Genomic DNA, 57,671 nt, shown 5'->3' with positions numbered 1-57,671 from the left:
CCTCATCGACGTGCTGCGGGTCTGGCTGCCCGGCATCATCACCATCTTCGGTCAGGCGGCGTCCACCCCGGCCGAGCTGATGGGGGCGTTCGCCCTCGGCTGGTTCGTGCTCGCGATGGGCGCACCCGCAGTGGTCCGCCGAGTCGGAGCCCGCCCGGTCACTGTCGTCGCCGCCGTCGCGCTCGCCGTCGCACGGCTAGCGCTCACCGCCGGTCCCGGCGGGCGTACGCAGCTCTGGTTGGCCACCGCCGGGTTGCTCGCCGGGCTGGTCTGGCTGGTCGGCGTCGCCGCCGACACCGACCGCCCGGTCCCGGGGCTGGCGTTGGGGTTCGCTGTCAACGCGGCGGTGCACGCGGTTCTGGACACCGTCGACCTGGTCTGGCGGGGTGACTGGGTGGCCTGGCTGCTCAGCGCCGTCGCGGTGGTGGTGTTCCTGGCCGGCACGGCGCAACCCGGCCAGCGCGGCGGTGCGGGGGACGCCGTCACTGACGCCGCTGCCGGCCCTGTCGGCCCCGCTGACGCCGCTGCCGGCCCTGGTGGTGGCCGAGCCTGGCTGCTGGCCGGGCCGGCGCTGCTGCTGGCCGGAATGGTGGCGCTCTCCCCGGCGCTGGCCCGAACCGGGATGTCGTACCTGGTCGCCGGGGACGGGGTGGCTCGTTCGCCGCTGTTCGGCCTGGCGCCGGTGCCGGTGGCGGTCGCCGGGTTCCTGTGCGCCGCGTTGACCCGGCCGCCCAGTGGGTGGGGCCGGGCGTACGGCCCGCTGGCGCTGCTCGGCGGCGCGGTGCTGTTCGCCCTCGACCGGGGCGACCTGCTCCTGCCGGCGATCCTCCTCGCCGCTGTCGGCCTCGGCGCCTGCCTCGCCCTGACCGACGACACGAATCAGCCTGCGAACGACACCGCGAGCGCCGACACCGCTGGTGGCGCCAGCGCCTCCCGGCGGGGGTACGCGGTCGCCGCCGGGATGTTCGTCTTCGCGCTCGGTGCTGTCGGCTACTACTCGGCCTACGACCTCGGCTACCCCAACGCGGCGGTGCCGGTGGTGGTGGCAGTGCTGATCGCCGCGGTGGCGTTCACCGCCCGGCCCGTCGTCCACCGGCTTCCCGGGCCGTTTCCGCCGCTCCGGGCCGCCGCCGCTGTCACCGCGCTGGCGGTGCTGGCACCGGTGCTCGCCGACGAGGTGCCGGTGGCCAGCAACCGCGACGGCCCACCGCAACGGTTGACGGTGGTGGCGTACAACATCCGGATGGGGTTCGGGCTGGACGGCCGGTTCGACCTGACCGGCCTCGCCCAGGTCGTCGAGAGGCAACGGCCCGACGTGGTGCTGCTCAGCGAGGTGGACCGGGCGTGGCTGCTCAACGGCGGGCACGACACCCTGGACCTGCTGGCCGACCGGCTCGCCATGCCGTACGTCTTCGGGCCGGCCGCCGACCCGGTCTGGGGTGACGCGGTCCTCAGCCGTTGGCCGGTACGCGATCCGCGGACCCTTCCGCTGGCCGCCGTCGGCGCGCCCACCGGAGCGCAGGCCCTCGCCGTCACGCTGGATCTCGGCGACGGTGTCAGTACCGCAGTGGTCAGCACCCACCTGCAACCGCCGCCCGGCAAGGGCCCGGTGGTCCAGGCCCGCGCGGTCGCCGACTTCGCCACCCGGTACGCCGCCGGTCGGCCGTTGGTGGTGGCGGGTGACCTGAACACCGAGCCGGGGGACGAGGCGTTCGCCCAGTTCACCAAGGCCGGCCTGGTCGACGCGTTGGCTGCCGCCCGACCACTGGCGACCAGCCCGGCGGACGACCCGCGCCAGCAGATCGACCACATCTTCGTCTCGCCCGGCCTGACTCCCGGCGATCCGGTCGCGCCGCGCAGCACCGCCAGCGATCATCTGCCGGTCGCTGTGACAGTGACCCTGCCGCCCCGCTGACCAGGCCGGGCCCGTACGAACGCGGTGCCCTACAGCCGGTCGGCGGCGAGCAGCCGGTCGGCGGCGAAGGCGAGCAGCCAGCCGCCGCCCTTCGGGGTGGTGAAGTCCTCATCGGTGCGGCCGGTCAGCCGCTCCAGGGCGCCCGGCAGGACCTTGCCCTGGCTGCACACCGCCGACTGCCCACCGGCGCTGGCCAGCTCCAGCACTCGGGCGGCGGTGGCCAGGATCTGCTCGTCGCTCTGCTGGCCGGGTTGTGGCTCGTCCAGGTCGCCGCAGACCTCGATCGGCAGGTCGAGCAACGCGGCGGCCGGGTCGAGTGTCTGCACGCACCGTCGCGGTGACGCCGACACCAGTCGGGCCGGTCGGATCAGGGCGATCAGCTCGGCCAGCCTGCTCGCCTGGGCCCACCCCTCGGCGTCCAGGGGCCGCCCGACGTCCGGGCCGGACCAGGTGGCCCGCTTACCGGCGTGCGCGTGCCGGACCAGCGCGACAGTCGCCGTGACCGACTCCAGCGCGGCGAACGCCGCCAACACCTCGGCGTCGTGCGGGTAGCTGACCAACCGGATCGCGTCGTCCACCGCGAGCCAGCGGATGTCGTCCACCTCGGTGTCCGGTTGGAAACCGCCGCTGGCCACCGCGAGCATCGACCAGTAGTCGACCAGCTTGGGTTGCCCCTCGCTGCGGTACCGCACCGACGGCAGCCGCACCTGCGGCACACCCCGCACGTCGGCCTCCTCGGCCACCTCACGGACCGCCGCGGCCAGCGCGTGCTCGCCCGGCTCCAGCTTGCCCTTCGGCAGCGTCCAGTCGCCGTAGCGGGGGCGGTGCACCACGCAGACGTGTACGCCGTCGTCGGTCGGCCGCCAGGGCACCCCGCCGGCCGCCCGGATGCCCGTCACGGCAGCCAACTGGTACGCCGTCGCCGGGTGGCCCGGTGCCAGGCGGCCGGGAGGAGACCCCGCATCCGGCGTACCGACAGACGTTCCCGCTCGGCCAGCCGCCCGGCGGTGACGGCCAGCTCGTGGTCGTCCGGTCGCTCGGCGGCGATTTCCAACCAGGTGTCCGCCGCCACCGCCGCGTCCTGGTGCTCGCCGAGCACGTCCTGCACGCCGGCGAGTGCGCGGGACAGCCGTCGTGCGCCAGTGCCGACCGTCGGGGCCACCGCGTTGACCGCGTACCGGGTCTGCTTGGCCTCCTTGCGGACGGCGTGCCAGCGGTCGTCCGGCGACTGCGCGTCGAGCCCACCGACGCCGTCCGGCCCGGCCAACAGTCGCCAGGGGCGGGCCACCAGCGCGGGTAGCGCCTGCCCGGCGGGCGCTGCGGCCCGGCGGGTGAACCGGGGCGCGCGGGCGGCCAGCACCAGGGAGTCCACCAGGGCCAGGTAGCGCGCGGAACGCAGCATCTCGTCGATGGCGGTGAGCGCCCGCCGCTGCCGTTCGGCGAGCACCTCGTCGAGGCGGTCCACCGCGCCCCGGTCGAGCGGGCTCAGCGGATCGGCGTCGGCGGTACGGCGCAGCCGCGCGCGCAGCACCTCGGCGTCGCGGGCCGCGCCGAGCACGTCGGCCAACCAGCGCAGCTCGGTGCGTAGCGGGCGGGACCAGGTCTTTCGCAGCAACGGTTTGAAGGTGCGCAGATCACTGCGCAGACGTCGGCAGGCCACCCGCATCTGATGCACCGCGGTGTCGCCACCGGCGGCGGGGGCGCGCAGCCGGACCAGCGGGTCGTGCGCCAACAGCCGGCGGATCTCCTTGCGGAGCGCCTCGGTCACCACGTCACCGGCGCTCGGCTCGGCGGTCAGCCCGGCCGGCGCGACCAGGTCCGGATCGGCCTGCGCCGTCTCGCCCAGCGCCCGTACGTGCTTGGGCGTGAACGACCCGCCCCGGGCGCCAGCCTCGCGCAGCACCCCGCCGACCCGGTCGAGCAGCTTCCGGTCGCCGGCCTTCAGCTCCACCTCCACCTCGCGGAACGTGTCGGTGGTGCTGCCGGTGTCGTCGAGCACCGTCACCCGGTCGTCCACCACCTCGGCGAGGACGGCGCCGGCCCGGTCACACACCTCGTACGCGTGCCGCACCGTCCGCACCACCGTCACCGGGGCCAGCGGCGCACCCCGGTGCAGGACGGTGACCAGCTCCACCAGTTCCGGAGGCGGCTGCCCCTTCGGCCCGGCACGGGAGATCTCGTGCCGGACGCCAGGCGTCCCGGTCGGTAGTTTCACAGTCCAGGGCAACTCGTCGCCCCGGCGGTGGCGCAGCGAGGCACCGGCCCGGGCCAGCCGCAGGTCGACAGTGTCGAGGTAGCGGGCGACAAGCGTCACCGGTGGCAGTGCCCGGACCCGACCGCCGGCCGGGGCCGTGCCGGTCAGGTCCGGCAGCACGTAGGCGTCGTCCACCTCGTACTTCTGCTCCTCCTCGACCATCAGCTCAGCCTATGCGCTGCGCGGTCAGCTGGCCGTGCCACCGACGCGGCGCAGCAGCAGTTCCTGGAGATGGGCTCGGGCGGCGTTGTCACCGCCGGTACGCCGGGTCCAGGTCCCGTCGCCGGCCAGCTCGAACGCGTCCACTTCGGGGCTCATCGCGGCGGTGAGCACATGGTCCAACTCGGCGCGGGCGATCGGGTCGCTCACCTGCACCAGCGCCTCCACCCGCCGGTCCAGGTTGCGGTGCATGAGGTCGGCCGAGCCCATCCAGAACTCGGCCTCACCGTTGTTGCCGAACCGGAAGACCCGGGAGTGTTCCAGGAACCGGCCGAGGATCGAACGGACCCTGATGTTCTCCGACAGCCCCGGGACCCCCGGGCGCAGCGTGCACATGCCCCGGATGAGCAGGTCGACGTGGACGCCGGCCTGGGAGGCGCGGTACAGCGCGTCGGTCACCCCCTCGTCGACCAGAGAGTTGACCTTGAACTGGACCAGGCCGGGCATGCCCAGGCGGACGTGCGAGATCTCCCGCTCGATCCGCTCGATGAGGCCGCTGCGGATGCCCTGCGGGGCGACCAGCAACCGCCGGTACGCGGTCTGCCGGCTGTACCCGGTGAGCACGTTGAACAGGTCGGTGAGGTCGGCGCCGATCTCCGGGTCGGCGGTGAGCATGCCGAAGTCCTCGTACAGTCGGGCCGTCTTCGGGTGGTAGTTGCCGGTGCCGATGTGGCAGTAGCGACGGATCTGGTTGCCTTCCTGCCGGACCACCAGCGCGGTCTTGCAGTGCGTCTTCAAGCCGACCAGGCCGTACACCACGTGGCAGCCGGCGCGTTCCAGCGTGCGGGCCCAGCCGATGTTGGCCACCTCGTCGAAGCGGGCCTTCACCTCGACCAGCACCACCACCTGCTTGCCGGCGGCGGCCGCGTCGACGAGCGCGTCGACGATCGGGGAGTCGCCGCTGGTCCGGTAGAGGGTCTGCTTGATGGCCAGCACGTTCGGGTCGGCGGCGGCCTGCTCGATGAAGCGCTGCACGCTGGTCGCGAACGAGTGGTACGGGTGGTGCACCAGGATATCCCCGTCGCGCAGTGTGGAGAAGACGCTGCGCGGCACCTCGCCCTCGGCGAGGCGGGGATGGGTGGCCGGCACGAACGGCGGGTCCTTCAGGTCCGGCCGGTCCGCCTCGCCGTAGACCTGCCACAGCGCGGACAGGTCGAGCAGGCCGGGCACCCGCAGTACGTCCTGGTCGTCCATGTCCAGCTCGCGGACGAGCAGCTCCAACATGTGGTCGGAGATGGACGCGGCGACCTCCAGGCGGACCGGGGGACCGAACCGCCGTCGGGCCAGCTCCCGTTCCAGGGCCTGGAGCAGATCCTCGTCGCGGTCCTCGTCGACCTCCACCTCGGCGTTGCGGGTGACCCGGAACAGGTGGCACTCGACCACCTGCATGCCACTGAACAGCTGCCCCAGGTGCACCGAGATCAGGTCCTCCACCGGCAACATCCGGACGCCCGGCTGGTCACGGTCCACCCGGACGAAGCGGGGGACGTTGTTGGGCACCTTCACCCGGGCGAACAGCTCCGAACCGCCGTCCGGGTCACGAACCGCCACCGCCAGGTTCAGCGACCGCCCCGAGATGTACGGGAACGGGTGCGCCGGGTCCACCGCGAGCGGGGTCAGCACCGGAAAGATGTGCTCCCGGAAGTAGGTGCGCAGCCGCTCCCGCTCGCCGTCGCCCAGCTCGCCCCAGCGCAGGATGCGGATGCCCTCGTCGCCCAGCTTGGGCAGCACGTCGTCGACGAAGCAGGCGGCGTGCCGGGCACCCAGCGCGGCGGTCCGCTCCGCGATCAGCTCCAACTGCGTACGCAGGGGCAGCCGGTCCCCGCCGCGCACCGGCAGGCCGGCGGAGAGCCGCCGCTTCAGCCCGGCGATGCGCACCATGTAGAACTCGTCGAGGTTGCTGGCGAAGATGGCCAGGAACTTGGCCCGCTCCAGCAGCGGGGTGCGCTGGTCCTCGGCCAGGGTGAGCACCCGGGCGTTGAAGTCGAGCCAGGAGAGCTCCCGGTTGAGGAACCGGTCCTCGGGCAGCGGCGGGGCCGCCGGAGGCTCGTCGTCGTCCTCCGGCGCGGCACCTGTCGGCAGGTCGTCGGGCAGGACCTGGTGGACGTCACCGGCGGCCGGGCCGTCCGCTGCGATCTTCGGAGCGGGGTCGATGACCTCGTCCAGCCCGGAGGAGGCGGCACCGGGATCGTCGGCGAGCGTGTCGGCGCGGGCGGCACCGGCACGTTCAGCGCGAGACGGGCGGAACCGCCCATCGGTGCCGCGCGTACGGGAGCCGTTGCGGAGGTCGGTGGCGGGCGGGTGGGCCGGTTGCTCGCGAGGGGTGCTCACCCGCTCATAATCACCCGATTACGGTAAACGCAAAATGAACTTGGGCTCGCCAGGTCAGATCATCGTCGGCAATGTCACCCGGACAACCTCGCCGTCGGGATCGATGTCGATGCGAACCCGCTGCCCGAGGCGGAGGAGCCGCAGCCCGGAGGCGTCGAAGGCCCGCGCGGGGAAACGCATCTCGGTGCCGTCGTCGAGCAGCAGGACACCGCTGCGCGTCGCCGCGTCGTAGCTGGCCACAGTGCCCTGCATGCTGGCACCGTACACCCGGTGGTTCACCCGGTGGCGCGGGCTCAGCCCACCGGGCGGCTCAGCCTGCGGCGCGGGCGGGGCGACCGGCGGCCACCAGCGCGGCAGTGCGCGGCCCCAGCCCGAGTCGGGCGGCGGCGACCAGGTCCGCTGCGGTGTCCACGTCCCGGCGCAGGCTGGGCCAGTCGCCCTCCAGCGGCTGTGCACCGCTCGCCGCGTGCGCTACCGCCGAGCCCACCCCGAAACGCGGATCCAGCGGCACACCGGGCCCGGCGGTGAGCAGCACCGTGCCCCCGCCGGGCGCGTCCGGCAGGAACCGGCGTACCCCGGGTCGACTGTTCTGCGCCGCGAGCAGCGCACCGGCCAACTCGGCCGGGCGCAGCGCCGGCAGGTCCGCGGTGATCCCGGCCACCCACCCGCCGACGGCGCTGGCCGCCCCGTGCCGGAACGCGGCGTTCAGGCCGGCGTCCGGCTCGTCCGGCAGCACCCGCGCGCCGTCGGCCCGCGCCGCCGCCGCCACCCGGGCGTCGTCGGTCACCACCAGGGCCTCGGCGACCGCCGGGCAGGCCAGCACCGCGCGGAGCGTGTCGGACGCCAGGGCCAGCGCCAACTCCTCATGCGGTACGCCGGGCAGCGCGCCCCGCAGCCGGCTCTTCGCCACGGCCAGCCGCTTCACCGGCACCACCACGGCCCACCTCGGCTGAGTCACGTCCGCAATCCTGCCAGCCGGACGGCGGGCCCCTCGCTGGCCGTACCGGGGGCGAGCAGGCATGATTTCCGCTGCGGGCGTCGCGGGCGGGATTTCGCGGCGGGGTCGGGGCGCGAAGAGGAGGCACAGTGGCACGGCGGAGGCTGGGGTTCTGGCAACGGTTCGCCGTGGGGCTGGTGAAGCCGGTGATGACCGTCTGGACCCGGCGTACCTGGCGTGGTCAGGAGCATCTCCATGGCGACGGCGGCATGATCATCGTGGCGAACCACATCTCCCACGCCGACCCGCTGGTGTCCGCGCACTTCATCTACGACTCCGGGCGCTGGCCGCAGTACCTGGGCAAGGCCAGCGTGTTCCGGGTGCCGGTGGTCGGCTGGATCCTGCACCGGTGTCTGCAGATCCCGGTCGAGCGGGGCAGCGTGGACGCCGTCCGCTCGCTGGACGCACTGGTCGCCGCGCTCGACGAGGGCGGCGCGGTGGTGATCTACCCTGAGGGCACCACCACGCGACAGCCGGAGCTCTGGCCGATGAAGGCCAAGACCGGTGCGGCCCGGCTGGCCCTGGCCACCGGCGCCCCGGTCGTACCGGTGGTGATGTGGGGGCCGGAACGGATCTTCGACCCGCGGACGACCCGTGTCAGCCTGCGCCCCCGGATCCCGGTGACCGTTGCCGCCGGGGAGCCGATCGACCTGAGCCGGTGGGCGGACGCCCAGCCGACAAGGGCCACCCTCGAGGAGATGACGGACACCATCATGTTGCGGCTGCGGGACATGCTCGCCGAGATCCGTGGCGGTACCCCGCCGCCACTGTGGGAGCGACCGGCCCAATCCTCCGGCGGCCGCGAGCAGCGGGACAACGCGGCATGAGCGAGCGGAGCGAGCGAATCATCCGGCTCAGCGGTGCCGTTCAGGCCGCCGCGAAGCGAAGCGGAGCGGTGGCATGAGCGGTCACGTCGCGGTGCTCGGTGCCGGTTCCTGGGGCACCGCATTCGCCAAGATCCTCGCGGACGCGGGGCGGGACGTGACGGTGTGGGCCCGCCGGGCGCCGGTCGCCGAGAGCATCCGGACCGAGCGCCGTAATCCGGAGTACCTGCCCGACCTGCTGCTCCCGGCCCGCGTCACCGCCACCGCCGACGCCGCCGAGGCGATCACCGGCGCCGAGGTCGTGGTGTTGGCCGTGCCGTCGCAGACCCTGCGCGGCAACCTCGCCGAATGGGCCGGGCACCTGCACCCGGATTCCACACTGGTGTCGCTGATGAAGGGCATCGAGCTGGGCACCACCAAGCGGATGAGCGAGGTCATCGTGGAGACCGCCGGGGTCGCCGCGGACCGGGTGGTCGTCGTGTCCGGCCCGAACCTGGCCCCGGAGATCGCCGCCGAGCAGCCCGCCGCGACAGTGGTCGCCGCGACGAACAGCGCCCGCGCCACACTCGTCCAGTCGTCGATCCGGACGCCGTACCTGCGCCCCTACACGAACGACGACGTGATCGGCTGTGAGCTGGGCGGGGCGGTCAAGAACGTGATCGCCCTGTCGTACGGCATCGCCACCGCGATGGGTTTCGGCGACAACACCCGGGCCATGCTGATGACCCGTGGGCTGGCCGAGACGGCAAGACTGGGCGTGGCGCTCGGCGCGGACCCGATCACCTTCGCCGGCCTCGCCGGCATGGGCGACCTGGTCGCGTCCTGCTCGTCCCCGCTGGCCCGCAACCGCACCTTCGGCGAGCATCTGGGCCGGGGCGAGACGTTGGAGCAGGCCCAGACCGCCACCCGGCAGACCGCCGAGGGTGTGAAGAGCTGCCTGGCGATCCGCGACCTGGCCCGGGCGCACGGCGTGGAAATGCCGATCACCGAGCACGTCGAGCGGATCTGCCACGAGGGCATGGACCCGCGCCTCGCGGTGGAGACCCTGATGAGCCGTACCGCCAAACCCGAGTCGTACGAGTGAGGAACCCGATGAGCGAGTGGGGAGACGGCACCCGCTGCGTACGTGCTGGCCTGCCCGAGCCGGCACCGGGGGACCCGTTCCTGCCGGGGCCGGTCTTCGCCGCGCCGTACCACCTCGACCCGTTTGAGGGACAGGGCGCGTCACCGAACGGCTACGGTCGCCCCGACAACCCGACCCGTCGGCTGCTGGAGGCGGCGGTGGGCGAGTTGGAGGGCGGTGACTGCCGGGTCTTCGCGACCGGTCAGGCGGCCATCACCGGCCTGCTGCTCACCCTGCTGCGGCCGGGGGACACCGTGGTGCTCCCCACCGACGGATACTTCCCGGTCCGGGCGTTCGCCACCGGTGTGCTGGAGACGATCGGTGTCCGGGTGCTGTTCGCGCCGACCGTCGGGCCGTACCCGTCGTTCGAGGGCGTCCGGCTGGTGCTGGTGGAGACGCCCGCCAACCCGGGCCTCGACGTGGTCGACGTGGCGGCCCTGGCCGAGCGGGCGCACGCCGCCGGCGCGCTGCTCGCCGTGGACAACACCACTGCCACCCCGCTCGGTCAGCGTCCGTTGGATCTCGGTGCCGACCTGGTGGTCGCCTCCGGGACGAAGGCGCTCACCGGTCACTCCGACCTGCTGCTGGGTTACCTGGCCAGCCGGTCCGCCGAGCTGATCGACGCGGTGACGACCTGGCGTACCACCACCGGGGCGGTTCCGGGCGCGTTCGACGCCTGGCTGGCCCACCGGTCACTGGCCACTCTCGACCTGCGGCTGGCGCGGCAGAGCGCGAACGCCGCCGCCGTCGTCGACCTGCTCGCCGGCCGCTCGGACGTGACCGGCCTGCGGTGGCCGGGGCGGCCGGACGACCCGGCGTACCCGGTCGCCTCGGCGCAGATGCGCCGGATACCGGGGGTGCTCTCGTTCGACCTGGGCGACGCCGACCGGGTGGGCCGATTCGTCGAGGCCGCCCGGCTGGTCGCGGCGGCGACCTCCTTCGGTGGCCTGCACACCACCGCTGACCGGCGGGCGCAGTGGGGCGACGACACCACTCCGGGCTTCGTCCGGCTCTCCTGCGGCGCGGAGGACACCGCGGACCTGGTGGCCGACATCGCCGCCGCGTTGGGTGCGGCGGGATCGGTCTGACGGCTCCCATGGCGCTCCCTTCCCCCGCCGACCGGGCCGCCCTGGTGGGTCGGTTGCGGGCCGCCGGTTGCGTCTACGCCGAGGACGAGGCCGAGCTGCTGCTGGCCGCCGCGCGCAGCCCGGCGGCGTTGGCCGAGCTGACCGACCGCCGGGTGGCCGGCGAGCCGTTGGAGTACCTGCTCGGCTGGGCGGAGTTCTGCGGCCTGCGGATAGCCGTCGACGAGGGCGTCTTCGTGCCCCGGGCCCGGACCGCCCTGCTGGTCGAGGTGGCGGCCGAACTGACCGGCGCGGCGCCGGCCGTGGTCGACCTGTGCTGCGGCTCCGGGGCCACCACTGTCGCGCTGGCGCACCGGCTAGCGCCCCGCTGGCTGGCTGCCGCCGACATCGATCCGGCGGCCGTGGCGTGTGCGCGCCGCAACGTCGTCGGGTTGGACGCCGAGGTGTACGAGGGCGACCTCTTCGCGCCGCTGCCCCGGCAGTGGCGGGGTCGGCTGGACCTGGTGGTCGCCAACGCCCCGTACGTGCCGACCGACGCTGTCGCGCTGATGCCACCGGAGGCGCGGCTGCACGAGGCCCCGGTGGCGCTCGACGGCGGCCCGGACGGGCTCTCCGTGTTGCGTCGGGTCGGTGCCGACGCCGCCGGATGGCTGACCCCCGGCGGTCACCTTGTGGTCGAAGCCGGCACCACCCAGGTCGACACGCTCTGCAACGCGTTCAGCGCGGCCGGCCTGGTACCGACAGTGCGCCACGACGAAGACCTGGACGCCACAGCGGTGTTCGCCCGCCGCCCCTGACCCGAGTCGATCATGGAGTTATGGTGCCCGGTAAGTGCCATAACGAGAAATTCATCCCCCACCACAACTCCTTGATCGACTGTGGCGGGCTGCCGAGCGGTTTGGTGCACGGCCGGCTGAGGGTGCTCGGGCCGCCCGGGCATGGCGGGGGAGGGGGGTTGGCACTAGCCTCGGCTCACACTCATGACGGCGGGAGGCGGTTTCGGTGGGCAGCGCAGGGGTGCCGGTTGTCGTCGGGCTGGACAACGGCGGCACCAGCAACAACGCCACAGTGCTGACGGTGGACGGCCGCTTCCTGGTGGACGGGCTGTTGGAGATCCCCAGCGAGGTGCGGGCCGGGCCGAAGGCGGCGATCGAGGCGTTGGCCCAGGCGCTGGACCGGGCCCTGGCACAGACCGGAGTGCCGCGCGACCTGGTCCAGGCGGTCGGGCTGGACACTCCCGGCCCGGCCAGCGCCGAGGGCGTCATCTCGTCGCGGGGCTCCACCAACTTCTCCCAGCCGGCCTGGCGCGGCTTCGACGTCCGAGGGGCGCTGGAGCGACGGCTCGGACTGCCGGTGGTCTATCACAACGACGGCAACGCGGCCGCGCTCTACGCCCACCACGTCTACTTCGGCGCCGACGCGATGAACCGTTCGTCGGTGTCCGCGATCGTCGGCACCGGCCTGGGTGGCGGTGTGGTCGAGAGCGGTCGGGTGATCGCCGGCGCGGCCGGGATGGCGGGAGAGTTGGGCCACGTGCACATCCCGCTGAACGGGTTGCTCGGCCCGGGTCAGCAGGAGCCCACCTGCGCCTGCGGCTTCACCGGAGATGTCGAGAGCGTCGCCTCGCTGACCGGCATCGAACGCAATCTGCTGCCGTACTGGCTGACCCGGTACCCCGACCACCCGCTCGCGGCCGAGCCGGTGGCCCGGGCGGCCAAGCTGGTCCGGGGGTACGGCGAGCGCGAGGACGCCCTAGCGCGGGACCTCTTCACCCAGCAGGCGATGGCGTTGGGGCGGCTGTTCACAGTCGCCGCGAACTTCACCGACCCGCACGCGTACTTCGTCGGCGGCGGAGTGGTGGAGGCGGCACCGGAGTTCCGCGACTGGTTCCTGGCCACGGTCCGTGAGCACACGGTGCTCCGCGAGGAGCAGGCCGCGGTGGCCACCTTCGCCCTGGTGCCGGATCGGGACATGGCCGGTGCCCGAGGCGTCGCCATCGCCGCGTTGGAGACCCTCCGCGCCGCTCCGGAGTCCCGACCGCTGGTTGCCTGAGCCGGTGCGGGCGTTGTTCCGGAGTCCCGCCCGCTGTCGGCGCGGGCGTTGTTACGGAGCGCCCTGCCCGCTGGTTGCCTGAGCCGGTGCGGGCCTCGGCCCGCACCGGCTCGGCACCTTTGGTCAGCGCTGCGGTGGCGCCTGGGCGAAGGCGGCCCAGGCCGCTGTTGGGAACAGCAGGGCCGGGCCGGCCGGGTCCTTGGAGTCGCGCACGGCAACGAGCCGCGGGATCGCGGCCACCTCCACGCAGGCGCCTTCGTCGCCGCTGCGGCTGCTCTTGCGCCACCGCGCCGCGGCCAAGGCCGCTGTGATCATCGGGGTCATCGGTCCTACCGTCCCTTCAGGACTGACAGGAGCATCTCGCGGCTGTCCGCCGGGCTGAGCGCCACGCTTCGGAGATGCTCCATGATCTTGGTGCAGGTACGCGTCTCGCCGGCGCGGTCGAGGATCATCTGCCCCGCAACGGTCTCCACCGACGCGATGATCGGGTCCTCCGGGTCGGCGAACTCGAGGATGTGCAGGGAACCCCGGGTGCCCCGGTGGTAGCCGGCGGAGAGCGGGATCACCTGGACGCTGATGTTCGGCAACTCGGCCATCTTGACCAGGTGCCGTAGTTGCCCGTTCATCACCGACTGGTCACCAACCGGCCGTAGCAGCGCGCCCTCGTCGATGATCGCGTCGAGGATGGGCGGCTGGTCGGCGGTGAGCCGCTGTTGTCGGTCGAGCCGGATCTTGACCCGCTGCTCCACCAGGTCGTCGCCGAGGGTGTGCGGCCCGCCGCGCATCACACCACGGATGTAGTCCGCGGTCTGCAACAGGCCGGGCACCACCGAGGGCTCGAAGTTGGCGATGGCTGTCGCCTCGGCCTCCAGCGCGATGAAGTCGATGGTGCGCGGATCCAGCAGGTAGGAGTACGACACCCACCAGCCGGGCTTGCGGGCGTCCTTGGCGAGCTGCACCGCCGCAGCCACCTCCTCGGCACTCACCCCGTACGACGTGAGCAGGGCGCGCACGGTGGCCGGGCTGATCAGGGTCTGGGCGTTCTCGTAGCGGGAGAGGGTGCTGCGGGTGCTGTTGATCTCATCCGCCGCGGTCTCCAGCGTCAGCCCGGCGGCTTCCCGGTGGTGGCGCAGGGCGATGCCGAGCCGGCGGGCGCGGGCGGTCTTCGGAGCCATGCATCGATGGTCGCATACATTTGCGGGAACGTCTGCATGAGAGAACGTCGATGGGAGTTGCATTCACGCCTATACACGTGTCAATCTGTTATCGCGTCCTCACCGCCGGTTGTCGTGGCGACGGTGGTGGTGAGCGACCGGAGGGGATGGGGCGCGCGGCGATCGGGTTTCTCCCCCGTACCCGATCGTCGCGTGCCGCCCCTCCATCCCGGCCTGCCGGAAGGAGACGACGTGCGAACCCGCCCGGAGCCCCCCGCCGTACCCTCGGGCGGAGTGCGATGACCCGCTTCCTCGTGGTGCTCACCGACGTGCGTCCCGTCGAGGGCGTCAACCGCAACGAGCGGGTGGCGCCGGAGCGGCGCCGGCAGGTCGTCGGCGCCAGCAGCCGGGAGGCCGCCGACCGCATCGCCGGCGCGTTCATGGCGCTGGGCATGGTGCGGGCCGGCCGGCAGCGGGTGAAGGTGATCGCTGTCGGCCGCCGGCACTCCCGGGACTGAGCAGCCCCAGGTCAGCGCTCTGCGGCACCGCTACCGTCCGATTACACACCGTATATCCTCTCCTGACTGTTTGCCGTGTCGTGCCGTGGCTCGCCGGGTATCGCCTCGCCTCGCGGCCACGCACAGTAAGGTCAACCGGGTGAGCGCCACCGGCGAGCACGACCAGCCGCAGTCGCGTACGAAGAGGTGACCGGAGTGACCACCCCAGGCAAGACCCGCGTGGCGATCGTCTTCGGCGGCCGCAGCCCGGAGCACGGCATCTCCTGCGTCAGCGCCGGCAGCGTGTTCGGCGCACTCGACCCGGACGAGTTCGAGGTGGTGCCTGTGGGCATCACCCGGGCCGGCCAGTGGGTGCTGACCAACGGAGACCCTGCCCAGCTCGCGATCAACGCCCGTCAGCTGCCGGAGATCACCGCCGAGTCGGGTGACGACATCGTGCTGCGCGCCGACCCCACCGGCAACGGACTGATGGTGCTCGACCCGACCGAGGGCCCCCGGGCGCTGGCCGACGTGGACGTGGTCTTCCCGGTGCTGCACGGCACCTACGGCGAGGACGGCACCATCCAGGGAATGCTGGAGATGGCCGGCATCCCCTACGTCGGGGCGAACGTGTTCGCCTCCGCGGCCGCGATGGACAAGGAGTTCACCAAGAAGCTCTGTGCCGTCGAGGGCATCCCGGTCGGCACGTACGCCGTGCTGCGCAACGGCATGACGCTCACCGAGCAGGACAAGGAGCGCCTCGGCCTGCCGGTCTTCGTCAAGCCGTCCCGGGCCGGGTCGTCGTTCGGCGTCAGCAAGGTCACCGACTGGGCCGAGTTGGACGCGGCGGTCGCCGCCGCCCGGCAGTTCGACCCGAAGGTCATCATCGAGGCCGCGATCGTCGGCCGCGAGATCGAGTGCGGTGTTCTGGAGGGCGAGGCCGGCGGCACGCCCGAGGCGTCAGTGCTGGCCGAGGTGCGGGTCGTCGCCGACCACGACTTCTACGACTTCGAGGCGAAGTACCTCGACGACTCCTGCGAGTACGACATCCCGGCCAACCTGCCGGAGAAGGTGACCCGCCAGGTGCAGGAGTACGCGGTCCGCGCGTTCACCGCACTGGACTGCGCCGGTCTGGCCCGGGCGGACTTCTTCGTCACTCCCGAGCTGGACGTCTACCTCAACGAGATCAACACGATGCCCGGCTTCACCCCGACGTCGATGTTCCCGCGGATGTGGGCGGCCTCCGGCCTGGAGTACCCGAAGCTGGTCAACCGGCTGATCCGTACCGCCCAGCGGCGCGGCGTCGGCCTGCACTGAACCGTCCGAACCCCGCCCGCGCCGGTCAGTCGGCGCGGGCGGAGTCGGTTCGGGTTCAGCGCTGGCAGCCGGACGGAATCGCGCCGCCGGAGGGCACGCTCGCCACGATCGTGCTGGAGATCGTCGGCAACCACTGCAATGGCTGCTCGTACGAGCGCGGGACGCGCACGGTGATCAGCGTCTCCCGGTCGACAGTGGAGAGGACCGCCGCGTCGGCCTGCTCGGCCAGGTGCCAGCAGACCCGGTTGACCGTCCAGACCTCGTCGGTGCTGGGGAAGGCAGGCTCGGTGCCGCCGCAGGCCACTGTGAGCGCGGGGTCGCCGTAGGCGGCGTTCTGCTCCGGGCCGGCGGTGACCGGCCGCTGGGCCAGGTCGCGGATGCTGGCCGGAAGCTGGGAGAGCAGGGCCCGGCAGACAGTTGCCGGGCGGGTGGCCAGCGCCGGGGCGGCCATCTCCACCGGGGTGGTGGACTGCACCCGGGCGGTGGTCGCGGAGGGCGTCGGCGCGGCGGCCGGCGCGTCCGGGCTGAGCTTGCTGAAGGCCAGCACGGCCACCAGCAGCGTGATCGGCAGCGCGATCAACGTGGCCAGCAGGGCCGCGCCACGCATGGTCCGATCGCGGCCGGCCGGCGCGGCGGCGGCGGGATCGGTCGACTCGCGGTTACCGTCAGCCGGCTCGGACGGCCCGTCGGCCGCGTCGCGCGCCCCGTCGTCGTCCAGCGCCGAGGAGGAGGTCGTCATCTCGTCCACTTACAGCCGCACCACCGAACACGTGAGGGTGCGGGTGATGCCGGGCACCATCTGCACCTTGCTGACGATGAGTTTGCCGAGCTCGTCGACGGTGTTCGCCTCGGTGAGGACGACCACGTCGTACGGCCCGGTGACGGCGTCGACGCGTACCACGCCGGAGATGTCCGCGATGAGACCCGCCACGTCACGTGCGCGGCCTACCTCGGTCTGGATGAGGATGTACGCCTGTACCACGACTCGACCTCCGTCCGTCGCCGCCCGGGAGCGGCCCGAAGGGTGAAACTACCTTACGGACCAGGTCTGATCCCTATCGGTGGTCAAGGAGCAGCGGTGAGCGAGCACGGCGGAGCCGGGCGGCACGGGCGGAACGCCCACGGTGGCGTCGGGATGTCCGGGATCGGGGAGTTCGGGCTGATCGGGAAGATCACCGCCCGGCTGTCGTACGGGCCGACGACCCTGCTCGGCCCGGGCGACGACGCGGCGGTGGTGGCCGCGCCGGACGGTCGGGTGGCGGCCTCCACCGATGTGCTGGTCGACGGGCGGCACTTCCGACGGGACTGGTCCTCGGCCCGCGACGTCGGGCACCGGGCGGCAGCCGCCAACCTGGCGGACATCGCGGCGATGGGTGCCACGCCGACCGCCCTGCTTGTCGCTCTCTGCATGCCGGCGGACCTGGACACCGCCTGGGCGGAGGAGCTGGCCGACGGGCTCTCCGCGGAAGCGGCGACGGTCGGCGCGAGCGTCGTCGGCGGGGACATGTCGGCCAGTCCCACACTGACCGTCGCGGTCACCGCGCTGGGCGACCTGGCGGGCCGTCCGCCCGTGCTGCGCTCGGGCGCCCGACCGGGGGACGTGCTCGCGCTGGCCGGGCGCACCGGGTACGCGGCAGCCGGGCTGACCGTGCTGACCCGGGGCTTCCGGACGCCTCGGCTGTTGGTCGAGGCGTACCGGCGGCCGCAGGTTCCCTACCAGGCCGGCCCGCAAGCCGCCCAGCTCGGCGCCACCTCCATGATCGACGTGTCGGACGGGCTCCTCGCCGACCTCGGGCATGTCTCGGCGGCCAGCGGGGTGGCTGTCGACGTCCGCCGCGACGGGTTCGAGGTGCCCCGGCAGATGGCCGACGCGGCGCAGGCGCTCGGCGTCGACCCGTACACCTGGATCCTCGCCGGTGGCGACGATCACGCGCTGGCCGCGACCTTCCCCCCGGCGGTGGTGCTGCCATCGGGCTGGCGGCCGATCGGTCTGGTCACCGACGGTGCCGGCGTGACGGTCGACGGCGTCGCCTACGACGGCCCGACCGGCTGGGACCACTTCCGGTGAGGCCCGCGAGCGGCCGTACCCTGGATACCGTGAGTGAGATCGAGATCCGGGTGGTGCGGTTCGACGCACCGGTGGCGCAGCACCTGATCCGTGCCGCACTGGCCGACCTCGGTGCCCGTTACGGCGGCACCGGCGACGACACCCCCGTGGACGCCGCCGAGTTCGAGCCGCCCGATGGCGCGTTCCTGGTGGCCTACCTGGGCGGCGAGCCGGTCGGCTGCGGTGGCTGGCGCAGCCACGGGGCGGAAACCGCGGAGCTGAAGCGGATGTACACGGCGCCGAAGGCACGGGGGCGGGGCGTGGCCCGCGCGGTGCTGGCGGCCGTCGAGCGCTCCGCCCGTGAGCACTGCCGCAAGCGAGTGGTCCTGGAATGCGGCGACAAGCAGCCCGAGGCGATCGCCATGTACGGCTCCGCCGGGTACGAGCGGATCCCCAACTTCGGCTTCTACAAGGACGCGGAGGGCTGCGTCTCCTTCGGTCGCACCCTCTGACCCGCGGGCCAGCCCTCGGCGGGCCCGGCCTGGCCGGTGTGCCGGGTCACTGGCGGCCCGACCGGACCGGCTGCTGGATCAGGCCCTGGCGGGCCTGGCCCGCGGCGTCTGCCCGGGGACACGACAGAGCCGGCGGACCCTCGGGGCCCGCCGGCTGAGCCGAACGAAAAGGTGGGTGCTACCGCGTCAGGCGCGGGTGACCTTGCCGGCCTTGATGCACGAGGTGCAGACCTTCAACTTCTTGGTGTTGCCGCCACCGGCCGGGGTACGCACCGACTGGATGTTCGGGTTCCAGCGGCGGTTGGTCCGCCGGTGCGAGTGGGACACGTTGTGGCCGAAGCCCGGTCCCTTGCCACAGACGTCGCACACGCTAGCCACGGGATACTCCTGGGATTGAAACGTTCATGAGGTCGCCGGCAGGTGCTGCCCGGGCAACCTGGTCAGGTTACCCGATGACTCGCCGACCCGGCCAACCGGCCTGGTCCAGCGTTCGCCCGTGCCCCGGCTCACGCCTGGTCGTGGGCCCGTCCGCCCTGCGGTGGGCCGGCCCGGCGGCAAGGGTACCGGAGGCGCTCGTCCCGGTTGCGGCCAGCGCCGGCCCGGGCCGGCGAGGACACGCCGGACGAGTCCGACGGGTGTCGGTGCGCGCCAGTAGGCTTCTGCCCGTGCTGGACACCCTCGACGCCGCCGCGGTCCGCCGCTGGTGCGCGAGCGGGCTGGCCGCACTGAAGCGCCACCAGGGCGAGATCGACCAGCTCAACGTCTATCCGGTGCCCGACGGCGACACCGGCACCAACCTGGTGCTCACCCTCACCTCGGCGCAGCAGGCCCTCGCCATGGATCTGGACACTCTCCCCGACAGCGGGCCGACGGCGCACGGGCACGCGCTGCGGCTGATGGCCCAGGGCGCGCTGCTCGGCGCGCGGGGCAATTCCGGGGTGATCCTCTCGCAGATCCTGCGTGGTTTCGCCGACCAGGTCGCCGGGGCACCGGCGGTGCGTGGCCGGGAGCTGGCCGCCGCGCTGCGCTCCGGCACCGCCGCCGCGTACACCGCTGTCTCCCGGCCGGTCGAGGGCACGGTGCTCACCGTTGTCGCGGCGGCCGCCGCCGCAGCCGAGGGCGCGGACAGCGACGACCTGCCGACGGTGGCCGGCGTCGCGGCCCGGGCGGCGGCCGAGGCGCTCGCCCGCACCCCGGAACAGCTACCGGCGCTGGCCCGCGCGGGTGTGGTCGACGCCGGCGGCAGAGGGCTCTGCGTGCTGCTCGACGCCCTGGTCGAGGTGCTGACCGGGGAGCCCACTGCCCGGCCCGCACCGACGCCGCGCTCCGCCGCCCGCCCGGCGGCCACCGTCGCCCGCGAGACCGGTTCGGAGGAATACGCGTACGAGGTGCAGTTCCTGCTCGACGCCCGAGCCGAGGCGGTCGCCGGGTTGCGGCGGGCGCTCGACGCCCTGGGAGATTCGCTTGTCGTCGTCGGCGACGGGCGTGAGCCGGAAGGCACCTGGAACGTGCACGTGCACGTCAACGACGTGGGCGCGGCGGTGGAGGCCGGTGTCGCCGCCGGCCGCCCGTACCGCATCTCGGTCACCCGTTTCGCCGACCAGTCGGAGTCGCCCTCCGGCCCGGTGGTGGCCGGCCGGGCCGCGGTGGTGGTGGCCACCGGCGGCGGCATCGCCGACCTGTTCGCCGCGGAGGGCGCCACAGTCGTGCCGGGCAACCCGTCCACCGGCGAGTTGCTGGACGCCGTCCGCAGCACCGGCGCGGCCCGTGTGGTGGTGCTGCCCAACGACGCCAACACCGAGGCGGTGGCGAGCGCCGCCGCCCGGGAGGCCCATCGGTACGGCATCAAGGTGAGCGTGGTGCCGACCCGCTCGCCGGTGCAGGCCCTCGCAGCCCTCGCGGTCCGTGACGGTGACCGTCGTTTCGAGGACGACGTCATCGCGATGGCCGAGGCGGCTGGCGCCTGCCGTTACGCCGAGGTCTGCCATGCCAGCCGGGAGGCGCTGACAGTGGCCGGCCAGTGCCGTCCCGGTGACGTGCTGGCGCTGGTGGAGGGGGAGGTGCACCTGATCGGCACCGACCTCACCGACACCTGCGCCGCAGTGGTCGACCGGATGCTCGGTGGTGGTGGCGAGATGGTCACCCTGCTGGCCGGGGTGGACGCTCCGGCCGGGCTCACCGACGCCGTCCGCGCGCACGTCGCGCGACGCTGGCCGTTCGTCGAGGTGCACGCGTACCCGGGCGGCCAGCCGTTTTATCCGCTCCTGGTAGGGATCGAATGAGCGAACCAGCCACTGTGGACACTCCGCTGAAGAAGCTGGTCGGGGACAAGACAGCCAAGGCGCTGGCCTCGCACCTCGACCTGCACACCGCAGGTGACCTGGTCTACCACTTCCCGCGTCGCTACGACGAACGTGGCGAACACACCGACATCCGCTCACTGGACGTCGGTGAGCAGGTCACGGTGTTGGCCCAGGTGCAGCGCACCGCGGTGCGCCCGATGCGGCAGCGGCGGGGCAACCTGCTGGAGGTGACAGTCGGCGACGGCTCCGGCGGGGTGCTGACGTTGACCTTCTTCGGCAACCAGGCGTGGCGCGAGCGCGAGCTGCGCCCCGGCCGGTGGGGTCTGTTCGCCGGCAAGGTCACCGAGTTCCGGGGCAAACGGCAGCTCAACGGCCCGGAGTACGTCCTGCTCGGCGAGGGTGGCGACGGCGAGGCGGCGGTCAGCGACGACATCGAGGAGTTCGCCGGGGCGCTGATCCCCGTCTACCCGGCGGCGGCGGCCGTGCCGACCTGGGTGATCGCGCGCTGCGTGCGCGTCGTACTGGACACGTTCACCCCACCGGACGATCCACTGCCGAGCGCCGTGCGGGCCAGCCGCAAGCTGGTCGGGCTGGGCGTCGCGCTGACCGAGATCCACCGGCCGTCCAGCAAGGAGGCGCTGCACCAGGCGCGGCGGCGCCTCAAGTGGGACGAGGCGTTCGCCGTCCAGGTGACCCTGGTGCAGCGCAAGCACCGGGCGGCCGACTGGCCGGCCCGGCCCCGCCCGGCGCGCCCGGGCGGGCTGTTGGAGGCATTCGACGCCCGACTCCCGTACGAGCTGACTGCCGGTCAACGTGAGGTGGGTGTGGAGATTGCGGCGGACCTGGCCGCCCCGCATCCCATGCACCGTTTGTTGCAGGGCGAGGTGGGCTCGGGCAAGACGGTGGTGGCGTTGCGGGCGATGCTCCAGGTGGTCGACGCGGGCGGGCAGGCCGCGCTGCTGGCGCCCACCGAGGTGCTGGCCGCCCAGCACCACCGCGGCATGCTCGACCTGCTCGGTCCGCTCGGGCGGGCCGGTGAGCTGGGCTCCGTGGAGCACGCCACCCGGGTCGAGCTGGTCACCGGCTCGCTGGGCGCGGCGGCCCGCCGGCGGGCGCTCGGTGAGGTGGCCAGCGGTGCCGCCGGCATCGTGCTCGGCACCCATGCCCTGCTCTACGAGGGGGTCGACTTCGCCGATCTCGGCCTGGTGGTGGTCGACGAGCAGCACCGCTTCGGCGTGGAGCAGCGCGACGCCCTGCGCGCCAAGGCCGATCAGCCACCGCACGTGCTGGTGATGACGGCCACCCCGATCCCGCGCACCGTGGCGATGACCGTCTACGGCGACCTGGAGGTCTCCACGCTCTCCCAGCTGCCCCGGGGGCGGTCGCCGATCGCCTCGCACGTGGTGCCGGCCGCCGAGAAGCCCGCCTACCTGGATCGGGCCTGGCGTCGGCTGCGCGAGGAGGTGGCGGCCGGCCACCAGGCGTACGTGGTGTGCCCGCGAATCGGGGATTCGAGGTCCGGGGCCGGAGCGGCCAACGCGAAGGCGCCGGACTTCGAACACGGGCCGACCAGCGACGAGGAGCCGCCACCCGACGACGACAACGGCCGTCGGCCACCGCTGGCGGTGACCGACGTGGCCCCGCTGCTGGCCGAGGGCCCGCTGAACGGCCTGCGGATCGGGGTGCTGCACGGTCGCCTGCCGGCCGACGAGAAGGACGCGGTGATGCGTTCCTTCGCGGCTGGTGACCTGGACGTGCTGGTGGCGACGACAGTGGTCGAGGTTGGCGTGGACGTACCGAACGCCACAGTGATGATCGTGCTGGACGCCGACCGGTTCGGCGTCTCCCAGCTGCACCAGTTGCGGGGCCGCGTCGGCCGGGGTGCCGCCGCCGGGCTCTGCCTGTTGGTCAGCGAGGCGGCCGAGGGTTCGTCGGCGCGGGAACGGTTGGACGCGGTGGCGTCCACGGGCGACGGTTTCAAGCTCGCCGAACTGGATCTGGAGCAACGCCGCGAGGGCGACGTGCTGGGTGCCACCCAGTCCGGGCGCCGCTCGCACCTGCGGTTGCTGTCCCTGCGACGCGACGCCGACCTGATCCGCGACGCCCGCGCCGAGGCGATCACCCTGATCGAGGACGACCCGGAGCTGGCTCGCAGCCCGGCACTGGCCGCCTCGGTGGCCGCCCTGGTGGACGAGGACCGCGCGGAGTACCTGGAGAAGGGCTGACCACACGCCCGGCCGCCGGCCGCCTCGCCGTTGATCCACTCGGCTTTCATGAAACCGTGGTGTCCCGCCGACGCGGATACCCCGGTTTCCGTGACGTCGAGTCGATCACCCAGGCCAGCACGTGGCTGAGGGCGCGCCGACCGGTTGGTCGACGCGCCCTCAGGTGTCAGAGCGTGTTGTCTCAGGCGGTGAAGCGAACCCGACGACGACGCGCCATCATGAACAGCGCCACACCGGCGGCCAGCAGGACCGCCGCGCCGGCGATGATGCCGCCGGTGGCAGCACCGGTCAGCGGCAGGGCCGGCTCGTCCTTGTCGCCGCCACCCTGACCCGGGGTGCAGTCGGCCGGCTTCTCCCAGGCGATCGGGCTGGTGTCGTCGAGGCCCTCGGCGGCCGGGGTCACGGTCAGACCCTCCTCAGCCGGGAAGGTGACGGTGCCGCTCTTGCCCGGCTCGACGGTCAGCGTCTGGGCCTTGCCCTTGTTCGGGGTGAAGGTGATGGTGATCGTCTTACCGTCGGCCGGGTTGGCGATGTCGAAGATCAGCTCGGTGCAGGTCGACTTGTAGCTGCCGGCCGGCTCGCCGGGCTCGACGCAGTTCTCGGCGGCGGCGGGCGTGCCCTCGAAGAGCGGCTTGTCCTGCCCGTCGGCGACCACCTTGATGCCGGTGGCGTTCTTGGCGGGCACCTTCACCGACTTGCTCTCGCCGACCGCAACGGTGACGTTCTTGGTGAAGTCGCCGGCACCGGTGATGGTGAACTTCGCCGGAGCGGTGGCGTCCTCAGCGTTGCCGAGCTTGACGACGACGTCGCCGTCACAGTCAGCGGCCACGTTGGCGGTCGGCTTGGGGGTGGCCGGAACCGGGGGCTGCTCCTTGGCGCAGGACTCGCTGAACTCGATCGACTGCGAGCGCAGCTTGTCGTCCTCGAACTCGTTGTCCCACATGGCCCGCACCGACAGGGTGGCCTTGGTGGTCTTCGCGTCCAGGCGCTGGGTGGCGACCACCGCGTCGCTGACGGCGTGCGGGTAGACCTTGCCCTCAGTCACCGCGATGCCGTCGATGGTGGCGTCGCTGGCGGTGTCGCCGACGTACGTCTTCGCCGAGACCTCGCTGAACTTGTAGTTCTTGACGTTGCCCGGGGCGTAGCTCTTGACGGTCCAGGTGGCCACCCACTCGCCGGTGGCGGTGTCACAGTCGGCCTTGACCTGGATCTCGCTGTGGTGGGCGCTGGCGGGTGCGGCGAACGTCACGACGCCGGCGAGGCCGATCAACGCGCCTGCGGCGATGGCCGCGACGCGCCGGAACGGAGACTTGGGAGGGTTCACGCCTGCTCCTGGTGAGGGGGGTACGGATCGCGTGGCGGGAGGCCGGGAGACATCGTGACCGGGGAGTCACCTGCTCACCGGGGCGTCGCGCGACGCGGTGGTGTTCCCGCGTCGAAAGCGGGGACAGGGGGAGACTGTACTGATGGGTGGTTAATGAGGGGAGTTCAGATCATTGCCATCCGGCAATGTAGTCGATTCGTGATCTTTGATGAACCGAAGGTGTCGGTCCGGTCACTGGGGACGGTCCGCCCGTCCTGGCTCCACGGTGGATGTCACGCCGACGTGGCTGCTCAGGTACGCCGCGCTGGCCGGCTCCGCGATCCGCGCCGTGCTGACCGGGTCCGCGCCGCATCGCGTAGCGTCGCGGGCATGAGCAGGAGGAAACGGTGACCCGGATCGTGGCCGGGACGCTCGGTGGCCGGCGGATCGCCGCGCCGCCCGGCGCCGGCACCCGACCGACCTCGGACCGGGTTCGGGAGGCGCTGTTCAGTGCCGTCCAGGCCGCTGTCGATCTCGATGGCGCCCGCTTCGCCGACCTGTACGCCGGCTCCGGCGCGGTCGGCCTGGAGGCGCTCTCCAGAGGTGCCCGACACGTGTTGCTGGTCGAGTCCGACCCGCGGGCGGCCCGGGTGATCCGGGAGAACGTGGCGGTCCTCCGTGCCGGTCCGGCAGCCCGTCTGGTCACCGGCAAGGTGGCGACGGTGTTGGCCGCCGGACCGGACGGCGAGCCGTACGACGTGGTCTTCGCCGACCCGCCGTACGCGGTGCCGGACGAGGAGATCACCGCGCTGTTGGCGGCGCTGGTCGACGGCGGCTGGTTGGCGCCCGACGCGTTGGTGGTGGTGGAGCGGTCCCGGCGCACCAGGGAGTTCGACTGGGTGGAGGGGATCACCGCCGAACGCAGTCGCCGTTACGGCGAGACCACCCTTTGGTACGGTCGCCGATCATGAGACGTGCGGTGTGCCCCGGTTCGTTCGACCCGGTCACCAACGGACACCTTGACATCATCGGGCGGGCCAGTCGGCTCTTCGATGAGGTGATCGTCGGTGTGCTGGTGAATCAGTCGAAGAGTGGCCTGTTCACCGTCGAGGAGCGCATCGAGATGCTCCGCGAGGTGACCTCGTCGTACGGCAACGTGCGGGTCGAGTCGTTCCGAGGGCTGCTGGTGGACTTCTGCCGGGCACAGCAGGCCAGTGTGCTGATCAAGGGCCTGCGGGCGGTCAGCGACTTCGACTACGAGTTGCAGATGGCCCAGATGAACATCGGTCTGGCCGGCGTCGAGACGCTCTTCATGCCGACCAACCCGCTCTACTCGTTCCTCTCGTCCAGCCTGGTCAAGGACGTGGCCAAGTGGGGTGGCGACATCTCCGCCCACGTCCCCGACCCGGTCCGCGAAGCCCTCCAGGCCCGCCTGGGCCCCCGCCCCTAACGGACCCCGGCTCTCCCCACCCCGCGCCTGCACCCCGCGACCCCACCCCGCGCCTCCAGCCCGCGATCTTGCACTTGTGGTTCCCGGATCGCCCCTTTCGGCCTGGTTTGGCGCGACCGAAAGTGCAAGATCGGCGCGGGGGAGCGCGGGTGACTATGTCGCGACTCGCCGGGTTGGGGTGAGTGGGGCGGCGGTGGGGCAGGCACGACATGATTGGTGGCGCGGGGAACGGCCGTAGCCCGCATCATGGAGGTCGGCCGACGAACGACAGGAGTGAGGTAGCCGGTGGACCCGCTCGATCGCATCGACGAACTGATCGCCATCCTGGAGCAGGCCCGCTCCGTCCCGATGTCGCGCAACAACTGCATGGTCGACCGGGGTGAGATGATCGCTGCCCTCGATGAGATGCGTGCCGATCTCCCCGCCGACCTGCGTCGCGCCGCCGCCCTCCTGGAGGAGCGCGACAAGATCATGGACGCCGGCAAACGCGAGGCGGACCGGATCATCAGTGAGGGTGAGGCAGAACACGCCCGCCTGGTCTCGGTGAACGAGATCACCGTGTCGGCCGAGCACGAGGGCGCCCGGATCATCGGGGAGGCCCGCGCCGAGGCGCAGCGCCTGCGTGAGGAGGTCGACGACTACGTCGACACCGCGTTGGCGAACTTCGAGCAGTTCCTCACCAGGGCGCTGGCCTCGATAGAGCGCGGCCGGGACAAGATGCACGCGCTGCGGGAGATCGGCACCTTCGCTGGGGATGAGGCGGAACGCCCGCTACCCTTCTGAGCGGCACCTCACCAGCCGACTTCTCAGGCGGGCGTCGCCCCCGGTTCGACGGTCCGGCGGTCGTCCAGGTAACCTTTTTTGTCGGCCTCTCACCGGCCGGAGTCTAACTATGCCCAAGCACTCGCCATCGACACTCAACCCCAGGTCGCCGTTGGTCCTCGACACGAGGGACCTCCCGCGTCGCCCTGGCGCGTTGCGTGAGGTCCGGCGGGTCGTGCCGGCACCGGCGGACCTCGGTGTGGAGTTGATCGGCGTGCCGGAGGGTGCTGACCTCGACCTCGATCTGAGGTTGCAGTCGGTGTCCGAGGGCGTGCTCGTCTCCGGGACCATCACCGGTCCCGTCCGGGGCGAGTGCGGCCGTTGCCTGCGCGAGATCAACGACTCGATGGGCGTGACGATCCAGGAGCTGTACGCGTACGAGGACAGCACCACGGACGCCACGACCGACGAGGACGAGGTGGGCCGGATGCAGGGCGATCTGATCGACCTGGAGCCGGCGCTGCGGGACGCGTTGGTGCTCACGCTGCCGACCAACCCGCTCTGCCGGGAGGACTGCCCAGGACTGTGCCCCGAATGCGGGGCGCACTGGGACGATCTGCCGGCCGACCACAGTCACCAGCAGATCGACCCGCGTTGGGCGGGCCTGTCGCAACTGACCGTTACAGAGGAGTAAGAACCGTGGCCGTCCCGAAGCGCAAGATGTCGCGCAGCAACACCCGGTCCCGCCGGGCGAACTGGAAGGCGACGGTGGTCGCGACCGTTGCGTGCCCGCAGTGCAAGTCCCCGAAGCTGCCGCACGCCGCCTGCTCCGTCTGCGGCACCTACAACGGCCGCCAGGTTCTCGAGGTCTGACCTGGACGCCGAGTGACGCCCCCGACCCCAGGTCGGGCGGCGCGCGCATCCTGGCATTCGCCCGGCGCTCCGGCTCCCTCCGACGCCGGCCGGCCCAGTCCGGCCGGCGTTCCGGTGGAGCCGGGCGCCGCGCGGATCGCCGTTGACCTCCTCGGCGGGGACGACGCTCCCGCCGTCGTGGTTGACGGCGCTCTGCGGGCCATGCGCGCCGACCCTGACCTGCATCTGCTTCTCGTCGGTCCGACCGAGGTCGCCGACGAGTTGATTGCTGCCCTCGATCCGGCGCAACGCGCCCGGATCACGGTGCGGCCCGTTCGCGATGTCGTCGGCATGGCCGACCATCCCAGCGCCGCCCGCTCCGAGAGCACCGTCCGCGCCGCGGTCACCGCCGTCCGGGACGGGACCGCCGACGCCCTGGTCTCCGCCGGCGCCACCGGTGCCACAGTCACCGCTGCCGTACTCGGCCTCGGCCGTTCGCCGGAGATCCGTCAACCCGCGCTGGCAGCCACCCTGCCCGCCGTGGCGGGGCCTGTCGTGTTGCTCGACGTCGGCGGCTCCCTGGAACCCCGCCCGGCCACCCTCGCCCGCCACGCAGTGCTCGGCGCCGCGTACGCGGCGGTGGCCCACTCGATCGCCGCGCCCCGGGTCGGGCTGCTCTCGGTCGGCACCGAGGCCGGCAAGGGCGACCGGGTCCGCCGCGCCACCGACCCCCTGCTCGCCGTCGAACCGCTGCCCGGCGGGGCGCGCTACGTCGGCCTGGTCGAGGGGTACGACGTGGCCCTCGGCGCGCGCGCCGATGTGGTCGTCACCGACGGCTTCACCGGTAACGTGCTGCTCAAGGCCATTGAGGGCGCGTACGCGATGGCCGGCGGCCCACCTGCCCAGGGCGGCGCGCCCCGCGCGGCGGCCCTGCTGGGCGTCGCGGGGACGGTGGTCGTCTGTCACGGGTCCGCCCGCGCCGGCGACGTCGCCTCCGGCATAGCTCTCGCCGCCCATCTGTGGCGGCGGCGCGCCACCGATCTCGTCTCCGCGTTGCTCGACCGCGACGCCGCGACGGATCGCACCGACCGCTCCACCGACACCGAGGTACGCACATGAGCAACGACAAGCGGCGGCGGGCGTCCGTCGGTCACCTGGAAACCGCCTTCGGAGTGAGCCTGGAACCCGAGCTGCTCCAGCGCGCGTTGACCCACCGGTCGTACGCGTACGAGAACGGCGGGCTGCCGACCAACGAGCGGCTGGAGTTCCTCGGCGACTCGGTGCTCGGCGTGGTGATCACCACCGCGCTGTTCCACAACCACCCGGATCTGCCTGAGGGGCAGTTGGCCAAGCTGCGGGCCAGCGTGGTCAACATGCGGGCGCTCGCCGACGTGGCCCGCGGCCTGGGCCCGGACGGGCTCGGCGCGTACCTGCTGCTCGGCAAGGGTGAGGAGACGACCGGCGGCCGGGACAAGGCGAGCATCCTCGCCGACACGCTGGAGGCGCTGCTCGGCGCGATCTACCTCCAGTACGGCCTGGACACCACGGGGATCGTCATCCACCGGCTCTTCGACCCGCTGATGGCCGAGTCGGCCGGTCGCGGGGCCGCACTGGACTGGAAGACCAGCCTCCAGGAGCTGACGGCGGCGCTCGGTCTCGGCGTCCCGGAGTACCGGATCGAGGGCACCGGCCCGGATCACCTCAAGACGTTCACCGCCTGGGTGGTGGTTGCTGGCATCCGGTACGGCGGCGCCGAGGGGCGCAGCAAGAAGGAAGCCGAGCAGCGGGCCGCCGAGGCTGCCTGGCGGACGCTCGCCGAGCAGAACGGTCAGAACGGCGACGACGGCCAGGATGGCCGGGCCGGCGACGATCGTCAGGACCAGACCATTGGTCGGGACGACGCAGTCGACCGGGACGAGCCGGTCGGGCCGCTGGAGCGCGCCGAGCGGGCGGCTGAGGCCGAGCAGTCCGACCACCTGGCGCAGGCGCTGCCGGCCGGGGGCGCCGACGGTCACGAGACGGGCGGGCCGCGTGCCTGAGCTGCCCGAGGTGGAGACGGTCCGGCAGGGGGTGGCCCAGTGGGTCGTCGGCCGTCGGATCGCCTCGGTCGAGGTTCGTCATCCGCGTGCGGTCCGCCGGCACGCTCCCGGCGACGTGCACTTCGCCGACGTGCTCGCCGGTCGGACGGTGCTGGACGCCCGCCGTCGCGGCAAGTACCTGTGGCTGCCACTGGACAGCGGTGACGCGATCGTCGGGCACCTCGGCATGTCGGGTCAGCTGCTGCTCCAGCCACCCGGAACGACTGACGAGACCCACCTTCGGGTCCGGTTCCGGTTCAGCGACGAGGGCCCGGAGCTGCGCTTCGTCGACCAGCGCACGTTCGGCGGGCTCTCGGTGAGCGAGGGCGGCGCCGAGTTGCCCGACGAGATCGCGCACATCGCCCGCGATCCGATGGACCCGGAGTTCTCCGACGAGGCGTTCGTCGCGGCGCTGCGCCGCCGGCACACCGAGGTGAAGCGGGCGCTGCTCGACCAGACCCTGATCTCCGGAGTGGGCAACATCTACGCCGACGAGGCGCTCTGGCGCGCCAAGCTGCATGGCGGCCGACCCACCGACGCGTTGACCGGCCCGGCCGCGCAGCGCCTGCTCGGCCACGTCCGTGACGTGCTGGCCGAGGCGATCAGCGAGGGCGGCACCAGCTTCGACGCCCTCTACGTGAACGTCAACGGCGAGAGTGGCTACTTCGACCGGGCGCTCAACGCCTACGGCCGCGAGGGTGAGCCGTGCCGGCGGTGTGGCGCGCCGATCCGCCGCGAGGCGTTCATGAACCGCTCCTCGTACAGCTGCCCGCACTGTCAGCCACGGCCCCGGGGTTCCCTTCGGGGATGACCCGGAGTCGGCTCGGGGCGATCCCGGCGGGTCGCGGCCTGTCGCTGCGGGGTGGACCCCGGTGTACGTCCGGATCGGGGTCCGACCCCCGGCGAACGCACCCCCGTGCCCGGTCCGGTGGTTCCAGGGTGGGCCCGGGTCGATCCCCGATGTGACCGCCTCGTCACGCACCTAACGTCAGCACAGTTGACAGGGGGCTGACGTGACAGGGGGACCCGAGATGGGGAGAAGACCGGTGACAGTGCGGCTGGCGCGGTGGAGTGCCGAGCATCCGTGGCGGGCGATCGCACTGTGGGCCGTGTTCGTGGCGGTGTGCTTCGTGGGCGGCAACGCCGCCGGACTCAACGAGGCCACCAGCGGCGACCAGGCGATCGGCGAGGCGGGGCGGGCCAGCCTCATCGTGGACGCCGGTGACTTCGACGACCCGGCCGTGGACAACGTCCTGATCACCTCCCGTGGCGGCGCGTTGGACCAGGCGGCGGCGAAGTCGGCGGCCGACGACGCGGCGGCCCGGCTGCGTACGGTCGCCGGGGTGGCCGGGGTGGGCCAGCCGGTCACCGCGCGGGACGGCTCGGCGTTGCTGCTGCCGATCACCATGTCGGGTGACCCGGAGACGGCCTCGGATCGGGTGCAGCCGTTGCGCGACGCCACCGCCAGCGTGCAGGACGCGTATCCCGGGCTGCGGGTCGAGCAGGTCGGCGGGCCGTCGATCGGCCAGGCCCTCGACGACACCCTGGGCAAGGACTTCAAGCGGGCCGAGCTGCTCAGCCTGCCGGTCACCCTGGCGATCCTGATCATCGCGTTCGGCGCGCTGATCGCGGCAAGCGTGCCGGTGCTGCTGGCACTCTCCTCGGTGGCCGCCGCGATGGGTCTGTCCACTCTCGCCTCGCACCTGGTGCCGGCCACCGACACCACGGCACCGGTGATCCTGCTGATCGGCATGGCGGTCGGCGTGGACTACTCGCTGTTCTACATCCGTCGGGAGCGGGAGGAACGCGCCAAGGGCCGGTCCGGTCTGGACGCGGTGGAGATCGCCGCGGAGACCTCCGGGCACGCGGTGGTGGTCTCCGGCTTCGCGGTGATCATCTCGATGGCCGGGCTGCTGCTCGCCGGCGACGTGGTCTTCTCGTCCCTCGCCATCGGCTCGATCCTCGTGGTCGCCGTCGCGGTGACCGGTTCACTGACCGTCCTGCCCGCCCTGCTGGCCCGGCTCGGCCGTTGGGTCGACCGGCCCCGGGTGCCGCTGCTCTGGCGGCTCACCGCGCCGCGTACCGGCCGGCACGGCGAGCCCCGCGCGCCCCGGCTGTGGCCGGCGGTGCTCCGGCCCGCGCTGCGCGCACCGGTGGCGACGCTCGTCATCTCGGTCGGGCTGCTGCTCGCCCTGGCCGCGCCGGCGCTCGGCATGAAGCTGAAGTTCCCCGGCATGGAGGACCTGCCTCGCACGACTCCGGCGATGCAGGCGTACGACAGGCTCACCGCCGCCTTCCCGAGCGCCGGCACCAATCACGTGGTGGCCGTCCGGGCACCCGCCGACCAGGCCGACCAGGTACGCGCCGCCCTCACCGACCTGTCCACCCGGGCGGCCGGCGACCCGCTGTTCGCCCCGGCCGAGGCGGACGGCCCGAAGATCGAGGTGTCGGCCGACCGGCGGGTCTCGGTGCTGGACGTCCCCACCCCGTACGCCAGTCGGGACGACCGGTCGGTGCAGTCGTTGGAGAAGCTGCGCGGGGACCTGGTCCCCGTCGAGCTGCGGGGCATCCCCGGCATCGAGTACGCGGTGGGCGGGAGCGTCGCCGACAGTGAGGACTACGCCCAGCACGTCCGGGACAAGCTGCCGCTGGTCATGGGCTTCGTGCTGGTGCTGACCTTCCTGGTCATGACGTTCACCTTCCGGTCGGTGGTGATCGCGGCAAGCTCGATCGCGCTGAACCTGCTCTCCGCCGGCGCCGCGTACGGCCTGCTGGTGCTGATCTTCCAGGGCGAGTGGGCGCAGGGACTGCTCGGCTTCACGTCGATGGGCGCGATCGTGTCCTGGCTGCCGCTGTTCCTGTTCGTGGTGCTCTTCGGCCTCTCGATGGACTACCACGTCTTCGTGGTCAGTCGGATCCGCGAGGGCGTCCGGTCCGGCCTGCCCAACCGCGACGCCGTGTCGTACGGGATCACCTCGTCGGCCGGGGTGGTGACCAGCGCGGCGATCGTGATGGTCGGGGTCTTCTCGATCTTCGCCACGCTGAGCACGATCGACATGAAGCAGCTCGGCATCGGTCTGGCGGCGGCGATCCTCCTGGACGCCACGATCATCCGGGGAGTGGTGCTGCCGGCGTTGATGACGATGCTCGGCGACGCCAACTGGTGGGCCCCGCGCTTCCTGCGCCCCCGCCCGGCCCCCATGCCCACCGACCCGCCCGCCCCCGCCCCGGAGCTGGTCCCAGTCCCGTAACCCCGCCCAGCCCTCACCCCGCCCAGCCCCGCTCTGCCTCACCCAGCCCAGCCCGGCTCTGCCTCACCCAGCCCAGCCCCGCCGATCTTGCAGTTCTTGTCGCGACAAAACCGGGCCAACCCGGCAAACCAGCGACCGAAAGTGCAAGATCGCGGGGCGGGGCGGGGCGGGGACGGAGTTAGGGGAGGGGTTAGGGGAGGGGGCAGGGTTCGCGGGAGGCGTCCAGGGTGCGGTCCTTGCGGATCGACGCGAAGCCGTAGCCGACGGTGGTGACACAGAAGTCGTCGGTCGAGCCGGTGTACTCGACGTGGAAGACCGGCTTGCCGGCGTCGCTGAACGGCAGCAGTTTGGCGCACTGGGCCAGCCGGACACACTCCTCGTTGACCGCGAAGTCGAAGTCCGGGGCCAGCGCGGCGAGCTGTGCCACGTCGTTGACCAGCCCCGGGGAGAGACTCAGCGAGCGGGCCAGCTCGGCCAGCCGGCGGTTGAACAGCAGTTGGTCGTCGAAGTCGAGCGCAAAGCCGGTGCGCGCCGCGTACCCGTCGGCGTCGAAGAGCGCGACCGCGCCGAAGCCCTTGCCCCGGCAGAGCCGGAACCGGTCGGCCAGAACCGGCCGGAGCGCGTCCCAACTCCGGACGTCCAGCCACCGGCTGTCGGGTCGACGCCCGGCCGCACTCCGGACGACCTCCGGAAACCGGCTGGCGTCCGGGTCGTCGGAGCGGACCGATCCCACGTTCACCTGGCAGATCAACCGGCGGTCCCGGGAGCGCAGTTCGGCGGTCTGCGCGGCGGTGGTGGTCACCGGGTCGAGGAGGAAGACGTGGGCGTCCACCGCCGGGTCGAGCGGGCCGCTGAGCTGCCACTGCCACTGCCAGTGCCGGGCCTGCGTCGCCGGCCACGCGGTGGGCGCGCCGGGCGGGGTCAGCACTGGCCGGCAACCGTACGCCGGCACCACGAGCACGAGTGCGACGCTGGCGGACAGGACGCGGCGCAGTGGGCGTACGGCGACGCGTCGCCGCGGCCGGATCCGCATCGGCAGCTCCCGGGTCCCGGACGGCCGGTCGCCGCCCGCACCGGTACGCGGCCCCCACGCTGCGGCCCGACGTACCTCATCGGGTCAACGAGCGCGGGGGCGGGAACGACGCGCGGTCAGCGCGGCGCCGCGAAGACCTGCGTCCAGTACGGTCCGTTGCTGTTGGCGATGCCGACGCCGATCTCGGTGAACGCGCAGTTCAGGATGTTGGCCCGGTGGCCGGAGCTGTTCATCCAGGCGTCCATCACCGCAGCCGGGGTCTTCTGGTTCCAGGCCACGTTCTCGCCGTACGTGCGCCAGGTGTAGCCGACCCGGTCCAGTCGGGTGCCGGCGTTGCTGCCGTCGCTGCCGGTGTGCGACATGTTCTGGTGGTCGGCCTGGTCCTGGCTGTGCCGCTGGGCGGCCGTCATCAGCTTGTCGTCGATGCTCAGCGCCTTGCAGCCGGCCTTGGCCCGCTCGGCGTTGACCAGGTCCACCACCTCGCGGGCCTGAGCGCTGACGGAGCCGCTGGAGCCGCTGGAAGCGGTGGAGCTGCCGGTGTTGCTCGGCGCGGTGCTGCGCTCGACGCTGCGGCGCGACGCGGCGGTGGTCCGCGACGTCGCCGGCGTGGGCTTGACGACCTTGGTTGGCGCTGGGCTGGGGGACGCCGGGCTGGGGATGGTCGACGGGGAGGGTGCGGCGAGGGTGTCCAGCGCCGGTTCTCCGGTCGGCGCGGCCGACGTGGCGTAGGTATCGTCGACGGCCGTCGGCTGGGCGGCCCCGTCGTCACCGCCGGGCAGGGTGAGTGCGCCGACGCCGAAGCTCACCACGAGGGTGGCGGCCGCGGCGGCGCCCCCGATCATCAGCGGCCGGCGCCAGCGGCGTGGTGAGCGGTGTCGTCCCTCGCCGGGCCGGCCGGTCTCGGCGGCGCCGCGCCAGCCGTCGGTGGTCTCCGGGTCGGTGTCGGTGTGCCAACCGCCGGGCGCTTCGGCGCGCCGGCCACTGTCCTGGGCCGGGTAGCTGTCGTCCCAGCCGTCGGTCTCGCCCTCCGGCTGGTAGGCCGCCCAGGCGGCGGTGCGGGCGTCGGCCGCCTCGGCGGGGATCGCCGGGTCCGGTTGCCGGCCGTCGGTGGGCTGCTCCCGGTGCCGCTCGTCGCCCGGCTGACCGGGCTCGTCGCCGAAGAGGTAGGCCGAGCGGGGCTCCGGGCGGTCGTGCAGCCAGGCCGGCTCGTCGGTCGGCCCTCCGGCGCGCCGGGGGGCGCCGTTGGGGTCCATCGGATCGGTCCAGCCGTACACGCCTATGCCTCCAGGGGTCGGTTGCGGGCCGGGGTGACGCTACGGCGCGCCTACGACCTGCGGCAACGTGGCTAAGAAAGAGTTAAGGGGAAGTCGGGCACCAGGGTGCGGACTTCCGCAGATCCGGGCGTACAGTAAAGGCGTCCGGACAGAGAGTGTCCGTGCCTTGCGGCAGCCCCCCCGACAAGTGGACAGGTCGACGTGGAGATGATCTACGGCCTGCGAGAACTTGACGAAGGAGGGGTTTGCGGCTCAATATATAGGTGTCGCCAGTCGCGCCCGGTCATGCCCAGATACAGCCTGGAATGACAGCCGCGTACAAATGGGCGCGCGTTGGCCGGCCTTTCCGGCAGCGCATATCAAGGAGTCAGCATGGCGAAGGCCCTCTACGGCCACGTAGGTGCAGCGCCCGACCGGCGTCTGCTCGACGAGGTCACCCGACTGCGTGCCAGGGTTCAGGCACTGGAGTTCGAGATCACGCGTCTGCGTGCCGACAATGATCGGCTCGCGGCGGCTGCGGCGGAGGCGGACGATCTGCTCCGTCTGGCCGAGCCGGCGCTGACCTGATCTTCAGGTCGTAAAAACTGAATCGCACCATCGCAAAAATGCGCGCCGACACCTCTGTGCCGGCGCGCAACACTGTCCGGGACCTTTTCGACGCCGACCATTCATGATCTTGTTGCTGATCGTGCGGGAAGCGCGCTGCACAGTTACCGAAAAGCGCGTCGGCGGATAAGCCGATCATGAAAGGCGCTTGCCTTTCTCGCGGTCTCCCGAACAGCAGCGCGCCCACTGTCGACGCGACGCGGGGCGGGTCGCGTGCCGGGCCGCTCCCACCGCCGGGTTAGTCTGCGAGTTCACCCAGGTCCCCGCAGCCGGCGACGGTACGGCGGCCACCGGACGAGGATCGAGTAGGTGTATCTCAAGAGCCTGACGGTGAAGGGGTTCAAGTCCTTCGCCTCCGCGACGACGTTGAAGCTGGAGCCCGGGATCACCTGTGTGGTGGGCCCGAACGGCTCGGGCAAGTCCAACGTCGTCGACGCCATCGCCTGGGTCCTCGGCGAGCAGGGCGCCAAGGCCCTCCGTGGCGGCAAGATGGAGGACGTCATCTTCGCCGGCACCGCCGGCCGGGCGCCGCTGGGTCGCGCCGAGGTCACCCTCACCATCGACAACACCGACGGCGCGCTGCCGATCGAGTACACCGAGGTCTCCATCACCCGCCGGATGTTCCGCTCCGGCGAGAGCGAGTACGAGATCAACGGCAACTCCTGCCGGTTGCTCGACATCCAGGAGCTGCTCTCCGACTCCGGCATCGGCCGGGAGATGCACATCATCGTCGGGCAGGGCCGCCTCGACGGCATGCTGCACGCCAAGCCGGAGGACCGCCGGGCGTTCATCGAGGAGGCTGCCGGCGTCCTCAAGCACCGCAAGCGCAAGGAAAAGGCGCTGCGCAAGCTCGACGCGATGCAGGTGAATCTCAATCGCTTGACCGACCTCACGGCCGAGCTGCGTCGTCAGCTCAAGCCGTTGGGCCGGCAGGCTGAGGTGGCCCGGCGCGCCGCCGCCATCCAGGCCAACCTGCGCGACGCCCGGTTGCGGCTGCTCGCCGACGACCTGGCCACCCTGCGGACCACCCTCGACCGGGAGATCGCCGACGAGACCGCGCTGCGCGAACGACGCGAGCAGATCGAGGGTGAGCACACCGAGGTGCAGGGCCGGCTCGGCGAGTTGGAGGCCGCCCTCGCGGAGGACGCTCCGCTGCTCGCCGCCGCCCAGGACACCTGGTACAAGCTCTCCGCCCTCCAGGAACGCTTCCGCTCGATCGAGCAGTTGGCCCGGGAGCGGCTGCGGCACCTCAGCGCCACCGGCGACGACGAGCGGCCCGGCCGCGACCCGGAGCAGCTGGAGGCCGAGGCGGAACGCGTCCGCGAGCAGGAGGAGGAGCTGCGCGGCGCGCTCACCGACGACCAGATCCGACTGGCCGAGGCGGTTGAGCACCGCCAGGAGTTGGAGCGGCAGTTGGCCGCCGCCGAGCGCGAGCTGGTCGCCGCGGCCAAGGCCATCGCCGACCGGCGCGAGGGAATGGCCCGGCTCACCGGCCAGGTCAACTCCGCCCGGGCCCGGACCACCAGCGCCGGCGAGGAGATCGAACGCCTCGCGACAGCGCACGCCGACGCGCTGGGCCGCGCCGAGCAGGCGCAGGCCGACCTGGACGCGGTCGCCGCCCAGTCCACCGAGGCCGACCGGGACAACGCGGACCTGGACGCCCGGCACGCCGAGGCGGTCGCCGTGCAGGAACGGGCCCAGGCCACAGTCCGATCGCTGTCCGACGCCGAGCGGGCAGCGGAGAAGGACGCCGCCACCTGGAAGGCCCGCGAGGAGGCGCTCGCCCTGGGGCTGCGGCGCAAGGACGGCGCCGGGGCGCTGCTCTCCCGCGCCGGAGACGTGCCCGGCCTGCTCGGCAGCCTCGCCGGGCTGCTCACCGTCGCGCCCGGTCACGAGGCCGCGCTGGCCGCTGCGCTCGGCGGCCTCGCCGACGCCGTCGCCGTCAGCGGGGTGGACGAGGCCGTCGAGGCGATGCGGATGTTGAAGATCTCCGACGCCGGCCGGGCCGGCCTGCTGGTCGGCAGCCCGGCGGGGCCCGGCATGACCGGCTCCGCCGACGCGCTGCGCCCGAAGCTGCCGGACGACGCCCGGTGGGCGCCCGACCTCGTGGAGTGCAGCGCCGAGCTGCGTCCAGCGGTGCACCGGGCCCTGCGGGACGTGGCACTCGTCGACGATCTCGCCGCCGCCGCCGAGCTGGTCGCCAGCAACCCCGAGCTGCGGGCGGTCACCCCGGACGGTGACGTGGTCGGGGCGTACGCGGCGGCGGGCGGGTCGGCCAAGGCCCCCAGCTACATCGAGGTGCAGGCCGCCGTCGAGGAGGCCCGCGCCAACCGGGTCACCGCCGAACGCGCTGGCCTGGAGCTGCGTGATCAGTTGGTGGAGGCGCGCGCCGAGGTGGCGGCCGCCAAGGAGGCCGTGCAGCACGCCGCCGCCGAGAAACGCGAGGCGGAGAGCCACCGCAACGCCGCGGCTCGCCGGTTGGCCGAGCTGGGCGCGGCGGCCCGCTCCGCGAAGGCCGAGACCGACCGGCTCGGCGACTCCCGCTCCCGCGCCGAGGCCGCCCGGCAACGGGACCTCGCCGCGCTCGCCGAGCTGGAGGAGCGGCTCCGGCTGGCCGAGGAGACCCCTGTCGACGCCGAGCCCTCCACCGACGAACGGGATCAACTGGCGGCCATGGTGCCGCAGGCCCGGCAGAACGAGATGGAGGTCCGGCTGGCGGTGCGTACCGCCGAGGAGCGGGTCTCCTCGATCGCCGGCCGGGCCGACTCGCTCGCGCGGCAGGCCACCGCGGAGCGGGCCGCCCGGGAACGCGCGGCGGCCCGGCGGGCCGCCCGCGCCCGAGGCGCGGGCATCGCCCGGTCCGTCGCCGGTGGCGCCCGGGAGGCGCTGACCCGGCTGACCACCTCGATCGCAACGGCAGAGGAGCACCGCGACGCGGTCGCCCTGGAGCGCGCCGCGCGGGAGGCAGAGCTTCAGGAGGTACGCGGTGCCGCCAAGCGGCTCGGCGCGGAGTTGGAGCGGCTGACCAGCCAGGTGCACCGCGACGAGGTGGCCCGGGCGGAGCAGCGACTGCGTATCGAGCAGTTGGAAGCGAAGGCCGCCGAGGACTTCGGGCTGGACGTGGAGACGCTGGTCGCCGAGTACGGTCCGACTCAGCCCGTTCCGCCGACCCAGGTGGACGTCGCGGCGGCCGAACGTGACGGTCTGCCGGTGCCCGAGCCGGTGCGCTACGAGCGGCCGGTGCAGGAGAAGCGGGCCGCGAAGGCGGAACGCGAGCTCGCCCTGCTCGGCAAGGTCAACCCACTCGCGCTGGAGGAGTTCGCCGCGCTGGAGGAGCGTTTCAAGTTCCTCTCCGAGCAGTTGGAGGACCTCAAGGCCACCCGTCGGGACCTGCTCACAGTGGTCAAGGACGTTGACGAGCGGATCCTGGAGGTCTTCGCCAGCGCCTTCGAGGACACCGCCCGGGAGTTCGAGCAGGTGTTCACAGTGCTCTTCCCCGGTGGCGAGGGACGGCTGATCCTCACCGAACCGGACGACCTGCTCACCACCGGCGTCGAGGTGGAGGCCCGCCCACCGGGCAAGAAGATCAAGCGGCTGTCGCTGCTCTCCGGTGGCGAGCGGTCGCTGACCGCGGTGGCCATGTTGGTGGCGATCTTCCGTGCCCGGCCCAGCCCGTTCTACATCATGGACGAGGTGGAGGCGGCCCTGGACGACGTCAACCTGGGCCGGCTGATCACGTTGCTGGCACAGTTGCGCGAGAAGAGTCAGCTGATCGTCATCACGCACCAGAAGCGGACGATGGAGATCGCCGACGCGCTCTACGGCGTGACAATGCGCAGCGGGGTCACTCAGGTGATCAGCCAACGGCTCAACCGGGCCGACGAGGACGACCAGCGGCACGGCCGCGGCGAGGAGAACGGGTAGTGGCTCGGGAACGCGCGACGGCGCTCCTGCTGGACTTCGACGGCGTACTGCGTCGGTGGGACCCGGCGGTGGCAGCCGTTGTCGAGCGGGAGTACGGCCTCTCCGAGGGTGTGCTCGGTGAGATCGCCATGCAGTGGGGGCGGCTCCAGCCGGTGCTCACCGGCCAGGTCAACCACGCCGAGTGGATGAACAGCGTGGCGGACGCCCTGACCGAATCGGTGGGCAGCCCGGAACGGGCCCGCGCCGCGGTGGAGCAGTGGCAGGGCTACCGGGGCGAGGTCGACCAGGAGGTGCTGGCGTTCGTCCGGGAGGTCCGTGCGGCGGGCGTCCGGGTCGGGCTGGGCACCAACGCCACCGACCTGCTCGACGCCGACCTGGCCGCGCTCGGCCTGGTCGGCGAGCTGGACGTGGTGGTCAACTCCTCGGTGATCGGCGTGCACAAGCCCGCCCCGGAATACTTCAAGGCCGCCTGCGTGGCCCTGGCCACCCCGCCGGCCCGGGTCCTCTGCGTCGACGACGAGGACTGGGCGGTGCGGGGTGCCAGGGCCGCAGGGTTGTCGGCGCACCGCTGGGGCGGCCACGCCGACCTGCGTTACCTGCGAGCGGCCCTGGACTACTGAGCGCTTGTTACTCGCCGGTGACGCCGTCGATGCGTTCGCGGATCAGGTCGGCGTGGCCGTTGTGGCGGGCGTACTCCTCGATCATGTGCACGTACACCCAGCGCAGGTTGAAGGTGCGCTTCTTCGCGCCGACCTCGGTGAACGTCTCGTCGAGCGAGTGACCGGCGGCGGCCTCGCGGGCCAGCGCCACCTCGCGGTGGAAGATGGCGAAGTCGGTCTCGGCGTCGGCGGCGCTGACGTCGTGGTCGGCGTCCGGGTTCTCCGGGGTGAAGTACGGGTAGTCGACAGGCGCGCCGGCGAAGTTCTCCCGGAACCACCAGGCCTCCACCTCGGCCAGGTGCCGGACCAGGCCGAGCAGGGTCAGCCCGGACGGTTCCACGCTCGGCGTCCGCAACTGCTCCCCGGTCAGGCCGGCGCACTTGAGCAGGAGTGTCTGTCGGTGGTAGTCGAGCCAGCCGTCGAGCATGGTGCGCTCGTCGCCGACGTACGGTTCGGGGGTCCGGGTTATCTCCGGCGCGATCCAGGTCATGCCGCGCATCCTGCCCGGCGCCTCGGACATGGCGCGACGGGTTATCAGGGCACCACGACGACGGGCCAGCGGCCGGCGCGGACCAGCCGGGTGGCGACCGAGCCGACCAGCCGGTGTCCGGCCTGCTCGGAGGCGCCGACGACCACCATGTCGGCCCGGAACTCGTCGGCCGCCGCGCACAGCTCGCCGTACGCGTCGCCGCGCCGCACCAGCAGGGTCACCGGAATGCCCCACTGCTCGGCCCCACGCCGGCACTCGCGGCGCAGTTCGTCGGCCAACTCGTCGTGGGTGCGCTGGACCGCCCCGGCGTCCATGCCGGGCACCAGGGCGGTCAGCCCGCTCGGTGAGCTGACGAAGACCACCACCAGCGCGGCGCTCTGCCGACGGGCCAGGCCCGCGGCGTAGGAGCCGGCCCGCTCGGAGGTGCGGGTGCCGTCGACACCCGCCATGATCACCCGAGGGCCGTCCGTGCCGCGCTCGAAGGGCAGCGGTCGGGTTCGGGGACCGTACTCCTCGCGGTCCGGTGCTCCCACGCCCATGGTTCTACCTCACCTCTGCTCGCCGGTACGGATCACGGGTGCGCCAGCGCCGGCAGCGAGAGTCGATTCCCGCTCGACCTGGTCGGAAACCGGGTTGCCGTTGTGCTGGCGCAGCGGCACCTCCTTGATGAAGGCCACCGCGATCAGCGCGATCAGCGCGAACGGGGCGGCGGCCAGGAAGATGTCACCGGCGCCGTGGCCGTACGCGCTCTCCACCACCGCCCGCAGCGGGCCGGGCAGGGTGTGCACGTCGGGCAGGGCGCCGCCGCTGCCAGAGCTGGAGGCGGGGATACCGAGTTGGGCCAGCCCGTCGGCGGTGTAGTCCTTGACCTTGTGGGCGAGCACCGCTCCGAGGGCGGAGACGCCGATCGCGCCACCCAGGCTGCGGAAGAACGCCACCACCGAGCTGGCCGCGCCGAGTTCGTGCGGGCCGACGGTGTTCTGCACGGCGAGGACCAGGTTCTGCATGGTCATGCCCAGGCCGACGCCGATCAGCAGCATGTAGACGCTGAGCAGTGTGAAGCTGGTGTCGGCGCGGAGGGTGCCCATCAGCGCGAAGCCGATGGTGAGCAGCGCCGAGCCGATGACCAGGTACCGCTTCCAGCGGCCGGTCTTGCTGATGACCCGCCCGATGACTGTGGACGCGACCAGAAGGCCGAGGATCATCGGCAGGGTCATCAGGCCGGACATGGTCGGGCTCTGACCGCGGCTGATCTGGAAGTACTGGCCCAGGAAGATCGACGCGCCGAACATGCCCACGCCGACGGCGATGCTCGCGACGACGGCGAGGGTGATGGTGCGGTTGCGGAACAGCCGCGGCGGGATCATCGGCTCGGCGGCCCGGGTCTCGACCCGGATCGCCAGCGCGCCGAGGACCAACGCGCCGACGACCATGACGGCGGTCTGCCAGGAGGCCCAGGCGAACTGGTCGCCGGCGAGCGAGACCCAGATCAGCAGCACCGAGACGGCCGCGGTGATCAGGGTGGCTCCCCACCAGTCGATCTCGGCCTTCCGCTTGACCACCGGTAGGTGCAGGGTCTTCTGGAGCACGATCAGCGCGAGGATGGCGAACGGCACGCCGACGTAGAAGCACCAGCGCCAGCCGAGCCAGGAGGTGTCCACGATCACGCCGCCGATCAGCGGACCGCCGATGGTGCCGACGGCCATCACGGCGCCGAGGTAGCCGCTGTAGCGGCCTCGTTCGCGGGGCGCGATCATCGTGGCCATGATCACCTGGGCCAGCGCGGTGAGACCGCCGGCGCCGATGCCCTGGAGCACCCGGCAGGCGATCAGCTCACCGGTGCCCTGGGCGAGCCCGGCCAGCACCGAGCCCAGCACGTAGATCCCCAGGGCGAGCTGGACCAGGGTCTTCTTGCTGGTCAGGTCGGCCATCTTGCCCCAGATGGGGGTGGTCGCTGTGGTCGCGAGCAGGGCCGAGGTCACCACCCAGGTGTACGCGGACTGGCCGCCGTGCAGTTCGGTGATGATCCGCGGCAGCGCGTTCGAGATGACCGTGGAGGAGAGGATCGCGACGAACAGACCCAGCAGCAGGCCGGAGAGTGCTTCCAGGATCTGCCGGTGGGTCATGGTCACGGCGGTCGCCTGGGGAGGCGCTGTCGCCTGGCTCATCGTTTGTTGCCTCCGAGCGGAGTCGAGGTGGAACGGCGGGGCTGGTACGCACGGGCCGCCTGGGAGTTGCCTGAGGCAACCGTATGTCTTGGTTGCCTGAAGCAACAACTTGATGGAACGGCGCCCTATTCCCCGGCGCTGTGCGGCTACTGCCAGGGGCCGCCCGGAGTGGGCGGCTACTGCCAGGAGTCGTTGAACCGGCCGAGCAGCCGGGCGAACTCCTCGACGTCCCGCTCCGGCCAGCCGTCCAGAGCGCGCAGGAACTCGCCCAGCCGGGCCGCGCGGGCCACGTCGAACCGGCGCTGCCCCTCGTCGGTGAGGCCTATCTGCGCGGCCCGCCGGTCACTCGGATCAGGGTCGCGGTGCACCAGACCGAGGACCTCCAGCGCGTTGATCTGACGGCTCAGCGTCCCCTTGCCCACGCCCAGCCGCGCCGCCAACTCGGTCAACCGGATCGACCCGCTACGCCGCAACCAGAGCAGCAACCCGTAGGTGTTCGGCTCCAGGTTCGGGTGCACCTCCCGGGCGATCTCCCAGGAGACCGCCCGGCCACGACGCAGCAGAGCGGTCAACTCGTGCTCAACCGCCCGGATCGGCTCCGGCAGGTGCTCGTCCACGGCGTAGAGACTACGGCGCGGCCGGCTCGCCGTCGCCGGAGAGCCGACGCCGCATCACCGGGCGTAGGTGCCCATCCTTGGTGGTGCCCTCGATGACCACGTCGGCCCCGCGTCCGTGATGGGTCAGTGTGGCGACGGCGTTACCGAAGTACGGGCCGGCCAGCTTGCGCCAGCGCACCCCCGGTCGAGGTACGCCCGCCGAACGGGCCAGCGCCCGGGTGGCCCCAGCCGGACCGGGCGACCAACCCAGCCGCATCAACGGACGGATGCCCGCCGGCACCTGGTTGTGGATCGGCGAACAGGTGAGCTGGTGCACCGGAGTGACAACCGCCGGGTCCGGGAACCGGGCCTGCGCGACGTACGAGTGGTGCACGTCACCGGAGAGCACGCTGATCGACGCCGGTGGGGCGTACGCCGGGCCGGCCCCGATCCGCGCGCCGGACTGCCGCGGCGTGCCGGTGCCGATGCGGGCGAACGTCTCCGCGAGCCCCTCGAAGGACCGCCGGAACGCCGCCCAGTGCTCCAGGTCCAGGGCGCGACGCAGCTTCTCCGCCCCGCGCGCCACCCACGGCCGGCGTGAGTCCGCCAGTTTCTCGTTCCATGCCTCGATGTGGTGGATGCCCTGCGGCAGCAGCCAGGGCAGCGAGGCGCCCACCACCAGGTGGTCGTAGACCCCGTGCGCCTGGTCGAGGAACCAGGCCCACTCGCCGGGCGGCAGCATCGCCCGGCTGTTGGACTCGAGCACCCGGCTGCACCGGTTGTCCAGCATGACCAGCCGGGTCCGGCCCAGGTCCAGTGCGTAGCTCCACTGGTACTGCACCGCGCGCCAACGCTCGGTGTCGTGCGCCAGGTCGGACTCCTGGTCGACCCGGTGGCCGAACTCGCGCAGCACGCTGGTGGCGTCCTCGGCGGCGGCGACCTTCGCGAAGACCGGATCGGCGACGATCTCGTCGGGGGAGAGATTGCCCAGGTGCTGGTAGACCCAGTAGGAGGCGAGCCCACTGCCGATCCGCTCCTGCCACCACGGCTGCTCGCGCACCTCGGCTCGCCACGCCGCCGAGGTGTTCCAGTCGTCGATGATCTCGTGGTCGTCGAAGATCATCACGCTGGGGACTGTGGAGAGCAGCCAGCGGATCTCCGGATCGCGCCAGGACTCCAGGTAGAGCTTGGTGTACTCGTCGAAGCTCACCACCTGGTCGGCCGGAGCGCCCTTCGGCCGCCGCCGCCGTCGACGCAGCAGCCGGCGCACTGTCGGCGAGGTGACGTCGGCGTAGACCTGGTCTCCGAGCAGCACCAGCAGATCCGGCAGCGGGTTCGACTCCGGGTCGGCCATCAACCTCCGGGCGTACGCGTCCAACGCGTCCGGTGGCAGCTTGCGGGTGGTGGCGTGCTGGGTGGTCTCGCGACACGAGCCGAAGATCAGATTTACCGGCTGGTCCCGATCGTCGACGGCCCGGGTGCGGATCACGCTCGGCGGGAACCCGCTGCTCGGCACCGGCCAGACGATCTCGTCGTCGACCAGCACCTCGTAGGTGGTCTCGCTGTCCGGGGCGAGGCCCTCCACCACCACGAGGGCGTAGTGGTGGTCGTACGCCGAGAAGGTGGGCGCGGTGCCGGTGGCGCCGCTGGCAGTGCGGACGGTGACCACGGCGGGCGCCGCCGTCTCCACCCAGATCGTCGCCCGGGTGTCCACCACTCGCCGCAGAAGTGGGCCGATGAGGAGGTGTGCGGCGGGCATGCGGCCGAGCCTACCGCCGGTCCCCGGCACCGGCCGGGGTGCGGTGGCTGAGACTCCGGGCACGGCTCGGGGTGCGGTGGCTGGGACGCCGCCGCCGGCATCTGACAGGATTCCGGCATGGCCGAATATCTCGTCCTCGCTCTGGTCCTGCTCGGTGTGCTGATCGCCGGCACAGTCGGGCTGGTCGTGCCGCGATTGCGGCGGCGGCCCGAGCCCCCGCTGCCACGCACCGAGGTCGACACCAGGGCTGAGGAGGATCTCGCCGGCCCGCCGGTCGAGGCACCGGAGTCCGATCTGTCCACCGGTGTCCTGGTCGAGCCGCCGCCGGTGCTCGAACCGCAGGTCGAGGTCCCCGAGCCGACCGCCGGGCGGCTGGTCCGGCTCCGCTCCCGGCTGTCCCGCTCACAGAACGTGTTCGGCAAGAGCCTGCTCGGCCTGCTCGCCCGTGATCACCTCGACGAGGACGTCTGGGAGGAGATCGAGGACAGCCTGATCACCGCCGACGTCGGCGTCGACGCCACCCGCGACATCGTCGACCGGCTCCGCGAGCGCACCCGGGTGCTCGGCACCCGCTCGGCCTCCGAGCTGCGGGCGCTGCTCGCCGCCGAGCTCGTCAACGCGCTCGACCCGAGCCTGGACCGCTCGTTGCGGACCGCACCCAAGGACGGCGTGCCGGCGGTGGTCCTGGTCGTCGGCGTCAACGGCGCCGGCAAGACCACCACCTGCGGCAAGATCGCCCGGGTGCTGGTGGCCGACGGTCGCAGCGTGCTGCTCGGCGCGGCGGACACCTTCCGGGCCGCCGCGGCCGACCAACTGGAGACCTGGGGCTCGCGCGTCGGAGCGGAGACCGTGCGGGGGCCCGAGGCCGCCGACCCGGCCAGCGTCGCGTTCGACGCCGTCAAGCGCGGCATCGACACCGGCGTGGACACCGTGCTCATCGACACCGCCGGCCGCCTGCAGAACAAGGTCGGCCTGATGGACGAGCTGGGCAAGGTCAAGCGCGTGGTGGAGAAGCAGGGCCCGATCGACGAGACACTGCTCATCCTGGACGCCACCACCGGGCAGAACGGCCTGGAGCAGGCCCGCGTCTTCACCGAGGTGGTGAACGTGACAGGGGTGGTGCTGACCAAGCTCGACGGCACCGCCAAGGGCGGCATCGTGATCGCCGTGCAGCGCAAGCTCGGCATCCCCGTGAAGCTGGTCGGCCTCGGCGAAGGCAAGGACGACCTGGCCCCGTTCGACCCGGCGCAGTTCGTCGACGCGTTGCTGGGGACCGAGGCCACCGGCCGGGACGCGTAGTCTCGGGTGACCACTGACGATCGCGCGTACGCGGGCTGGCGTGACCCTGGCCATCCTTCGCAGCGCCTCGGGAGACCGTACGTGACTTCGCAGGAGATCCCGCTGCACGGCGGCAACGTGAGCACCGTTGTCCGCGTGGGTGACACGGTCCGGCGCAACGCCGGACCGTGGACCCCGTCCGTGCACGCGCTGCTGCGCCACCTTGAGTACGTGGGGTTCACCGGAGCGCCCCGGGCGCTCGGGATGGACGAGCGCAACCGTGAGGTGCTGTCGTACCTGGAGGGGGAGTGCGGAGAATATCCGCTCGCCCCGCACTGGGTGACCGACGAGGCCCTGGTCACCGTCGCCACCATGCTGCGGATGTTCCACGACGCGCAGTACGGCTTCACTCCTCCGCAGGCGGCGGTCTGGCGCTCGTTCGGGCCCCCACCACCGGACACCGAGGTGATCTGCCACCACGACGCCGCGCCGCACAACGTGATCTGGCGTCCGGACGGCACTCTCGGGCTGATCGACTTCGACCTCGCCTCGCCCGGAGCGCGGATCTACGACGTGGCGTACGCGGCCTGGACCTGGGTGCCGATCTTCGCGGACCGCGACTCGATCACGCTGGGCTGGAAGCACCCGGACCGGCCGCGCCGCCTCCGGCTCTTCGCCGACGCGTACGGGCTGATCCCCCGGGACCGGCACCGGCTGATCCGGACCATCCGTAAACGGATCGTGGACCACGTCGAGGGGATCCGGCGGATGGCCGCTGCCGGCGAGCCGGCGTTCGTCCGGATCGTGCACAAGGGCCACCTGCGTCGACCGATGCGCGATCTGCGATTGCTCGACTACGAGCGGCACACCCTGGAGAACGCCCTCCGCTGAGCGCCGACCGGTCGATGCTCGGCCGGGCCGGTCGATCGCACCGGTCGATGGCGTTGACCGGTCAGCCATCGACGATCGCCGTCCGGTCGATCCACAATCGTCCATGCTGATGACCGTGCGGAGTTCGTGACACGTCCGAAACAACCCGTCACGAAACGGAAACCCGCACGGGACCCAAAGTGAAACAGCCGGCCGCGAAGCTTCCGCGCAACCGGCCTACGGGCGACGCTGCCCCGGAAAGCCGCGAAGGAGGACTTCACCTTTAGGAGGCCAGCGTGCCTGAAGCACCGACGATCGACGGCGCCAATACCACGTGGCTGCTGGTTTCGACCGCGCTCGTGCTGCTCATGACCCCCGGACTGGCGCTGTTCTACGGCGGCCTCAACCGGGCCAAGGGCGTACTCAACATGATGATGATGAGCTTCTCGGCTATCGGGCTCATCTCTATTCTGTGGTGGTTCTACGGATTCAGCGTCGCCTTCGGGACCGACGTGAACGGCTTCTGGGGCGACCCGGGCGCGTACCTCGGCACCAAGACCTTCCTCGCCGAAACCGACCTGTGGGGTGCCACGGCGGAGAACCCCAGCGGCATCGGCGTCCCGCTCTACGTGTTCATGGCCTTCCAGATGGTCTTCGCGGTGATCACCGTCGCGCTGATCAGCGGTGCCATCGCCGACCGGGCCAAGTTCGCCGGCTGGCTGCTGTTCGCCTTCGGCTGGGCCACCCTGGTCTACTTCCCGGTCGCCCACTGGGTGTGGGGCGGCGGCATCATCGGCGGTGACATCCACGCACTGGACTTCGCCGGTGGCACCGCTGTGCACATCAACGCCGGTGCGGCGGCCCTGGCCGTGGTCCTGGTCCTCGGTAAGCGGCTCGGTTGGCCGCGTGAGGGCATGAAGCCGCACAACATCCCGCTTGTCGCGCTCGGTGCTGGTCTGCTGTGGTTCGGCTGGTTCGGGTTCAACGCCGGCTCGGAGCTGACAGTCGACTCGGTCGCCGGACTCGCCTTCATCAACACCCAGCTCGCCACGGCGGCGGCGGTGCTCGGCTGGATCGCTGTCGAGTGGGTCAAGACCCGGAAGCCGACGATGGTCGGTGCCTCGTCCGGCGCCGTCGCCGGCCTGGTCGCCATCACCCCGGCCTGTGGCTTCATCGCACCGTGGGCGTCAGTGCTGCTCGGCATCGTCGCCGGCGCGGTGTGCGCGCTCGCCGTCAGCCTCAAGTACAAGCTCGGCTACGACGACTCGCTCGACGTGGTCGGCGTGCACTTCGTCGGTGGTTGGATCGGGTCGCTCTGGCTCGGCCTCTTCGCCACCAATTCGGTGAACGCCGCGATCACCGACGTGGTGGGCGCCTCCGACGGCCTCTTCTACGGCGGCGGCGCGACCCAGCTCGGGCGGCAGGCCCTCGCCGGCCTGATCGTCACCGCCTGGTCGTTCGGCATCGCCTGGGTGCTCGCCTTCGTCATCGAGAAGACGATCGGCTTCCGCGTCACTGGCGAGGCGGAGGTCGAGGGTATCGACATCGCCGAGCACGCCGAGAGCAGCTACGACCTGTCCCCGGCCGGCGGCGGCACGGGCAGCGCGTTCGCGATGGCCGGCATCGGCACCCCCGGTGGCGGCACGACGAGTGGTGCCAAGCCGGAGGCGGAGCCCGCCGAGCCGGTCAGCGAAAAGGTCGCCGGTTAACGTTCCTGGGATGGAGGGGTTGGACATGAAGCTGGTGACCGCAGTCATCAAGCCGTACCAACTGGACGCGGTGAAGGAGGCCCTGCACGCCCTCGGGGTGGCCGGGCTGACCGTCAGCGAGGTTCAGGGGTACGGGCGGCAGAAGGGGCACACCGAGGTCTACCGGGGTGCCGAGTACACGGTCGAGTTCCTGCCCAAGATCCGGGTCGAGGTGCTCACCGACGAGATCGACGTCGACAAGGTGGTGGACGCCATCGTCGGAGCGGCCCGCACGGGCAAGATCGGTGACGGCAAGGTCTGGGTCACCGGTGTCGAAGAGGTCGTCCGGGTACGTACCGGCGAACGCGGCCTCGACGCACTCTGACGCGGCCACTACCGACATGACCTCGTTGATCAAGAAGAACGCGTCAGGACCCGCCGATGACGGCGACGCGAACCTCTTGATCAACGAGGTCGTCGGCGTTCCCGGGGGGATCGGGGAAGCGGCTCGGCGGGGACGGGCCGCGGCCTACGACTCGTTCCTGCGTGGGTTGCTGCCGGCGCGGGACGGGGTGGCGCTGCTGGCCGTCGGGGGACTGGGTCGGCGGCAGTGTGCTCCGTACAGCGACCTCGACCTGGTGCTGCTGCACGCAGGGGTGCCCGGCACCGACGAGTTGGCCGCCTCGGTCTGGTACCCGATCTGGGACGCGGGCCTGCGGCTCGACCACTCCGTACGCACCGTCGCCGAGGCGCTCTCGGTGGCCCAGGACGACGTCAAGGTCGCCCTCGGGCTGCTCGACGCCCGGTTGATCGTGGGGGACCAGGCGCTGGCCGACGCGCTGATCCGCACCGCCGCCGATCACTGGCGGCGCACCGCCGTCCGGCACCTGCCCGGCCTGCGCGAGGTCACCGAAGCCCGTTGGCAGGCCCACGGTGAACTGGCGTTCCTGCTGGAGGGCGACCTCAAGGAGGCCGCCGGTGGTCTGCGCGACGTGGGGCTGCTGCGGGCGATCTCCGCCGCCGGCATCACCGACGCGCTGCGTCCCGCCGTACGCGCCGCTCACCTGCGGCTGTTGGACACCCGCGACGCGCTGCACCAGCAGGTCGGCCGACGGGTCGACCGGCTGGTCGCCCAGGAGCGCGACGGAGTGGCCAACCTGCTCGGCCTGCGACAACCCCAGTCCGGCGCGTCTGACGCCGCGCGGCGGCCGGGAGCCGTCGTGGAAGACGGCGACGCGCTGCTGCGTCGGGTTGCCGGTGACGCCCGCACGGTCAGCCACGCCCTGGACGACGCCTTCCGGGCTGCCGACCGGCTGCGCTCCGGCCGCTCCCGCGGCGGCACCGGCCGCCCGGCCCGCCGCCCGGTCGCCCGCGACGTGGTCGAACACGACGGCGAGTTGGTGCTCGCCCGCACGGCGATCGGGGCGCGCCCCGACCCGAGCCTCTCGCTGCGGGTGGCCGCCGCGTCGGCCACTACCCGAATCCCCATCGCGCGGGCCACCTGCGAGTGGCTGGCGGCGTACTGCCCGCCCCTGCCGGCTCCCTGGCCGGCCGAGGCCCGGGCCGCGCTGATCACCCTGCTGGGCGCCGGTCCCGGCCTGGTGCCGGCCTGGGAGACCTGCGACCGGTACGGGCTGGTCGACGGCTGGCTGCCCGAGTGGACCCGGCTGCGCAGCCTGCCCCAGCACAACCCGGTGCACCGCTTCACCCTCGACCGGCACCTCGTGCAGACCGCGCACGAGGCCAGCCGGCACGCCCGCGAGGTGGAGCGCCCCGACCTGCTGCTCCTCGGCGCTCTCCTGCACGACATCGGCAAGGGCCTCCCTGGTGACCACAGCACCGTCGGTGTGCCGGTTGCCCAGGCGGTGGCCACCAGGATCGGTCTGCCCACCGCGGAGGTCGAGCTGATCGGCAAGCTGGTCCGGCTGCACCTGCTGCTGCCCGACGTGGCCACCCGCCGGGACCTGAGCGACCCGGTCACCATCGCCTCGGTGGCCGAGGCGGTCGGCGATACCGGCACCCTCGACGTGCTGCACGCGTTGGTCCGCGCCGACGCGGCGGCGACCGGCCCGGCGGCCTGGTCCGACTGGAAGGGCCGACTCGTCGCCGAACTGGTCGCCCGGGTTCGCACCGCGCTGGACACCGGCGTACTCCCCGAGCCACCCGCCCCGGACCCGGAGTTGCTGGCCGGGCCACTGCCGGTCGTCCACCTGACCGGCGACCGGGTGTCGGTCGCGGCGGCGGACCGGCGAGGTCTGCTCGCCACGGTGGCCGGCTGCCTGGCGCTGCACCGGCTGGAGGTGATCTCCGCGGACGCCTCCGCCGTCGACGGCCGGGCCCTGGTCGAGTGCCGGGTGCAGCCCCGCTACGGCCTTCCGCCGGACCCGGTCCCCCTCCGCGCCGACCTGCGCCGGGCGGTCGCCGGCGACGTGTCGGTCACCCAACGGCTGCGCGGTCGTGCGCTCGCCAGCCGTGGCGCAGGCGCGGCGCCACGAGTGGTCTGGCACCGCGAGGCGGCCACCGACGCCGTACTGCTGGAACTGCGCGCCGCCGACGCCGCCGGGCTGCTCTACCGGGTCGCCTGCGCGCTCGACGAGGCCGGCGCCCTGGTTCGCGCGGCCCGCATCTCCACCCTCGGCGCCGACGTGGTCGACGCCTTCTATCTGGTGGGCGGTTGGCCGGACGACGCCACCCGGGCCCGCCTTGAGGCCGCCGTCCTCGCCGCCGTCTGACCCACGACCGAGAACGGCCGAGCGCTGCTCGGCCGTTGGCCGCTCGTGCCAGCCCGGTCACTCCCACGAGCGTGATGCCTCACAGTCATCGTGATGCCTCACAGTCATCAGGCTCGTGAGGGTGCCCGCCGGCAGCGCGGTGCGATCGAAGTTTCGTCCCCGTGGCGGGTACGTCCGGGGGCGTAGGGGCGGTGCCGCTCGTGGACGCACGTCGAGCGGCACCCGCGCGGGCAGAATGACGGCCATGCGACGAGGCGGACGGTGGCGGTGGCCGGAGGTGGCGGCGGATGCCGCGCTCGCCCTGGTGCTGCTCGGGTTCGGATTGCTCGCCACGGGTCTGGCCGGGGACAACCAGCCGGGGTCGAGGCCGGTGGACACCGCCAGTCGGCTGCTGATCGCCGTCGCCGCGCTCGCCCTGCTGGTCCGGCGGCGAGTTCCGGTCGCCACCCTCGCCGTGGTCACCGTGGCCATCTCGACGTACCTGCTGATCGGCTACCCGTACGGGCCGATTCTGGTCACGTTCCTGGTCGCGGTCTACACAGTGGCCGTGTGGCTGCCGGTGCGACAGGCGGCGCTCGCCACCGGTGGCGCGTTCGTCCTGTTGTTGGCGCACGTCTTCTTCGGGCGGGGGCCTGGGTCGGGTTGGACGGGAGTGCTGCCCGCGTCGGCCTGGGTGGTCGTACCGTTCGCGGTGGCGGTGGTGGTGCGGGCGAGCCGTGAGGCGACCGCGCGTACCCGTGCCGAACAGGCCCGCAGCCGAGTTGAGCAGGCGCGACGGCAGGCCGACGAGGAGCGGCTGCGCATCGCGCAGGAGGTGCACGACGTGGTGGGGCACGGGTTGGCCGCGATCAGCATGCAGGCGGAGATCGCCCTGCACCTGCTGCCGAAGCGGCCGGAGCAGGCGGAGGTGGCCCTGACCGCGATCAGCCGGACCAGCCGCGAGGCGTTGGACGAGCTGCGGGTCACCCTGGGCGCGGTGCGGCGGGGTGCCGAGCGCGAGCCGGTACCCGGCCTGGCCCGGCTCCCCGCGCTGCGCGACCGGCTCGCCGGGGCGGGGCTCGCCGTCGAGGTGCGCGTGGTCGGTGACCCCCGGGAGGTGCCGGCCGCTGTCGACCTGGCCGCGTACCGGGTGGTGCAGGAGGCGTTGACCAACGTGCTGCGGCACGCGGGAGTGGCGAGCGCGGAGGTGACAGTGGACTACCGCGTCGACGAGGTGACCGTCGAGGTCACCGACCGGGGGGTGGGTGCGGACCGCGCCGGGACGGCTCCGGCCGACGACGAGGGTGGCCACGGTCTGGCCGGGATGCGCGAGCGGGTCGCGGCGCTCGGCGGGCGGTTGAGCACCGGGCCGCGCGCCGGGGGCGGGTTCCGGGTGTACGCCGGGCTGCCGGTGGAGCCGACGACGTGATCCGGGTGCTGATCGCCGACGACCAGGACCTGGTCCGGCTCGGGCTGCGTGCGCTGGTGGAGAGCGAGGACGACCTGGCGCTGGCCGGAGAGGCGTCCGACGGGCTGCGGGCTGTCGAGTTGGCCCGCCGGGTTCGGCCGGACGTGGTGCTGATGGACATCCGGATGCCCGGCATCGACGGCATCGAGGCGACCCGCCGTATCGTCGCCGACCCCGATCTGACCGGCACGCGGGTGGTGGTGCTCACCACCTTCGAGCTGGACGAGTACGTCTTCGACGCGCTGCGGCACGGTGCGAGCGGGTTCCTCACCAAGGACACCAGACCGGCTGAGCTGCTGCGCGCGATCCGGCTCGTCGCCGAGGGGGAGGCGCTGCTGTCGCCGTCGGTCACCCGCCGGGTGGTGCGGGAGTTCGCCACCAGGCCGTCCCGGGTGCTTCGTCCGCACCCCCGACTGGACGCGCTGACCGATCGCGAGCGTCAGGTCGTCGGCCTGGTCGGTGAGGGCCTGAACAACGAGGAGATCGCCGCACAGCTCGTGGTCAGCCCGGCGACCGCGCGGACCCACGTCAGCCGGGCGATGGGCAAGCTGGGAGCCCGGGATCGGGCCCAGCTCGTCGTGTTCGCGTACCAGTCGGGGTTGGTGTCGGGGTGAGGCCCGGGCCGGGCGACAGCGGCCCTACGGCCGGGCGGTTACCCTAGCGGTGGCCGGACTCCGCAGTGCCGGCCGCGTTGTGCCCGCCGGAACACTGACAAACGGGATGTTCGCGTGTTTGACACCTTGAGTGACCGCCTGTCCGGGATCTTCACCAAGCTCCGCGGCAAGGGGCGGCTCACTGACGCCGACATCGACGCCACCGCGCGCGAGATCCGCCTCGCGCTGCTGGAGGCGGACGTCGCGCTGCCGGTGGTCAAGGGCTTCATCGCGGCCGTCAAGGAGCGGGCCCGCAGTTCCGAGGTCTCCCAGGCGCTGAACCCGGCCCAGCAGATCATCAAGATCGTCAACGAAGAGCTGATCAAGGTGCTCGGCGGCGAGGGCCGACGGCTCCAGTTCGCCAAGCAGCCGCCGACGGTGATCATGTTGGCCGGCCTCCAGGGTTCCGGTAAGACGACGCTCGCCGGCAAGCTGGCCCGCTGGCTCAAGGGGCAGGGACACCAGCCGCTGCTCGTCGCCGCCGACCTCCAGCGCCCCAACGCCGTCGGGCAGCTCCAGGTCCTCGGTGGTCGGGCCGGTGTCGAGGTGTACGCCCCGGAGCCCGGCAACGGCACCGGTGACCCGGTGCAGGTGGCCCGCGCGTCGATCGAGCACGCGAAGCGCGCCGCCCGCGACATCGTCATCGTCGACACCGCCGGCCGGCTCGGCATCGACGCCGAGATGATGCAGCAGGCCGCCGACATCCGCGACGCCGTCTCGCCGGACGAGGTCATCTTCGTCATCGACGCGATGGTCGGTCAGGACGCCGTCCGCACCGCCGAGGCGTTCCGCGACGGCGTCGGCATCACCGGTGTGGTGCTCTCCAAGCTCGACGGCGACGCCCGCGGTGGTGCCGCGCTGTCGGTCCGCGAGGTCACCGGGCAGCCGATCCTGTTCGCCTCCACCGGTGAGAAGCTGGAGGACTTCGATGTCTTCCACCCCGACCGGATGGCCAGCCGGATCCTCGGCATGGGCGACGTCCTCACTCTGATCGAGCAGGCCGAGCAGGCCTTCGACTCCGATCAGAAGGAGAAGATGACCGCCAAGCTGATGGGCGGTGAGCAGTTCACCCTTGACGACTTCCTCGACCAGCTCATCGCGGTGCGGCGGATGGGCCCGATCGCCAACGTGCTGGCCATGATGCCCGGCATGGGGCAGATGAAGGACCAGCTCGCCGAGCTGGACGACAGCCACTTCGACCGGGTCACCGCGATCATCCGGTCGATGACCCCGGGCGAGCGGACCAACCCGAAGATCATCAACGGTTCCCGCCGGGCGCGCATCGCCAACGGCTCCGGCGTCACCGTGATGGACGTCAACCAGCTGCTCAACCGCTTCGCCGACGCGCAGAAGATGATGAAGCAGATGGGCGGCATGATGGGCCTGCCCGGCGGTGGCCGCCGCAAGGCGACCAAGTCGCCGAAGAACAAGCGCAAGGGCACCAAGGGTGGCGGTCGTCCGCGTACCGGCGCGGGCGCCGGGATGCCCGCCGGCTTCCCGGGTGGCATGCCGCAGCTCCCGCCGGGGATGGACCCCAACGACCTCGCCGGCGGCCAGGGCCTTCCGCCCGGCTTCAAGCTCCCGAAGATCGACTTCAACAAGCTCGGCAAGGGCGGCGACAAGGGCCCGCGCTGACGCGTGTCGGTGACGGCAGGCGACGTAATCCTTGCCAACCGTGAGTACGAGCAGGTCGCCCACACCGAGGACCTGTTCGTCACCGAGCAGCCCTGAAAGGTCTCCGTGGACCTGCCGGCGCTGACCACCCGGATGACCCACCTGCTCGCCCCCGGGGCGGAGTGATCGGGTAGGACTGTGCGCATGGCTCTTCATGTGCGCGGCGTGCTGCTCCCCGACGACGAGGTACGGGATCTCTGGCTGGTCGGCGACCGGGTGACCTTCACCCCGGTGCCCGGCGCGGAGACCGTCGTCGACCGTGGTTTCGTGCTGCCAGGGCTGGTCGACGCGCACTGCCACATCGGCATCGCCCGAGGTGGCGCCCCGATCACCTCGCTCGACCAGGCCCGCGCACTGGCCCACGTCGACCGGGACGCCGGGGTGCTGGCGATCCGGGACGCCGGCTCGCCGTACCCGTACCCCGAACTCGACGACGAGCCGGACCTGCCGCGACTGGCCCGCGCGGGCCAGCACGTCGCCCCGCCGAAGCGCTACCTGCGCGACATCGGCGTGGAGGTCGACGCGACCGAGGTGGCCGCCACTGTGGCCGCGCAGGCGCGGGCCGGCAACGGCTGGGTCAAGCTGGTCGGCGACTGGATCGACAGGGGCGTCGGTGACCTGGCGCCAGCCTGGGACGCGGACACCCTCACCGCCGCCGTGCGGGCGGCGCACGACGCCGGGGTACGCGCCGCGGTGCACACCTTCTCCGAGTCGGCCGTCGAGATCATGGTGCGGGCCGGGGTGGACTCGGTGGAGCACGGCACCGGGCTCAGCCTCGACCTGGTCGACGACATGGCCCGCCAGGGCACCGCACTGGTCCCCACGATGATCAACATCGCCACCTTCGGGGGCATCGCCGAGCAGGCGCGGGGCAAGTTCCCCGGGTACGCCGACCACATGCTCGCGCTGCGCGACGGCTTCCCCGAGGTGGTGCGCGCCGCGTACGAGGCTGGGGTGCCCATCTACGTGGGCACCGACGCCGGCGGCGGCATCGACCACGGGCTCGCCGCCGAGGAGATGCTCCTGCTGCACGAACAGGCCGGCATGGCACCCATCGACGTACTCGCCGCCGCCTCCTGGGGCGCCCGAGCGTGGCTCGGCTTCGCCGGCCTGGTCGAAGGCGGCCTCGCCGACCTGACCGTCTACCCCGAAGACCCCCGTAGTGACCTGCGCGTCGTCCGTGCCCCGTCCCGCACGATCCTGCGCGGACGCGTCATCCGCTGACCTCCGCAGGCCGCGCCGCCCCGCACTGCGTCGCGCCCCGCGCTGCGTCGCGCCCCGCGCCGCGCCTCGCCCTGCGTCGCGCCCCGCCCCGCCCCGCGTGCCGCCCTGCGTCGCGCCCCGCCCCGCGCCGCGTGCCGCCCTGCGTTGCGCCGCACGCCAAGATCGCGCTCGAACCAGGATGTAGTGGCCTCGATGTTTGGGGATGCCACTACATCCAGGATCGAGCGCGATCTTGGCGTGCGGCGAGATCAATGAGGATCCCCAACATCCCGGATATTGCTCGGATCTTGGTGCGGGGTGCGGGGTGCGGGGTGCGGGGTGCGGGGTGCGGGGTGCGGGGTGCGGGGTGCGAGGTGCGAGGTGCGAGGTCAGGGGTGCAGGGGTACGGCGGCGCACGGCGCGCGCGGCGGGGGCGCAGCGGGGGTGCGGCGGGCGCACGGCGGGGATGCGGCGGGGATGCGGCGGGGGCGCGGGCGGGTGTGCGGCTTCGGCCACTGGGCGGGCGGTGCGCGGGGTCAAAGGGCTGGGCGGGCGGCGGCGCTGAAGAGGTGTACGGCAAGGTCGGCGAGGGCCGTGGCGGTCTGCTCGATCGGCTCACGGGGGAGCACGATGTGGCTGACCACCAGGCGGACGATGGCGTCGGCGGCGAAGGCCAGCGCGTCGTGGTCCGCTCCGGGCAGGTGGTCGCCGGCCCAGTTGATCAATGCGCCGGACGCTTCGGTGAGCACCACCTCGGCCCGGGTGGTGAGGTACGGCAGCAACTCGTCCGAGCCGCCCCGGGCGCTGGTGAGGATCGCCTTGATCAGCGGGTTTTCCGCCGCCGTGGTGAGGGTGTGCGCGATAGCCGCGTACGCGCCGGCCCGTACGTCGGTGCCGTGGGCGAGCAGAGCGGCCCGGACGGCGCCGACGAACCTGTCCACCTCGGCGCGGGCGAGCGCCTCGGCCAGCCCTGCCTTGCTGCCGAACTCGTTGTAGACGGTCTGTCGGCTCACCCCGGCGGTGTTCGCGACGGCACCCATCCGGACGCCGTCCCATCCGGTCGCGA

The 57,671-nt window shown here is 72.4% G+C and carries 52 protein-coding genes (2 of these 52 running past the window's edge); 33 read left to right on the top strand and 19 right to left on the bottom strand.

Annotation, left to right across the window (positions count from 1 at the left end; translation table 11 throughout):
- On the top strand, positions 1-1,915 hold the 3' portion of the coding sequence (locus AB0K35_RS32060; RefSeq protein ID WP_363890189.1) for an endonuclease/exonuclease/phosphatase family protein. It extends 50 nt beyond the left edge of the window; only the last 1,915 of its 1,965 coding nucleotides appear in the window; its start codon lies beyond the left edge, outside the window; the stop codon is at positions 1,913-1,915.
- Positions 1,916-1,944: 29 nt separating this feature from the next.
- Here the strand turns inward: AB0K35_RS32060 and AB0K35_RS32055 are convergent, their stop codons facing one another.
- From AB0K35_RS32055 to cofC, 5 genes are read right to left on the bottom strand one after another with little or no spacing between them, the layout of a single operon-like run.
- Positions 1,945-2,823 (bottom strand): NUDIX hydrolase, encoded by an 879-nt coding sequence (locus AB0K35_RS32055; RefSeq protein ID WP_363890186.1) that lies wholly within the window; start codon positions 2,821-2,823, stop codon positions 1,945-1,947.
- Positions 2,811-4,331, bottom strand: a complete 1,521-nt coding sequence (locus tag AB0K35_RS32050) for a CYTH and CHAD domain-containing protein (protein ID WP_363890183.1) — start codon at positions 4,329-4,331, stop codon at positions 2,811-2,813. The genes AB0K35_RS32055 and AB0K35_RS32050 overlap by 13 nt, the downstream gene beginning before the upstream one ends.
- Before the next feature lie 24 nt (positions 4,332-4,355).
- Positions 4,356-6,719: an RNA degradosome polyphosphate kinase gene (locus AB0K35_RS32045; RefSeq protein ID WP_238671060.1), complete on the bottom strand. Its 2,364-nt coding sequence runs from the start codon at positions 6,717-6,719 to the stop codon at positions 4,356-4,358.
- A 54-nt stretch (positions 6,720-6,773) separates the two neighbouring features.
- The gene (locus AB0K35_RS32040; protein WP_238671061.1) at positions 6,774-6,971 is read right to left on the bottom strand and encodes a cold-shock protein; all 198 of its coding nucleotides are present in this window, start codon (positions 6,969-6,971) and stop codon (positions 6,774-6,776) included.
- A gap of 58 nt (positions 6,972-7,029) precedes the next feature.
- Positions 7,030-7,677 carry a 2-phospho-L-lactate guanylyltransferase gene (gene cofC / locus AB0K35_RS32035; protein ID WP_238671062.1) on the bottom strand — a complete coding sequence of 216 codons (648 nt, stop codon included), beginning with the start codon at positions 7,675-7,677 and terminating at the stop codon, positions 7,030-7,032.
- Positions 7,678-7,805: 128 nt separating this feature from the next.
- On the opposite strand from cofC, the gene AB0K35_RS32030 reads away from it, so the two are divergent.
- The 5 genes from AB0K35_RS32030 (at position 7,806) to AB0K35_RS32010 (ending at position 12,800) form a co-directional block, all read left to right on the top strand.
- Complete coding sequence (locus AB0K35_RS32030; RefSeq protein WP_238671063.1) at positions 7,806-8,543, top strand: lysophospholipid acyltransferase family protein; 738 nt, start codon at positions 7,806-7,808, stop codon at positions 8,541-8,543.
- 73 nt (positions 8,544-8,616) lie between these two features.
- Positions 8,617-9,624, top strand: coding sequence for an NAD(P)H-dependent glycerol-3-phosphate dehydrogenase (locus tag AB0K35_RS32025; RefSeq protein ID WP_238671064.1), 1,008 nt, complete (start codon positions 8,617-8,619; stop codon positions 9,622-9,624).
- An 8-nt stretch (positions 9,625-9,632) separates the two neighbouring features.
- Entirely contained in the window at positions 9,633-10,751 is a 1,119-nt protein-coding gene (locus tag AB0K35_RS32020) for a cystathionine gamma-lyase (protein ID WP_363890177.1), read from the top strand.
- Positions 10,752-10,759: 8 nt separating this feature from the next.
- Positions 10,760-11,545 carry a putative protein N(5)-glutamine methyltransferase gene (locus AB0K35_RS32015; protein ID WP_363890175.1) on the top strand — a complete coding sequence of 262 codons (786 nt, stop codon included), beginning with the start codon at positions 10,760-10,762 and terminating at the stop codon, positions 11,543-11,545.
- Between the two features lie 205 nt (positions 11,546-11,750).
- The gene (locus AB0K35_RS32010; protein ID WP_363890172.1) at positions 11,751-12,800 is read left to right on the top strand and encodes an ROK family protein; all 1,050 of its coding nucleotides are present in this window, start codon (positions 11,751-11,753) and stop codon (positions 12,798-12,800) included.
- A 123-nt stretch (positions 12,801-12,923) separates the two neighbouring features.
- Here the strand turns inward: AB0K35_RS32010 and AB0K35_RS32005 are convergent, their stop codons facing one another.
- Positions 12,924-13,124, bottom strand: a complete 201-nt coding sequence (locus AB0K35_RS32005; RefSeq protein WP_112582016.1) for a DUF397 domain-containing protein — start codon at positions 13,122-13,124, stop codon at positions 12,924-12,926.
- Between the two features lie 5 nt (positions 13,125-13,129).
- Positions 13,130-13,975 (bottom strand): helix-turn-helix transcriptional regulator, encoded by an 846-nt coding sequence (locus AB0K35_RS32000; protein WP_091393087.1) that lies wholly within the window; start codon positions 13,973-13,975, stop codon positions 13,130-13,132.
- A 278-nt stretch (positions 13,976-14,253) separates the two neighbouring features.
- On the opposite strand from AB0K35_RS32000, the gene AB0K35_RS31995 reads away from it, so the two are divergent.
- Both AB0K35_RS31995 and AB0K35_RS31990 read left to right on the top strand, forming a co-directional pair.
- The gene (locus AB0K35_RS31995) at positions 14,254-14,472 is read left to right on the top strand and encodes a hypothetical protein (RefSeq protein ID WP_030335309.1); all 219 of its coding nucleotides are present in this window, start codon (positions 14,254-14,256) and stop codon (positions 14,470-14,472) included.
- 195 nt (positions 14,473-14,667) lie between these two features.
- Positions 14,668-15,768, top strand: a complete 1,101-nt coding sequence (locus tag AB0K35_RS31990) for a D-alanine--D-alanine ligase family protein (protein WP_363890169.1) — start codon at positions 14,668-14,670, stop codon at positions 15,766-15,768.
- Positions 15,769-15,823: 55 nt separating this feature from the next.
- Here AB0K35_RS31990 and AB0K35_RS31985 read toward each other — a convergent pair whose 3' ends face one another.
- Both AB0K35_RS31985 and AB0K35_RS31980 read right to left on the bottom strand, forming a co-directional pair.
- Complete coding sequence (locus tag AB0K35_RS31985) at positions 15,824-16,516, bottom strand: DUF3515 family protein (protein ID WP_238671069.1); 693 nt, start codon at positions 16,514-16,516, stop codon at positions 15,824-15,826.
- Complete coding sequence (locus tag AB0K35_RS31980; protein ID WP_030335303.1) at positions 16,517-16,750, bottom strand: Lrp/AsnC ligand binding domain-containing protein; 234 nt, start codon at positions 16,748-16,750, stop codon at positions 16,517-16,519. It abuts the gene before it with no gap.
- 153 nt (positions 16,751-16,903) lie between these two features.
- On the opposite strand from AB0K35_RS31980, the gene AB0K35_RS31975 reads away from it, so the two are divergent.
- Both AB0K35_RS31975 and AB0K35_RS31970 read left to right on the top strand, forming a co-directional pair.
- Complete coding sequence (locus tag AB0K35_RS31975) at positions 16,904-17,836, top strand: thiamine-phosphate kinase (RefSeq protein WP_238671084.1); 933 nt, start codon at positions 16,904-16,906, stop codon at positions 17,834-17,836.
- 29 nt (positions 17,837-17,865) lie between these two features.
- The gene (locus AB0K35_RS31970) at positions 17,866-18,327 is read left to right on the top strand and encodes a GNAT family N-acetyltransferase (RefSeq protein ID WP_363890165.1); all 462 of its coding nucleotides are present in this window, start codon (positions 17,866-17,868) and stop codon (positions 18,325-18,327) included.
- Between the two features lie 186 nt (positions 18,328-18,513).
- Here the strand turns inward: AB0K35_RS31970 and rpmB are convergent, their stop codons facing one another.
- Complete coding sequence (gene rpmB / locus AB0K35_RS31965; RefSeq protein ID WP_011905179.1) at positions 18,514-18,705, bottom strand: 50S ribosomal protein L28; 192 nt, start codon at positions 18,703-18,705, stop codon at positions 18,514-18,516.
- Positions 18,706-18,992: 287 nt separating this feature from the next.
- Between rpmB and AB0K35_RS31960 the strand changes: the two genes are divergently transcribed.
- Positions 18,993-20,609, top strand: a complete 1,617-nt coding sequence (locus AB0K35_RS31960) for a DAK2 domain-containing protein (RefSeq protein WP_238671071.1) — start codon at positions 18,993-18,995, stop codon at positions 20,607-20,609.
- Positions 20,606-22,855, top strand: a complete 2,250-nt coding sequence (gene recG, locus AB0K35_RS31955; protein WP_363890162.1) for an ATP-dependent DNA helicase RecG — start codon at positions 20,606-20,608, stop codon at positions 22,853-22,855. Before AB0K35_RS31960 ends, recG begins: the two co-directional genes overlap by 4 nt.
- A gap of 181 nt (positions 22,856-23,036) precedes the next feature.
- Here recG and AB0K35_RS31950 read toward each other — a convergent pair whose 3' ends face one another.
- Positions 23,037-24,179 (bottom strand): cell wall anchor protein, encoded by a 1,143-nt coding sequence (locus AB0K35_RS31950; RefSeq protein WP_363890160.1) that lies wholly within the window; start codon positions 24,177-24,179, stop codon positions 23,037-23,039.
- Positions 24,180-24,565: 386 nt separating this feature from the next.
- On the opposite strand from AB0K35_RS31950, the gene rsmD reads away from it, so the two are divergent.
- The 9 genes from rsmD to AB0K35_RS31905 all read left to right on the top strand — a co-directional run bounded on the left by rsmD (position 24,566) and on the right by AB0K35_RS31905 (position 32,551).
- Positions 24,566-25,129: a 16S rRNA (guanine(966)-N(2))-methyltransferase RsmD gene (gene rsmD, locus AB0K35_RS31945; protein ID WP_238671074.1), complete on the top strand. Its 564-nt coding sequence runs from the start codon at positions 24,566-24,568 to the stop codon at positions 25,127-25,129.
- Positions 25,126-25,608 carry a pantetheine-phosphate adenylyltransferase gene (coaD, locus tag AB0K35_RS31940; protein ID WP_091393067.1) on the top strand — a complete coding sequence of 161 codons (483 nt, stop codon included), beginning with the start codon at positions 25,126-25,128 and terminating at the stop codon, positions 25,606-25,608. The genes rsmD and coaD overlap by 4 nt, the downstream gene beginning before the upstream one ends.
- A gap of 285 nt (positions 25,609-25,893) precedes the next feature.
- Positions 25,894-26,391, top strand: coding sequence for a hypothetical protein (locus AB0K35_RS31935; protein ID WP_196921503.1), 498 nt, complete (start codon positions 25,894-25,896; stop codon positions 26,389-26,391).
- A 109-nt stretch (positions 26,392-26,500) separates the two neighbouring features.
- Positions 26,501-27,064, top strand: a complete 564-nt coding sequence (locus tag AB0K35_RS31930) for a YceD family protein (protein WP_091393061.1) — start codon at positions 26,501-26,503, stop codon at positions 27,062-27,064.
- Positions 27,065-27,069: 5 nt separating this feature from the next.
- Positions 27,070-27,243: a 50S ribosomal protein L32 gene (gene rpmF, locus AB0K35_RS31925; RefSeq protein ID WP_030335284.1), complete on the top strand. Its 174-nt coding sequence runs from the start codon at positions 27,070-27,072 to the stop codon at positions 27,241-27,243.
- 114 nt (positions 27,244-27,357) lie between these two features.
- Positions 27,358-28,341, top strand: coding sequence for a phosphate acyltransferase PlsX (locus AB0K35_RS31920; RefSeq protein WP_363890158.1), 984 nt, complete (start codon positions 27,358-27,360; stop codon positions 28,339-28,341).
- Positions 28,338-29,261 (top strand): ribonuclease III, encoded by a 924-nt coding sequence (gene rnc, locus AB0K35_RS31915; RefSeq protein ID WP_238671581.1) that lies wholly within the window; start codon positions 28,338-28,340, stop codon positions 29,259-29,261. Before AB0K35_RS31920 ends, rnc begins: the two co-directional genes overlap by 4 nt.
- On the top strand, positions 29,254-30,111 hold the full coding sequence (mutM, locus tag AB0K35_RS31910) for a bifunctional DNA-formamidopyrimidine glycosylase/DNA-(apurinic or apyrimidinic site) lyase (RefSeq protein WP_238671580.1): 858 nt from the start codon (positions 29,254-29,256) through the stop codon (positions 30,109-30,111). The genes rnc and mutM overlap by 8 nt, the downstream gene beginning before the upstream one ends.
- Positions 30,112-30,331: 220 nt before the next feature.
- Positions 30,332-32,551 carry an MMPL family transporter gene (locus AB0K35_RS31905; RefSeq protein WP_363890154.1) on the top strand — a complete coding sequence of 740 codons (2,220 nt, stop codon included), beginning with the start codon at positions 30,332-30,334 and terminating at the stop codon, positions 32,549-32,551.
- A gap of 190 nt (positions 32,552-32,741) precedes the next feature.
- On the opposite strand, the gene AB0K35_RS31900 is transcribed toward AB0K35_RS31905, so the two are convergent.
- Both AB0K35_RS31900 and AB0K35_RS31895 read right to left on the bottom strand, forming a co-directional pair.
- On the bottom strand, positions 32,742-33,584 hold the full coding sequence (locus AB0K35_RS31900) for an endo alpha-1,4 polygalactosaminidase (RefSeq protein WP_363890152.1): 843 nt from the start codon (positions 33,582-33,584) through the stop codon (positions 32,742-32,744).
- A 116-nt stretch (positions 33,585-33,700) separates the two neighbouring features.
- A complete protein-coding gene (locus tag AB0K35_RS31895; RefSeq protein WP_363890150.1) occupies positions 33,701-34,858 on the bottom strand; it encodes a CAP domain-containing protein in 1,158 nt (385 codons plus the stop codon).
- Between the two features lie 372 nt (positions 34,859-35,230).
- On the opposite strand from AB0K35_RS31895, the gene AB0K35_RS31890 reads away from it, so the two are divergent.
- From AB0K35_RS31890 to AB0K35_RS31880, 3 genes are all read left to right on the top strand, one after another.
- Positions 35,231-35,425 carry a hypothetical protein gene (locus tag AB0K35_RS31890; RefSeq protein ID WP_007456482.1) on the top strand — a complete coding sequence of 65 codons (195 nt, stop codon included), beginning with the start codon at positions 35,231-35,233 and terminating at the stop codon, positions 35,423-35,425.
- Positions 35,426-35,773: 348 nt separating this feature from the next.
- Positions 35,774-39,388 (top strand): chromosome segregation protein SMC, encoded by a 3,615-nt coding sequence (gene smc, locus AB0K35_RS31885; protein ID WP_238671576.1) that lies wholly within the window; start codon positions 35,774-35,776, stop codon positions 39,386-39,388.
- The gene (locus AB0K35_RS31880) at positions 39,388-40,008 is read left to right on the top strand and encodes an HAD-IA family hydrolase (protein ID WP_238671575.1); all 621 of its coding nucleotides are present in this window, start codon (positions 39,388-39,390) and stop codon (positions 40,006-40,008) included. The genes smc and AB0K35_RS31880 overlap by 1 nt, the downstream gene beginning before the upstream one ends.
- A 7-nt stretch (positions 40,009-40,015) precedes the next feature.
- Here AB0K35_RS31880 and AB0K35_RS31875 read toward each other — a convergent pair whose 3' ends face one another.
- The 5 genes from AB0K35_RS31875 to AB0K35_RS31855 form a co-directional block, all read right to left on the bottom strand.
- The gene (locus tag AB0K35_RS31875) at positions 40,016-40,537 is read right to left on the bottom strand and encodes a DinB family protein (RefSeq protein ID WP_357362713.1); all 522 of its coding nucleotides are present in this window, start codon (positions 40,535-40,537) and stop codon (positions 40,016-40,018) included.
- A 44-nt stretch (positions 40,538-40,581) separates the two neighbouring features.
- On the bottom strand, positions 40,582-41,076 hold the full coding sequence (locus AB0K35_RS31870; RefSeq protein WP_238671573.1) for a universal stress protein: 495 nt from the start codon (positions 41,074-41,076) through the stop codon (positions 40,582-40,584).
- A gap of 9 nt (positions 41,077-41,085) precedes the next feature.
- Complete coding sequence (locus tag AB0K35_RS31865) at positions 41,086-42,705, bottom strand: MDR family MFS transporter (protein WP_363890142.1); 1,620 nt, start codon at positions 42,703-42,705, stop codon at positions 41,086-41,088.
- Between the two features lie 176 nt (positions 42,706-42,881).
- On the bottom strand, positions 42,882-43,322 hold the full coding sequence (locus AB0K35_RS31860) for a MarR family transcriptional regulator (protein WP_238671571.1): 441 nt from the start codon (positions 43,320-43,322) through the stop codon (positions 42,882-42,884).
- Positions 43,323-43,332: 10 nt separating this feature from the next.
- Positions 43,333-45,060, bottom strand: coding sequence for an alkaline phosphatase D family protein (locus AB0K35_RS31855; RefSeq protein ID WP_238671570.1), 1,728 nt, complete (start codon positions 45,058-45,060; stop codon positions 43,333-43,335).
- 117 nt (positions 45,061-45,177) lie between these two features.
- Here AB0K35_RS31855 and ftsY point away from each other — a divergent pair, with 117 nt between their 5' ends.
- The 9 genes from ftsY (at position 45,178) to AB0K35_RS31810 (ending at position 56,626) form a co-directional block, all read left to right on the top strand.
- Positions 45,178-46,359, top strand: coding sequence for a signal recognition particle-docking protein FtsY (gene ftsY / locus AB0K35_RS31850; RefSeq protein ID WP_112603473.1), 1,182 nt, complete (start codon positions 45,178-45,180; stop codon positions 46,357-46,359).
- Positions 46,360-46,365: 6 nt separating this feature from the next.
- The gene (locus AB0K35_RS31845; protein WP_181518597.1) at positions 46,366-47,229 is read left to right on the top strand and encodes an aminoglycoside phosphotransferase family protein; all 864 of its coding nucleotides are present in this window, start codon (positions 46,366-46,368) and stop codon (positions 47,227-47,229) included.
- A gap of 275 nt (positions 47,230-47,504) precedes the next feature.
- Complete coding sequence (locus AB0K35_RS31840) at positions 47,505-48,917, top strand: ammonium transporter (protein ID WP_238671569.1); 1,413 nt, start codon at positions 47,505-47,507, stop codon at positions 48,915-48,917.
- Positions 48,918-48,942: 25 nt separating this feature from the next.
- Complete coding sequence (locus tag AB0K35_RS31835) at positions 48,943-49,281, top strand: P-II family nitrogen regulator (RefSeq protein ID WP_172862163.1); 339 nt, start codon at positions 48,943-48,945, stop codon at positions 49,279-49,281.
- 16 nt (positions 49,282-49,297) lie between these two features.
- Entirely contained in the window at positions 49,298-51,628 is a 2,331-nt protein-coding gene (locus tag AB0K35_RS31830; protein WP_238671568.1) for a [protein-PII] uridylyltransferase, read from the top strand.
- A 244-nt stretch (positions 51,629-51,872) separates the two neighbouring features.
- Positions 51,873-53,036 carry a sensor histidine kinase gene (locus AB0K35_RS31825; protein WP_363890116.1) on the top strand — a complete coding sequence of 388 codons (1,164 nt, stop codon included), beginning with the start codon at positions 51,873-51,875 and terminating at the stop codon, positions 53,034-53,036.
- The gene (locus AB0K35_RS31820; RefSeq protein WP_363890113.1) at positions 53,033-53,689 is read left to right on the top strand and encodes a response regulator transcription factor; all 657 of its coding nucleotides are present in this window, start codon (positions 53,033-53,035) and stop codon (positions 53,687-53,689) included. Before AB0K35_RS31825 ends, AB0K35_RS31820 begins: the two co-directional genes overlap by 4 nt.
- 114 nt (positions 53,690-53,803) lie before the next feature.
- A complete protein-coding gene (ffh, locus tag AB0K35_RS31815) occupies positions 53,804-55,363 on the top strand; it encodes a signal recognition particle protein (RefSeq protein WP_363890110.1) in 1,560 nt (519 codons plus the stop codon).
- 183 nt (positions 55,364-55,546) lie between these two features.
- Positions 55,547-56,626, top strand: a complete 1,080-nt coding sequence (locus AB0K35_RS31810; protein ID WP_363890108.1) for an amidohydrolase family protein — start codon at positions 55,547-55,549, stop codon at positions 56,624-56,626.
- A 515-nt stretch (positions 56,627-57,141) separates the two neighbouring features.
- Here the strand turns inward: AB0K35_RS31810 and AB0K35_RS31805 are convergent.
- Positions 57,142-57,671: the 3' portion of a TetR family transcriptional regulator gene (locus AB0K35_RS31805; RefSeq protein ID WP_363890106.1), read on the bottom strand. 67 nt of this gene lie beyond the right edge of the window; 530 of the gene's 597 nt are visible here — the last part of the coding sequence; the start codon falls outside the window, past its right edge; the stop codon is at positions 57,142-57,144.

This window comes from Micromonospora sp. NPDC053740 (assembly GCF_040677775.1).
Lineage (GTDB): Bacteria > Actinomycetota > Actinomycetes > Mycobacteriales > Micromonosporaceae > Micromonospora > Micromonospora alfalfae.
This window is presented reverse-complemented; position numbering and strand designations above follow the sequence as displayed.

Bases quoted from the DNA above. Each gene is read 5' to 3' on its own strand.
- AB0K35_RS32050 (WP_363890183.1), bottom strand. From the start codon at position 4,331: ATGGTCGAGGAGGAGCAGAAGTACGAGGTGGACGACGCCTACGTGCTG.
- AB0K35_RS32040 (WP_238671061.1), bottom strand. From the start codon at position 6,971: ATGCAGGGCACTGTGGCCAGCTACGACGCGGCGACGCGCAGCGGTGTC.
- AB0K35_RS32025 (WP_238671064.1), top strand. From the start codon at position 8,617: ATGAGCGGTCACGTCGCGGTGCTCGGTGCCGGTTCCTGGGGCACCGCA.
- AB0K35_RS32020 (WP_363890177.1), top strand. From the start codon at position 9,633: ATGAGCGAGTGGGGAGACGGCACCCGCTGCGTACGTGCTGGCCTGCCC.
- AB0K35_RS32015 (WP_363890175.1), top strand. From the start codon at position 10,760: ATGGCGCTCCCTTCCCCCGCCGACCGGGCCGCCCTGGTGGGTCGGTTG.
- AB0K35_RS32005 (WP_112582016.1), bottom strand. From the start codon at position 13,124: ATGACCCCGATGATCACAGCGGCCTTGGCCGCGGCGCGGTGGCGCAAG.
- AB0K35_RS32000 (WP_091393087.1), bottom strand. From the start codon at position 13,975: ATGGCTCCGAAGACCGCCCGCGCCCGCCGGCTCGGCATCGCCCTGCGC.
- AB0K35_RS31995 (WP_030335309.1), top strand. From the start codon at position 14,254: ATGACCCGCTTCCTCGTGGTGCTCACCGACGTGCGTCCCGTCGAGGGC.
- AB0K35_RS31975 (WP_238671084.1), top strand. From the start codon at position 16,904: ATGTCCGGGATCGGGGAGTTCGGGCTGATCGGGAAGATCACCGCCCGG.
- recG (WP_363890162.1), top strand. From the start codon at position 20,606: ATGAGCGAACCAGCCACTGTGGACACTCCGCTGAAGAAGCTGGTCGGG.
- coaD (WP_091393067.1), top strand. From the start codon at position 25,126: ATGAGACGTGCGGTGTGCCCCGGTTCGTTCGACCCGGTCACCAACGGA.
- AB0K35_RS31930 (WP_091393061.1), top strand. From the start codon at position 26,501: ATGCCCAAGCACTCGCCATCGACACTCAACCCCAGGTCGCCGTTGGTC.
- rnc (WP_238671581.1), top strand. From the start codon at position 28,338: ATGAGCAACGACAAGCGGCGGCGGGCGTCCGTCGGTCACCTGGAAACC.
- AB0K35_RS31905 (WP_363890154.1), top strand. From the start codon at position 30,332: ATGGGGAGAAGACCGGTGACAGTGCGGCTGGCGCGGTGGAGTGCCGAG.
- AB0K35_RS31900 (WP_363890152.1), bottom strand. From the start codon at position 33,584: ATGCGGATCCGGCCGCGGCGACGCGTCGCCGTACGCCCACTGCGCCGC.
- AB0K35_RS31890 (WP_007456482.1), top strand. From the start codon at position 35,231: ATGGCGAAGGCCCTCTACGGCCACGTAGGTGCAGCGCCCGACCGGCGT.
- AB0K35_RS31875 (WP_357362713.1), bottom strand. From the start codon at position 40,537: ATGACCTGGATCGCGCCGGAGATAACCCGGACCCCCGAACCGTACGTC.
- AB0K35_RS31870 (WP_238671573.1), bottom strand. From the start codon at position 41,076: ATGGGCGTGGGAGCACCGGACCGCGAGGAGTACGGTCCCCGAACCCGA.
- AB0K35_RS31865 (WP_363890142.1), bottom strand. From the start codon at position 42,705: ATGAGCCAGGCGACAGCGCCTCCCCAGGCGACCGCCGTGACCATGACC.
- AB0K35_RS31855 (WP_238671570.1), bottom strand. From the start codon at position 45,060: ATGCCCGCCGCACACCTCCTCATCGGCCCACTTCTGCGGCGAGTGGTG.
- ftsY (WP_112603473.1), top strand. From the start codon at position 45,178: ATGGCCGAATATCTCGTCCTCGCTCTGGTCCTGCTCGGTGTGCTGATC.
- AB0K35_RS31835 (WP_172862163.1), top strand. From the start codon at position 48,943: ATGAAGCTGGTGACCGCAGTCATCAAGCCGTACCAACTGGACGCGGTG.
- AB0K35_RS31830 (WP_238671568.1), top strand. From the start codon at position 49,298: ATGACCTCGTTGATCAAGAAGAACGCGTCAGGACCCGCCGATGACGGC.
- AB0K35_RS31825 (WP_363890116.1), top strand. From the start codon at position 51,873: ATGCGACGAGGCGGACGGTGGCGGTGGCCGGAGGTGGCGGCGGATGCC.
- AB0K35_RS31810 (WP_363890108.1), top strand. From the start codon at position 55,547: ATGGCTCTTCATGTGCGCGGCGTGCTGCTCCCCGACGACGAGGTACGG.